Annotated in this window: 36 protein-coding genes; 20 read left to right on the forward strand and 16 right to left on the reverse strand. The window is 46.1% G+C overall.

Translation table 11 applies throughout. The annotated features are described in order from the left end of the window. Window positions 1-296 precede the first annotated feature (296 nt). The 4 genes from QUB10_RS13875 to QUB10_RS13890 all read left to right on the forward strand — a co-directional run bounded on the left by QUB10_RS13875 (window position 297) and on the right by QUB10_RS13890 (window position 4,527). Window positions 297-3,113: a valine--tRNA ligase gene (locus QUB10_RS13875; RefSeq protein ID WP_333202920.1), complete on the forward strand. Its 2,817-nt coding sequence runs from the start codon at window positions 297-299 to the stop codon at window positions 3,111-3,113. 182 nt (window positions 3,114-3,295) lie between these two features. Further along, window positions 3,296-3,607 carry a DUF433 domain-containing protein gene (locus QUB10_RS13880; RefSeq protein WP_333060152.1) on the forward strand — a complete coding sequence of 104 codons (312 nt, stop codon included), beginning with the start codon at window positions 3,296-3,298 and terminating at the stop codon, window positions 3,605-3,607. Further along, entirely contained in the window at window positions 3,608-3,955 is a 348-nt protein-coding gene (locus QUB10_RS13885) for a DUF5615 family PIN-like protein (protein WP_333060153.1), read from the forward strand. Between the two features lie 74 nt (window positions 3,956-4,029). Further along, window positions 4,030-4,527: a hypothetical protein gene (locus QUB10_RS13890; RefSeq protein ID WP_333202922.1), complete on the forward strand. Its 498-nt coding sequence runs from the start codon at window positions 4,030-4,032 to the stop codon at window positions 4,525-4,527. A gap of 154 nt (window positions 4,528-4,681) precedes the next feature. Here the strand turns inward: QUB10_RS13890 and crtB are convergent, their stop codons facing one another. Continuing rightward, window positions 4,682-5,611: a 15-cis-phytoene synthase CrtB gene (gene crtB, locus QUB10_RS13895; RefSeq protein ID WP_333202924.1), complete on the reverse strand. Its 930-nt coding sequence runs from the start codon at window positions 5,609-5,611 to the stop codon at window positions 4,682-4,684. Between the two features lie 92 nt (window positions 5,612-5,703). Beyond that, window positions 5,704-7,077, reverse strand: a complete 1,374-nt coding sequence (gene pds, locus QUB10_RS13900) for a 15-cis-phytoene desaturase (RefSeq protein ID WP_333202926.1) — start codon at window positions 7,075-7,077, stop codon at window positions 5,704-5,706. Window positions 7,078-7,352: 275 nt separating this feature from the next. On the opposite strand from pds, the gene QUB10_RS13905 reads away from it, so the two are divergent. Then, entirely contained in the window at window positions 7,353-7,991 is a 639-nt protein-coding gene (locus QUB10_RS13905; protein WP_333202928.1) for a restriction endonuclease subunit R, read from the forward strand. Window positions 7,992-8,091: 100 nt separating this feature from the next. Here QUB10_RS13905 and QUB10_RS13910 read toward each other — a convergent pair whose 3' ends face one another. The 7 genes from QUB10_RS13910 to QUB10_RS13940 all read right to left on the reverse strand — a co-directional run bounded on the left by QUB10_RS13910 (window position 8,092) and on the right by QUB10_RS13940 (window position 14,742). Further along, window positions 8,092-8,721: a TraX family protein gene (locus QUB10_RS13910; RefSeq protein WP_333202930.1), complete on the reverse strand. Its 630-nt coding sequence runs from the start codon at window positions 8,719-8,721 to the stop codon at window positions 8,092-8,094. A 600-nt stretch (window positions 8,722-9,321) separates the two neighbouring features. Then, complete coding sequence (locus tag QUB10_RS13915) at window positions 9,322-10,632, reverse strand: hypothetical protein (RefSeq protein ID WP_333202932.1); 1,311 nt, start codon at window positions 10,630-10,632, stop codon at window positions 9,322-9,324. Between the two features lie 72 nt (window positions 10,633-10,704). After that, a complete protein-coding gene (locus QUB10_RS13920) occupies window positions 10,705-11,793 on the reverse strand; it encodes an SPFH domain-containing protein (protein ID WP_333202934.1) in 1,089 nt (362 codons plus the stop codon). 122 nt (window positions 11,794-11,915) lie between these two features. Further along, entirely contained in the window at window positions 11,916-12,686 is a 771-nt protein-coding gene (locus QUB10_RS13925) for a Uma2 family endonuclease (RefSeq protein ID WP_333202938.1), read from the reverse strand. 213 nt (window positions 12,687-12,899) lie between these two features. After that, the gene (locus tag QUB10_RS13930) at window positions 12,900-13,154 is read right to left on the reverse strand and encodes a hypothetical protein (protein WP_333202940.1); all 255 of its coding nucleotides are present in this window, start codon (window positions 13,152-13,154) and stop codon (window positions 12,900-12,902) included. 13 nt (window positions 13,155-13,167) lie between these two features. Continuing rightward, a complete protein-coding gene (locus tag QUB10_RS13935) occupies window positions 13,168-14,208 on the reverse strand; it encodes a DUF6745 domain-containing protein (protein WP_333202942.1) in 1,041 nt (346 codons plus the stop codon). Between the two features lie 393 nt (window positions 14,209-14,601). Then, window positions 14,602-14,742, reverse strand: coding sequence for a hypothetical protein (locus QUB10_RS13940; protein ID WP_333202944.1), 141 nt, complete (start codon window positions 14,740-14,742; stop codon window positions 14,602-14,604). 55 nt (window positions 14,743-14,797) lie between these two features. On the opposite strand from QUB10_RS13940, the gene dnaK reads away from it, so the two are divergent. From dnaK to QUB10_RS13975, 7 genes are all read left to right on the forward strand, one after another. Next, window positions 14,798-16,918, forward strand: a complete 2,121-nt coding sequence (gene dnaK / locus QUB10_RS13945; protein ID WP_333202946.1) for a molecular chaperone DnaK — start codon at window positions 14,798-14,800, stop codon at window positions 16,916-16,918. Between the two features lie 131 nt (window positions 16,919-17,049). Continuing rightward, window positions 17,050-18,246, forward strand: a complete 1,197-nt coding sequence (locus tag QUB10_RS13950) for a DnaJ C-terminal domain-containing protein (protein WP_333202948.1) — start codon at window positions 17,050-17,052, stop codon at window positions 18,244-18,246. A gap of 103 nt (window positions 18,247-18,349) precedes the next feature. Then, window positions 18,350-19,288 carry an Rpn family recombination-promoting nuclease/putative transposase gene (locus QUB10_RS13955; protein WP_333202950.1) on the forward strand — a complete coding sequence of 313 codons (939 nt, stop codon included), beginning with the start codon at window positions 18,350-18,352 and terminating at the stop codon, window positions 19,286-19,288. A gap of 140 nt (window positions 19,289-19,428) precedes the next feature. After that, window positions 19,429-21,879 (forward strand): dynamin-like GTPase family protein, encoded by a 2,451-nt coding sequence (locus tag QUB10_RS13960; RefSeq protein ID WP_333202953.1) that lies wholly within the window; start codon window positions 19,429-19,431, stop codon window positions 21,877-21,879. A 200-nt stretch (window positions 21,880-22,079) separates the two neighbouring features. After that, entirely contained in the window at window positions 22,080-22,514 is a 435-nt protein-coding gene (locus QUB10_RS13965; protein WP_333202955.1) for a KGK domain-containing protein, read from the forward strand. 47 nt (window positions 22,515-22,561) lie between these two features. After that, complete coding sequence (locus tag QUB10_RS13970; RefSeq protein WP_333202957.1) at window positions 22,562-23,029, forward strand: KGK domain-containing protein; 468 nt, start codon at window positions 22,562-22,564, stop codon at window positions 23,027-23,029. 50 nt (window positions 23,030-23,079) lie between these two features. Continuing rightward, a complete protein-coding gene (locus QUB10_RS13975; RefSeq protein ID WP_015179287.1) occupies window positions 23,080-23,325 on the forward strand; it encodes an HNH endonuclease in 246 nt (81 codons plus the stop codon). Between the two features lie 259 nt (window positions 23,326-23,584). On the opposite strand, the gene QUB10_RS13980 is transcribed toward QUB10_RS13975, so the two are convergent. Next, window positions 23,585-27,397: a sugar-binding domain-containing protein gene (locus tag QUB10_RS13980; RefSeq protein ID WP_333202959.1), complete on the reverse strand. Its 3,813-nt coding sequence runs from the start codon at window positions 27,395-27,397 to the stop codon at window positions 23,585-23,587. 433 nt (window positions 27,398-27,830) lie between these two features. On the opposite strand from QUB10_RS13980, the gene iscB reads away from it, so the two are divergent. The 6 genes from iscB (at window position 27,831) to QUB10_RS14010 (ending at window position 41,002) form a co-directional block, all read left to right on the forward strand. Then, complete coding sequence (gene iscB, locus QUB10_RS13985) at window positions 27,831-29,105, forward strand: RNA-guided endonuclease IscB (RefSeq protein WP_333202961.1); 1,275 nt, start codon at window positions 27,831-27,833, stop codon at window positions 29,103-29,105. A 68-nt stretch (window positions 29,106-29,173) separates the two neighbouring features. Further along, a complete protein-coding gene (locus QUB10_RS13990) occupies window positions 29,174-34,315 on the forward strand; it encodes a PAS domain S-box protein (RefSeq protein WP_333202963.1) in 5,142 nt (1,713 codons plus the stop codon). Between the two features lie 7 nt (window positions 34,316-34,322). Then, complete coding sequence (locus QUB10_RS13995; RefSeq protein ID WP_333202965.1) at window positions 34,323-34,466, forward strand: hypothetical protein; 144 nt, start codon at window positions 34,323-34,325, stop codon at window positions 34,464-34,466. 75 nt (window positions 34,467-34,541) lie between these two features. After that, a complete protein-coding gene (locus QUB10_RS14000) occupies window positions 34,542-34,805 on the forward strand; it encodes a hypothetical protein (RefSeq protein ID WP_333202967.1) in 264 nt (87 codons plus the stop codon). Window positions 34,806-35,443: 638 nt separating this feature from the next. Beyond that, complete coding sequence (locus QUB10_RS14005) at window positions 35,444-39,580, forward strand: ATP-binding protein (protein WP_333202969.1); 4,137 nt, start codon at window positions 35,444-35,446, stop codon at window positions 39,578-39,580. Window positions 39,581-39,679: 99 nt separating this feature from the next. Beyond that, complete coding sequence (locus QUB10_RS14010; protein ID WP_333202985.1) at window positions 39,680-41,002, forward strand: response regulator; 1,323 nt, start codon at window positions 39,680-39,682, stop codon at window positions 41,000-41,002. Window positions 41,003-41,182: 180 nt separating this feature from the next. Here the strand turns inward: QUB10_RS14010 and QUB10_RS14015 are convergent, their stop codons facing one another. Next, a complete protein-coding gene (locus tag QUB10_RS14015; protein WP_333202972.1) occupies window positions 41,183-41,722 on the reverse strand; it encodes a GIY-YIG nuclease family protein in 540 nt (179 codons plus the stop codon). Window positions 41,723-41,773: 51 nt separating this feature from the next. Beyond that, window positions 41,774-42,115, reverse strand: a complete 342-nt coding sequence (locus tag QUB10_RS14020) for a hypothetical protein (RefSeq protein WP_333202974.1) — start codon at window positions 42,113-42,115, stop codon at window positions 41,774-41,776. A 380-nt stretch (window positions 42,116-42,495) separates the two neighbouring features. Here QUB10_RS14020 and QUB10_RS14025 point away from each other — a divergent pair, with 380 nt between their 5' ends. Continuing rightward, window positions 42,496-43,293, forward strand: a complete 798-nt coding sequence (locus tag QUB10_RS14025; RefSeq protein WP_333202976.1) for a hypothetical protein — start codon at window positions 42,496-42,498, stop codon at window positions 43,291-43,293. 156 nt (window positions 43,294-43,449) lie between these two features. Here the strand turns inward: QUB10_RS14025 and QUB10_RS14030 are convergent, their stop codons facing one another. Then, window positions 43,450-44,313: a sulfite exporter TauE/SafE family protein gene (locus QUB10_RS14030; protein ID WP_333202978.1), complete on the reverse strand. Its 864-nt coding sequence runs from the start codon at window positions 44,311-44,313 to the stop codon at window positions 43,450-43,452. A gap of 136 nt (window positions 44,314-44,449) precedes the next feature. Next, on the reverse strand, window positions 44,450-45,292 hold the full coding sequence (locus QUB10_RS14035) for a pentapeptide repeat-containing protein (RefSeq protein ID WP_333202987.1): 843 nt from the start codon (window positions 45,290-45,292) through the stop codon (window positions 44,450-44,452). A gap of 653 nt (window positions 45,293-45,945) precedes the next feature. Here QUB10_RS14035 and ilvD point away from each other — a divergent pair. Further along, window positions 45,946-47,631 (forward strand): dihydroxy-acid dehydratase, encoded by a 1,686-nt coding sequence (gene ilvD / locus QUB10_RS14040; protein WP_333202979.1) that lies wholly within the window; start codon window positions 45,946-45,948, stop codon window positions 47,629-47,631. Window positions 47,632-47,737: 106 nt separating this feature from the next. Here the strand turns inward: ilvD and QUB10_RS14045 are convergent, their stop codons facing one another. After that, a complete protein-coding gene (locus QUB10_RS14045) occupies window positions 47,738-48,268 on the reverse strand; it encodes a hypothetical protein (protein ID WP_333202981.1) in 531 nt (176 codons plus the stop codon). A 449-nt stretch (window positions 48,269-48,717) separates the two neighbouring features. Further along, window positions 48,718-50,628 carry an ATP-binding protein gene (locus QUB10_RS14050; RefSeq protein ID WP_333202983.1) on the reverse strand — a complete coding sequence of 637 codons (1,911 nt, stop codon included), beginning with the start codon at window positions 50,626-50,628 and terminating at the stop codon, window positions 48,718-48,720. Window positions 50,629-50,875: the final 247 nt, after the last annotated feature.

Genomic DNA, 50,875 nt, shown 5'->3' on the forward strand with positions numbered 1-50,875 from the left:
TTTACGACATCCAAAACCCTCGCAACACTCTTCCCTCAGCGCCCTCAGCGCCCTCTGCGGTTCAAAACTCTTCTCTTAATGGAGTGGATTGTAAAGAGGTGAATAGATATTAAGAGGATTTTACCGCAGAGAACACAGAGAGCCCAGAGAGGGGAGGGATGAAAGGTTTTTTTACGACATCCAAAACCCTCGCAACACTCTTCCCTCAGCGCCCTCAGCGCCCTCTGCGGTTCAAAACTCTTCTCTTCCCTCTCCTGTGGCACAATCTTATATATAAAACCTGCACCCTCTCGCCAATGACCGCAAACCTACCACCCCAATACGACCCCCAAGCCACCGAAGCCAAATGGCAAAAATACTGGGAAGACAACCAAACCTTCAAAGCTGACCCCGAAAAAGGCGGCGAACCTTACTGCGTAGTTATCCCGCCGCCTAACGTGACCGGCAGCCTCCACATGGGACACGCTTTTGAAGAGACGCTGATTGATGTCCTCGTCCGCTATCACCGCATGACTGGACGCAATACCCTGTGGTTGCCGGGAACGGATCATGCTAGCATCGCCGTTCAAACTATTCTCGAAAAGCAACTCAAAGCAGAAGGCAAAACTCGCCACGATTTAGGCAGAGAAAAATTCTTGGAACGGGCCTGGGAGTGGAAAGCTGAATCGGGCAATACTATTACTAATCAATTGCGGCGTTTGGGCGTGTCTGTTGATTGGTCGCGTGAACGCTTTACTATGGATGAAGGCTTATCCGCTGCTGTTTTAGAAGCATTTGTCCGCCTGTACGATGAGGGGCTGATTTATCGCGGTAATTACCTGGTGAATTGGTGTCCGGCTAGTCAGTCTGCTGTGTCGGATTTGGAGGTAGACCAGCAGGAAGTTGAGGGCCATTTGTGGCATTTCCGCTATCCTTTGACGGATGGTTCTGGTTATTTGGAAGTGGCGACGACTCGGCCGGAAACAATGTTGGGCGATACTGGGGTGGCGGTGAATCCACAGGACGATCGCTACAAACATCTTATCGGTAAAACTGTGACTTTGCCGATCGCAAATCGCGAAATCCCAATCATTGCTGATGAGTTTGTCGATCCGACTTTCGGAACTGGTTGTGTCAAGGTGACACCCGCCCACGATCCGAATGACTTCGAGATGGGTAAGCGTCACAATTTGCCGTTTATTAACATTATGAATAAGGACGGCACTTTAAATGAAAATGCCGGAGAGTTCCAGGGACAAGACCGATTTGTTGCCCGGAAAAATGTGGTGCAGCGGTTAGAAAGTGACGGGGTTTTGGTTAAAATAGAAGATTATAAGCATACTGTTCCTTTCAGCGAACGTGGCAAAGTTGCGGTCGAACCTTTGATATCTACGCAATGGTTTGTAAAGATAGATCCTCTTTCTCAACGTGCTTTAGAAGCATTAGATCAAAGTAACTCACCAGTCTTTGTTCCTGACAGATGGACAAAGGTTTATCGCGATTGGTTGGTGAAGCTGAAGGATTGGTGTATCTCCCGACAATTGTGGTGGGGACACCAAATCCCTGCTTGGTATGCTGTTAGCGAAACCCAGGGCGAAATTACTGATACAACGCCGTTTGTGGTGGCGAAAACTGAAGCTGAAGCTAAGGAAAAAGCTACGGCTAAATTTGGTAAGGATGTGCAGCTAGCAAGAGATCCAGATGTACTGGATACTTGGTTTTCGTCTGGGTTGTGGCCTTTCTCAACTCTGGGATGGCCTGACGAAACTAAAGATTTGGAGTTTTACTATCCGACAACTACTTTGGTAACAGGTTTTGATATCATCTTTTTCTGGGTTGCTAGAATGACGATGATGGCCGGACATTTTACTGAAAAGATGCCTTTTGATACTGTTTACATTCACGGTTTGGTGTTGGATGAAAACGGTCAGAAAATGTCGAAGAGTAAAAATAACGGTATCGACCCGCTGCTGTTGATTGGTAAGTACGGTACTGATGCTTTGCGCTACACCTTGGTTAAGGAAGTGGTAGGGGCCGGTCAAAATATTCGTATGGAGTACGATCGCAAAACTGATGAATCGAAATCAGTGGAAGCTTCGCGGAATTTCACGAATAAGTTGTGGAATGCGGCTAGGTTTGTGATGATGAATTTGGAGGGACAGACGCCGCAGCAGTTGGGAATTCCTCACCCCCCCCAACCCCCCCTTACTAAGGGGGGGAGAGAAGAAGATTCCCTTGTTGAGGGGGGGAGAGAGGAAGGGTTGGAATTGTGCGATCGCTGGATTCTTTCTCGCTACAATCAAGTTGTACAGCAAAGCCGCAATTGTTTGGAAAATTACGGTTTGGGGGAAGCGGCGAAGGGACTTTATGAGTTTATTTGGGGCGATTTCTGTGACTGGTATATTGAGTTAGTCAAGTCTCGCTTGCAACAGGATGCTGAACCAAATTCTAAGAAAGTGGCCCAGCAAACTTTTGCTTTTGTGTTGGAAGGGATTCTGAAACTACTACATCCTTTTATGCCACACATTACTGAGGAGATTTGGCACACTCTGACTCAAACAGGTGACGATCGATGTTTGGCTTTGCAAGCTTATCCTGAAGCTGATATCTCGCTAATTGATGCTGAATTAGAACAGCAGTTTGAGTTGTTGTTCGGTACAATTCGCACTATTCGCAATTTGCGGGCAGATGCTGATATCAAACCCAGTGTGAAGGTGACGGCGATTTTGCAAAGCGAAAGCGAGAAAGAACGCCAAATCATCTCAGATGGAGGTGTTTATATTCAGGATTTGGCAAAAGTCGAAAATCTGACTGTTACGGCTAGTTTGGATGCAGAACCCCCCCTTAATCCCCCCCTTGGTAAGGGGGGGCAAGGGGGGTCAATTGCTGGGGTAGTCGGTACTGTGCAAGTATTGATTCCTCTGGCTGGGGTGGTTGATTTGGCGGCTTTGCGTGCTAAATTGGAGAAGAAGTTGAGCAAGGTGGAAGCTGAAATTAAGCATACTGCGGCGCGCTTGACTAATCAGAAGTTTGTGGATAAGGCTACTCCTGATGTGGTTCAGGGGGCGAGGGATGCTTTGGCGGAAGCCGAAAAACAAGCCGAGATTTTGCGCGATCGGCTAAAGTTGTTTTAAGAGTTGACAGTTGACGGTTTTTAGTCAATTTGTAGGGTGCGTGAGGGCGAAAAACCTGGGAATCCCAAGGAAAATATTGACTCTCACGCACCGCAGGCGCGATCGGCTATAATCAAATAAGATTTTACAAGGTCTTTGGTTTTTAACTTAACTATTTAGAGATTTTAGTTTGGGATCTCACTATGCTATCAATAATTTATCCTCATATCGAGAAAGTAGCGGGTCAACCCGCACGGTTGCAGCGGATACCCCGCGTGCGGGTTGTTCAGATTGTGATGGATTATTTAGCTTACGGTTGGTCAGTCGAAGAAATGTGCCGCCAGCATCCTTATTTGATGCCGTCGGAGGCTCATGCAGCGATGGCTTATTACTTCGACTTTCAATCTGAAATTGAGCAGGAGATTCGCGCGGAATGGGAGCAGGTACAACAGGAAAAATCTTTGCTTTTACCTTCACCATTTTTCGTGAGAATGCGAGCTAAGGGATTATTGTAAGTGGCAATTTTTCTGTACATGGACGTTCACATTCCCCAAGCAATTACCGAGCAGTTGCGCCGTCGTGGTGTAGATGTTTTGACGGCGATCGAAGATGGTGCGACAGAATTGCCGGATGATGAACTTTTGGAACGTGCCACTCAGCTAGGGAGAGTATTGTTTACTCAAGATATCCGTTTTAGGGCAATGGCTCAAGATTGGCAGCGTCAGGAAAGACAGTTTGCTGGTTTGATATTTGGACATCAGCTAGGCGGTACGATCGGACAATTTGTTAAGGATTTGGAACTCATTACTTTAGCCTCGGAATCTGATGAATGGATGAATGCTGTTGAGTATATTCCTTTTTAGGACGATCGCACTTCCGTGTGAGAAAAATAGTAAAAATTAGGCCAAACAAAAATTACCAATCACTAATAACCCTCATGTTATATTTAGCCCAAGTACAAAATCAGGAAAATTTAGGCGAGATAAGTCTGCAATTGCTGGCTTGCCAAAATTCTGATGATACTTGGGCTATTCTTAGTGAAGAATGTTTCTTGACATTACCGCAAGATTTTGCTCAAAATCCAATTTACTCTGCAACTAATGTTTTAAATGAAGGGATTTTAGTATTAGCAGATATTGGCGAAAATAACCAGGTTGTCAATATTCAATCCGCTACAAACTGGGTACTACAATTAGTTGAGAAATATTTAACAACAGGCTTTACTCCCGATTTTTTGCAGCAAGAAGCCCAGAAAGCAGAAGGGTGGAGGCAATCTCTCACTTTGCAGAGTCAAGAATTGTCTCGCCGCTTGATTGAAGTTGAAGCCCGCCGAGAACAAATTCAAAATTTAGAAGCAAAACTCCAGCAGGAAAAGCAATTGTTGGAAACTTCGATCGCCCAATTGAAAATTCCGCCCGCTACTCCACTAATTTGACTTATAGTTTGACTTAAATTAACTAACCAAACATAGGGACACGGCACTACCGCGTCCCCACAAACCTAATATGCAATTTGCTGGACATCATATAATTTGTAACTTGACAAATACCCCTTACCCGTTGCCGAATCGCTAGCAAAATTGCCTGCGGCTAAAGCACTTTTGACTTCATCCAAGCGGCGGGGAGACACAGCAGTTTCTGAGAATTGGTAACGTAAGCCCGCTTCTGAAACACATCATACTGATTGCGTTCGATCGCATTTAAGATTCTGCTGTAGAGCATTGTAGCAGCCCAAACAGTCCAGCGAATATCGGGACTGAGCACTTTAATTCCCGGTTCGGCGCTGGCGTATAATTTGCGAGCTCGCTGAATTTGAAACCGCATCAATTCCCGCCAGCGGTTGTCAATCACACCGTTGAATAAATCTTCTTCCGTGTAGTTAAACAAGGCTAAGTCTTCTAAGGGAATGTAAATGCGGCCGCGGCGGGCGTCTTCTCCGACATCGCGCAAAATATTAGTCAACTGCTTGGCAATACCGAGGGAGATGGCTTCTTCTTTGGGAATTCTATTCCCCCAGTGCCAATTCCAGTTAGCAGCGGAGTTCGATTCGCCTACACCCATAACAGACATCGACATCAGCCCGACAGTACCCGCTACTCGATAACAGTAAAGATTGAGTTCTTCAAAAGTTTCGTAGCGGCTGCGGTACAAGTCCATTTGCTGGCCCGCAATCATCTCTCGAAACGGCCCAATGTCGATCGGGAAACGAGACAGCGTATCCACCAAAGCTACGTCGTAGTCATCGTGAGGATGGCCGGCAAACACCGATTCTAGCCGTTTTTCCCACAAATTGAGGGTTTCAGGGGTCGTTGCATCAGAACCCGGCCCGTCTACGAGTTCGTCGGTGCGGCGGCACCAGACGTAAATCGCCCAAATCGCCCGACGCTTGGCTTCGGGCATGAGTTGAGTGCCTAAATAAAAATTTTTGGCATAACTCGCCGTGACTTGGCGGCACAGTTCGTAGGATTCATCCAAAGAGGCCAGAGTTCTCATGCACTGGAGTTTTGACAGTTGCAGCATCCGAGAATAAGAAATTTAAAGATTAGAATTGACACTCCCCCGTTTAGAAAACGGGAGATTCTTTTACGTCTTTATGAAAAATTCTTAATTTTTCATTTGTTATTGGCCGTCGAAATAGCCTGCGCTGTCAGCTTACCAGAAAGCACGGCACCTTCCATACTCGCAAGATAACGCTGCATCGTATAATCCCCCGTTAGATAGAAATTGCTAATGGGAGTTATTTGCGTGGGACGGCACTGCTGGCGTCCGGGAGTGGCTTTGTAGACGGAACGAGGGGTTTTGACTACGTGATATTTGAGCAGTTTGGCTGGTTCTGGGATTTGATCGGGAAAGAGTTTTTCTAACTCGACCATTGTGGCTGCGACGATATCTTCGTCAGATTTGCCTATCCAGTCTTTGGCCGGTGCTAAAACCAGTTCCAGCATTGATTTGTCTGGGTTGGCATATTCGCGGCAGGTGTTGCTCATGTCGGCGTAGACGCTCAGCAGGGGCGATCGCGAGAACAGCAAATGGTCGATTTCAGTTAGCTTGCGATCGAACCACAAGTGTACATTAATGACGGGTACTCCCTCCAAACCTTCGAGCTGTTTGAAATAATCCATTTCGCCCCAAGGTTTCGGCATCATCAGCTTCAGCGGGTCAACCGGCATCGCGGAAACGTAAATATCGGCCGTCAGAATTTCTGACTCTGCCCCTTTGACGCCCCGAATGTGGAAGCCGCGCACCGTGTTGTCATCGTTGAGCAAAAACTCCCCAATGGGTGCGTTCAGCCGGACTTCACCGCCGCGCTCAGTTATGTAGTCTACCATCGGCTGACACAACCTTTCTGTGGGGGAACCGTCTAAAAAAGCCATTTTCGAGCCATTTTTCTCTTGCAGGAAGCGGTTGAGGGCTGTCAGCAGTATGGTTGCAGATATTTCGTGGGGGTCGATGAAGTTGAGCGCCTTGGACATGGCGATGAATACTTCTTTTTCGACTCTGGGGGGGACGTTTTGCTTTTTGAGCCAGTCGGAAAACGAGTATTTGTCCATTTCTTCGACGTATCTTTGACCCTGAAGCATCGCCGGAATCAAACCTATACCGAAGCGGATTTTTTCGGGCCAGGTGAGCATATCGTTGTTGCTCAAGATGGCTGCGACGCCGTTGAAGGGGGCCGGAAGGTCGGGAAAGTCAAAGCGGGAATAGGTTCCGGGGGTTTCCGGCTGATTGAAAATCATCGAGTGTTCTTTCCATTGCAGCCGGTCTTCAATGTCAAGTTCTTTGAAGAGTTGGAGCATATTCGGGTATGCACCGAAGAAGATGTGGAGGCCGGTTTCGTACCAGTCGCCATCTGCATCTTTCCAGGCGGCTACTTTGCCGCCGAGTACGTCCCGACTTTCTAGGATGATGGGGGTGTGGCCCGCGTCGGTAAGATATTTAGCGCAGGAAAGTCCTGCTAAGCCTGCTCCGGCGATCGCAACTCGCATTTGATACTACTTGGCCTCTGTGTTCGCTTCGGTTTAATTATACTTTACAACTCGTTACATTTTTTTGGGAATTGGGGAAGGTGGAGGTGAGGGGTGCGGGGCGATCGGGTGGTCAGAAACCGGGTTTTTTACGACCCTACTTCGTTGTGACCCATAGATTCGGTAAAAAACCCGGTTTCTTTGGTGTGTATGCCTAATTCCTGATTAACGGAAATTTAGCAATTATTGCTATCATAAATTAAGAGCAAATTTTGATGAATTGCTTACTTAAATTTATGGTACAAACAATTCAAGCTAGAAATGTCGCGTTGAACGATTTGGAAACCCAATTCAAAATTGAGTGGGTTGAAGATGACCAATTCTTTCGCGAGTGGCAAGATGATTTGCCAGAAATCAATGATGCTGAAAAACAGCGGCTGGACAGAGTGAAGGCAAGTTACAGGAATTTGCTCAAACATCCGCCACTTCTAGAAAATACAGTCAAAATGGTTGTGCTGTCTCCGTTTTTGGATTTAGCTGATTTCTATCTTGCTCCTTTTCATGTTACTTCCGAAAAATCGGTAGAAATTGTTGACGAGGATGAAGGAACTATTGTCAGGGGACAGTTGGATGTTTTGGCTTTGTTTCAGGAGTTTTGGGTAGTAGTTATTGAATCTAAGAAAGCTGCGTTTTCTTTGGAGGTAGGGATTCCGCAGTTACTGGCTTATATGTTAGCTAATCTGAGTGCCGATCGACCTACTTACGGATTGTTAATGAATGGGGCAGATTTTCTATTTGTCAAGTTAGTTAAGCGGGAAAAAGCACAGTACGCTTTTTCTAGGAAGTTTTACCTTTTCAATCCGGGGAATGATTTGTACAGCGTGCTGAGTATTTTGAAGCGCCTCGGTCAGTTGAATGTTGGCAATAGAGTTTAGAAAGCGATCGCACTCTTCTGGGGGCGATCGCTCAGAGACGCGGTTGTACTTCGTTTAAATAAAAAATCAAGAATTAAGTAATTAGAATTCCCAGTCTTATTTAGACAATTGTTCGCAGTGCCGCTAGCCCCCCAAGGTGTAGTGGGTAAAAATAATAGAAAAATCTTTTTTCTATAGCCGTGGGTTTTTTGTCTTTAGAGGTATCGTAGTATGCCAGAACTAGCGGCGCGAATATGGCGAAAATTTGAATCCAGCTTTGGCAACTAATTGCATATCCGATATTTGCTATAGTCCAGCCGAACCACCAAAGGCGAGATCCTCCTCCTTTCCACCTAATCATCAATAGCGGGCAAGCCACTGCATACCACCCGTAACTCACTCCTAAAATTTGAGCAGTTACTAGACCTGTGCTTAAAACTGCAATTTTGCGATCGAAGCGTCGGATGTAGCTCAAAGTTAGTGCTGCTACGGCAAAGCTAAACATGATGTTTAACTGTAAATTGCCAAAAAGTAACATATGAGGTATTTGAGAAAGTACCCCAAATAATATCAGTCGAGTAATTAGAGGATTTTTGTCCCCCGGTCGTTTCCAGTTTTGAGCAAACACCCAACTAAACAACGGAAAACTGAGGCGGCCCATGATACGCATGGGTTCTGCTTCAATCATCAATCCGATGTGATCTATTAGCATTAGAGCTGCCGCCAACCATTTAATTTGATTTTGATTCATACAAGTGATTCTCCTATTCTGTTATTTTTTTTGTAATAATTAAATATTTGTTTGATTTTTGACACAAGATATTTACAAATTTCGCTTTCTCAGTATGTTTAATATGCTATAAAGTGCAGTTCTTCAATGTGTTCTTAAATGTTGATAGTTCGTATTTTATATATCTTTTCTGAAAATAGTATTTTTATTAAAATTCTCAGTACAATTAAATAGACTGTACTCATAATCTATCCTTAAAGCAACACCTAAATTAAAGAGAATAAGCTCTCTTTAATTTAGGTGTTTTAAAAAAATTACGTAAAAACCCTCTTGTGTACTCCTTAAGGTAGATTTACCTTAAATTTATTGATTCGGAGCAAATAATAATTGAGTTAATTTTACTGACCAAGAATTTCAAAGGTGGTACCCGCCACGCGATTTATCCGGGGAATCAATCGAAAATCGAAAATCGAAAATCACTTATTGCCCCCGCATTTATCCGTGGGGTCGCCTCTAAAATCTAAAATCTAAAATCTAAAATCTAAAATCGATTGACCTCGATCGCGACTACTACACCTACGATGCCTCCGCCGCCTCCGATGATTGCTCCATCCAGAATTGCTACAGTGAAGAGGGAAGAGGGGCTGGCGGTAATTTTTTGTTCGGTACAGGTGCGGTAGAGGGAACAGGCGCTGGCGGTAATTTTTGGCTCGGTACAGGTGCGGTAGAGGGAATAGGAACTGGGGGTAATTTTTGGCTCGGTACAGGTAGGGAAGTTGGTTGGGGTTGCGGTTGAGGCAGGCCGGGCACACGGATATATTTCCAATTACCAGTAAACAATAGGTACATAACACCCGCAAGCACGACACCGCTAACAACAGCAGCAGTAATTTTCCAAACACTGTAGGGACGTTCGCCTTGAACTTCAGCGGTGCGTGCATTAACCATTACTTGATATCGCTGGTTTTGATAGCGATAGGCGCACAGCCACACAGGGAGCAAAATATGCTTAAAAGTGATAGCATTGTAATCAGTAGAAATGCTGTGAACCCGCTGCTCGTCGCCTCCAATATGCCTACAAACATCGAAGTGAATAGTACCGGCCATGACATTTTTAGCAGATTCAAATCCTTGAGTGAGAGAAACTTGCGATCGCTGCGCTTCAAACCCAGCTAAATAAGATGAATTGTAAGCGCGCAGCGACTCCTTGAGATGCCAAGGTTCTAACGCATCCAGACGCGGGCGATCGATCGAAGTTGTAGCGGGAATCAGAATATCATCAAAAGGGCGATCGACTCTGCCAGAAGCAGGCCACCACCTGGTATGTTGCACTTGGCGAGTCTTCGTTTCAGTTTCGCCCTCCGAGTTGGTTTCCGTATAAGTCTCAGTTACGTAGTAGTGTTCTCCGCGAGAACCCTGATAGTAACTAACCGTATAAGTGTCGTAAGTCCAAAACGGCAAATAAACCCCTTGAATTTTCTCCTGCTGCGCTAGGGATTTCAAAGCAGAGGGAGCAAACCAGCGATTGCTGAGCCACTTCTGAATGCTTTCTCTGGCCTGTTTATCACTAACTTCAAAGGGTACAATTCCCTCTGGGTGGACGCTAGGACTAGCCTTTGCAGGTTGCGTCACAATTGGCGAAGCACAAAATGGGCATTTACCCGCTACTTTCGGCGGTTCAAAAGTAACACTTGCTCCGCAATCATTGCATTTTACTTCAAGGGCTGTTGTTGATAAAGTTGTCAGCGTCGTGCGATCGAGTTGGAGATATTGTTCGTAAGAATTTTCCTTTACCTCTTCAGCAGTTTGGGGAATTGCATCTTCCCAGCCGCAGTAAGCACACTTGAGCTTTCCTGCTTGGGGGTTGAACTCTAAATAAGCGCCGCAGCTAGGACATGGAAAACGTTTAACAGCAGGTTCCGAAGTATTCATAATAGTTTATTGGTGATGTAATTGGTAATCGGGAAAGCCTACCAATTACCAATTAATTAAATATGCAAAATTTTAGGCGGCGGCGGGCGGGGGAGGCGGCGGTACTGTCGCCAACAAAGATGCTAATTCTGGCACTTGCGATGCTAACTTCCAGCCGTCAAAACCCGCACGCCACACCATTACCTGATGTGTCAAACCATTTTGCAGAAGTTGATGCAACTCAAAAGGCCCTAATTGTTGACCGTTCTGGGCAATATACCACTGAGTTTGTGTTGGCGGGGGAGGTGGCGGCGGAGTTTGCGATGCTGGCGGCTGCATCATATTTGTCATTTGCTGACCTAGTGCCATTCCCATGCCCAATTCTAATGCTTGATTGCCGCCGCTGGGGTTATTTGCTGATGCTTCTATGGCGTTAGCAGCTTGATATTGGGTATATTGCTGCATATTTCCCAGAAGTCCGATTGAGGCTCGTTTGTCGAGTGCTTCTTCAACTTCAGGCGGCATCGAAATGTTTTCAATTAATAGCTGAGTTAACTCTAACCCAAACTGCTGGATACTTGGCTCTATGGCAACTCGCACCTGTTCGCCCATGTGGGTGTAGTTGGCTGCAAAGTCTAGCAGGGGAACGCGGGAATTGCCAACCCAATTGGCAAAGGCACTGACTATTGTATTGCGGAGTTGATCGCTGATTTCATCTACTTGAAATAGTCCGTCAGTGCTGATTAGTTGTTTTAAGAGTTGTTCTGGATGGGAAACTTTAATGTTGTATGTGCCAAAAGCCCGCATTCTCACGGGGCCGAGTTCTGGATCGCGGATAATTACAGGGTTAGAGGTTCCCCATCTCAGGTTGGTAAATATTTTGGTGTTAAAAAAGTAGACTTCTGCTTTAAAGGGAGAGTTGAAACCGTAGGGCCAACCTTTTAAGGTGCCCAGAACGGGTAAGTTGCGGGTGTACAGTTCGTACATTCCCGGATCGAAGACATCGGCAACTCGGCCTTCGCTGACAAAGACTGCTATTTGTCCGGGTCGTATAGTTAGTTTAGCACCTTGTTTAATTTCGTTTTGGTGACGCTCGAATCGATAGGCAATGGTGTCGCTGGTATTGTCCAACCATTCGATGATATCGACAAATTCGCCGCGAATCTTGTCAAAGAGTCCCATAGATTTATTTTGGGTTGTTGTTCGATTTTAGCTTCAATAGGAGCGATCGATGTTCCCGATCGCCATTGTAAAGTTTTTAGGTGCGATCGCTGGGGCTGGGGGCGATCGCACTTTCAGACAATTCACAATTCTGGTTCAATTCCAGCCGATCGCAACTGAGCGCGCAATTGCTCTAATTGGTCTTCGGCGCGATCGGCTCTTTGCCGTTCTTGTTCTGCTCTTTCAGATCCAGATAACAACAGATTCCCTTCACTATCCCACCAGCGCAACCAAGGTAATTCAACATTTTGATACACTCCTTGCCAAATTCCCAATTCCACTCCTAACGGTGCAATCGGATAATGACCGCGTTCATTTGCAGCAACTAATTGATACCTATCTTCGATCAGATGATAGACTTCAACACTAGCCTTGGCTACTTCATAAATTCCGTAAAATGCCGGATGGATGACATTTTCATAAATCCAGAATTTACCCGGCTTAGTTTCCTGTTTTCCCGATCGCAATAAAGGAGTTCTGTCCCGTTCTTCGGCACCATTCCCGGATACAAACTCTAACACAATCAACGGCGATACAAACTCTTGCCACATCACGTATGAACGGCGCGATTGACCATCAAGTGTTGGCGGGACATTAGGCACATAAAACCAGTCCGGCGCTTCTGCACCCCGTTCTAGCGGCTCAGTTAATCGCCAATAAATACCGCTATCTTGACCGATGCAATAGTTACCGTCAGCGTGAATTCTCTGCAAAACGGGAGTAATTGAATCTGTTAGCAGGATGCTTTGGGGATGTTCTTGAAAATTTTTCACAAAAGTACCGTCTGATTCGGGTAGTTGAGTATGATCTGGCCAACCTGTGGGATTGTTTTCTACATCTAGGGTAAATTTCATGGTTTTATTGCGGTGGCAAATATTGTATTGTATTGAAAGAACTACGGATGCAAATATTAGTGTCTCAAAGATAAATCATATCTATTCCGGTGTAACCGGAATGATATAGAGGAAACGGCAGTGCCGTTTCCCTACCGTAATTAATTGTAGGGACACGGCACTGCCGTTTCCTGACTGTGGGTAACATTAATTCCGATGCTACCGGATTTGAGATCACAGCAATTCCTCCCGTTCCTCAAATTCCCCTTGTTCTCCCCGCACTAAAGGTTCATCCTGAAAGCACCCGCAAGTTCTCTCAAAAAAACCGGGCGACCAGCCTAAGTCTTCCGGTGTTTTAGCCTCAGTTGCGGGTGTTATGCGCTGGAAAACTACAATAACTTCCAAATCTGTATCTTTAATCCCAACCGGGACTTGCAAATGCAGCATCCCGTCCGAACCGACGCGCGATCGCACTTTAATGCTTTGCATAACTCTTGCCTCCTTAAGTTTGTACTGAAAAATCCTCTGGATCGACTCCCCAATTCACCCATTTAATCGCTTCTCTGGCTGAGTTGATATCGGGCGGCACTCGCAAAGCGTGAATAAATCCGGTGCTGGGACAAGTCATCTTTAACAGATAAATCGGCTCCACGTCAAGGTTTGTATCAATTTTTAATAATGTGTATTCCTGCCAAGTATCTAATTCAACGGCTGCTAATTCAGAGCAAATGCGATCGTAACCAATTCCTTGAATTAGCACTCGCTTGAGTTCGGCGTTTTCTTCCTCTAAAAGCCATTGAGGTTGCCATTCATGCGGATGGATTTTGCCGTATTTTTCGGGTAAGGTGACGCCGTGATAGGAATAGAGGCTGTACCCATCGGCAAATTGAATGGCGGGTCCTCCTTCGGCGTGGAGGCGGTGTTGGCTGTCGAAGGAAAGGATGCGGGGGCGATCGCACACAATGCAAACTTTTTCATAGGTAAAAATCCAGCCGCATTGAGTTGTCAAAGACTTAAGCGCTTGCCACCTTCTGCGATGGTATTTGCACTTTAATACGGAGAAGCAGAAGTCACAACGTGCAGCAAGTTCTGCCCATATTATATAATCTAGAAACTCATAATCCTCATTATAGTGAAATGGTTCATGACAAAAAATAGATTCTAATAGTTTCTTAAAAAGATCGGAAAAACGCATCCATGCTTTCCGGTAAAGCTGGGAAGATAACTTATTTGAAGCCTGTGCCATTATAGAATCCAAAGTCTTGCAGTACAGTTTTTCTGTAAATCGATCGACCAGATTAACTCCAAATTCTTCGTATAGCTGAGTAATTGATTTGCCGCGAAGAACAAGATTTACAGCTTGATAGGGGCTGTGGCAAAAAATAATTTCCGGTTCTTTTTCGCCAATTACAAGGTAAGCTTCTTTAATTGCATCTGCTGCTTTTTCGCAGTCGATCGGCTCAGTGGAGTACATGATTTCCCGCCACTTATCATCATAAGCTAGCATTAAATCTTCTTGTTCTGGAGTAAGTTTTTCAATCATCGCTATCCTCTAAAATCGATTATGCCAAAGAAACCGGGTTTTTTACCGAATCTGTGGGTGAGTGCGAAAGATTTTCGTAAAAAAACCCGGTTTCTGACACCCGTGCGTAATTCCTACTTGTAATAACCTCAATCTTCATCCCACTTATCTTTAACTGCTTTGCCTTTTAGATTGAGAAACTCAACTGAATACAATACTTCTAATCCGGGCATTCAGGATACCTCTATGTTAATGATAGGATAACTTTTGCTCTCCATTCTAACTGGTATCTTGCACCATTCTCAAGTAGCCATTTATGAACAGGCTTTCCGGCCTGTTCCACAAAAATTCAATGTTCTTGTGGAACAGGCCGGAAAGCCTGTTCTTGAGAATGGTGCAAGATATGAGTTCTAATCAATTTGCTCCTCGGTTGCTGCGCCAAACCGTATCGAAAAAAGGTCGATCGCACCCAGCCAACCCCAGCAACCTGAACCGCAGGTGAGGCAATCCCCCTGCAGCCCCCGCTTCTCGACGCGGTACAATAAGTGCAATCATACTTAACGCTTATATTGAAAAAGTTACACACAACGCCACAGGAGACAACTGACGCATGGGTAAAGTAGTTGGCATTGACCTCGGAACAACAAACTCAGTAGTAGCCGTCATGGAAGGCGGCAAACCGGTTGTGATTGCCAATGCAGAAGGGATGCGGACAACTCCCTCGGTAGTCGCTTTCACAAAGGAAGGAGAACGCCTTGTGGGACAGATGGCCAGACGCCAGACTGTTCTCAACCCGCAAAACACCTTTTACGCAGTCAAGCGGTACATCGGACGCAAATATACCGAACTGACTCCAGAATCAAAGCGCGTCCCTTACACAACTCGCCGCGACGACAACGGGAACATCAAAGTCAAGTGTCCCCGCCTGAAAAAAGATTTTGCCCCAGAGGAAATTTCGGCGATGGTGTTGCGGAAACTGGCCGATGAAGCTAGCCGCTATCTGGGACAAGAGGTGACGGGGGCTGTAATTACTGTTCCCGCTTATTTCAACGACTCGCAGCGACAGGCGACGCGGGATGCGGGACGAATTGCCGGACTTGAGGTCAAACGGATTTTAAATGAGCCGACAGCGGCTTCTTTGGCTTACGGTTTGGAGAGGCGAGAAAGTCAAACTATTTTAGTGTTTGATTTGGGCGGCGGTACTTTTGATGTGTCGATTTTAGACGTGGGAGATGGAGTATTTGAAGTTAAAGCAACTAGCGGCGACACTCAATTAGGCGGCAATGATTTTGACTCCAAAATTGTTGACTGGTTGGCAGAACAATTCTTAGAAAAAGAAGGAATTGATTTGCGACGCAACCGCCAAGCTTTGCAGCGATTGATCGAAGCGGCTGAAAAAGCCAAGATTGAACTGTCGGGAGTCGGTGTCACCGAGATTAATTTGCCGTTTATCGATGCGAATGAAGACGGGCCTTTGCATCTGGAAACGCGGCTGACTCGCGGTCAATTTGAGGGACTCTGCACAGATTTGGTGCAGCGGCTGCGGCGGCCGGTCAAACAAGCTTTGGCTGATGCAAGTTTGAGTCCTTCTCGCATTGATGAAGTTGTGTTGGTCGGCGGTTCGACTCGCATTCCTTTGGTGCAGGAAGTTGTTCGCAGTTTGATCGATCGAGAACCGAATCAAAATGTCAATCCCGATGAAGTTGTGGCGGTGGGTGCGGCAATTCAAGCGGGTATTTTGGGTGGGGATGTCCGCGATGTGCTGCTGTTGGATGTGACGCCGCTGTCGCTGGGTTTGGAAACTATCGGCGGGGTGATGAAAAAACTGATTCCTCGCAATACTACTATTCCCGTCAGGCGATCGGACATTTTTTCGACGGCTGAAAACAACCAAACTGTGGTAGAAATTCACGTGATCCAAGGGGAACGGGAATTAGGCAGAGATAATAAGTCTTTGGGACGGTTTAAACTAACTGGAATTCCGCCGGCGCCACGAGGGATTCCGCAGGTACAAGTAGCTTTTGATATTGACGCTAACGGGATGCTGTTGGTGACTGCTTTGGACAAAACTACCGGCAGGGAACAAAGCATTACTGTGCAAGGTGCTTCGACGCTGAGTCAGCAGGAAGTGAATCAAATGATTCGCGATGCGGAACAGTTTGCTCAAGCTGATAAGTTGCAGCGGGAAAGGGTAGAAAAACGCAATCGCGCTGAAGCTTTAGCTTATCAAGCGGAGCGACAGTTGCGAGAAGTTGCGCTCGATCGCGGAATGCAGTTTGCTCAAAGAAGTCGCCAGCGAATTGAAACTTTAATTCGGGAATTGCGAGACAGTTTGGAACGCAATGATGAGCGGGGAGTTGACCAAGTTGGTTCGGATTTGCAGGATGCTCTTTACGATTTGAGCCGGGAAGTTTCAGCTTTTGCTGATGATGACGATGATGACGATTTCTTTGAGTCTGTGAAGCGGACTTTTACGGGCGACGGTACCAAGCGACGCAGCGATGACAGCAGCTATTATACCAATGCTAAACCGTACAGGCGATCGACTGTCGATCCAATTCCCGATCGCCCCTATGATCGCCCCTATGATCGCACCGGTGATCGTATGAACGATCGCATGGGCGATCGCATGGGCGATCGTATGGGCGATCGTAGAAGCAGTGCTAATCGCCCCACTCGCCCTTATCAAAATCAAAGCGACGATTGGGATGATGACGACGATTGGCTCTAATTAGTGGTTAGTCATTAGTCCCTAGTCATTAGTCCCTAGTTTGAAGCAGGGAAGCAGCATGACTAATGACTAATGACTAATAATTAATGACTAATGACTAATGACTAATAACTAATGACTAATGACTAAATATGCAGAATTTTCGCAATTACTATCTAATTTTGGGAGTACCCAAAGATGCCACGGCTGATGAGATAAAAAAAGCCTATCGACGGCTAGCCAGACAGTTGCACCCTGACGTAAATCCAGGTGATAAATCTGCTGAAGATAGGTTTAAGGATATTAATGAAGCTTATGATATTCTTTCCGATCTAGACAAGCGCGCTCAATACGATCAGTTTAGTAAATTCTGGAAACAAAAGGGATTTCAAGGAAAGCAAGGGGTGCGACTTCCCAATTTCAAAACTTGGGGAAATACTAAAAATACCCGGAAAAAACCGGCCGAAGATGTCGATTTTAGTGATTACTCGGATTTTAATAAATTTCTCGACCAAGTGCTCGGAAGGCGGCGGGAAGTGAGGATGGCGACAGCGAATGATGCAGCGGGAGTAGCCTCCTCTGAACCGTGGAGTACGGCTTCTAAGAAAACGAGTTATGTTGCTAATTCTCGCCCACCTAGAAGGGATTTTGACGATCGCGAAATGCGACGGGAAACAGACGATCGCGAAATGCGACGGGAAACAGACGATCGGGAAATGCGACGGGAAACAGTCGATCGGGAAATGCGACGGGAGATAGTCGATCGCGAAATCAGAAGGGATATAGCCGATCGCGAAATGCGACGGGAAATTAGGGAAACAGTCGAGCGTGAAACGAGAAGAGACATTGAGGCCAGGCTAACTCTGCCTTTGGAAAGAGCTTATTCGGGTGGTACCGAGCGAATTCGTTTGGAAGACGGGCGAGCGATCGAGGTAAATCTGCCTCCTGCTATGGTATCAGGCCAGCGGATTCGCTTGCGAAATCAAGGTATGGGCGGCGGAGATTTATATTTAAAAATCACAGTTTCTCCCCATCCATTTTTTCGATTGGAAATGTCGGATATTTGCTGCGAATTGCCACTGACTCCCAGCGAAGCGGTGTTGGGGGGAGATATTGAAGTACCGACGCTAGACGGCTTGGTAAAGATGAAATTGCCACCGGGAGTAACGTCTGGAAAGCGGTTGCGGCTGGCTAACAAAGGCTATCCGACAGGAAATGGCGATCGGGGCGATCAGCTAGTAGAAATTCAGGTGTTAATCCCCAAGGAAATTAGCGAGGAGGAACGGGAATTATACGAAAAGTTGCGGCAGATAGAAATTTTTAAACCGCGTCAAAATTTGTCGGTTTAATTCTGTAGCGTGCAATGCACACCAGAAGTTTGGTTGCTATAATCTAGTAGGGTGCGCCTCCCGCACCTGAAGACTTAACTATTACAAATTTACCGTTACCAATATGTTCACATTCATCAATCCTAAAACTGATTTTGCATTCAAAAAAATTTTTGGTTCTGAAAATAGCAAAGACATTCTCAAGAGTTTTTTGAATGCCTTGCTGTATGACAGTCAGCCCACCATCGAAAGTTTGCAAATCCTCGATCCTCATTCACTACCGCTAATTCGAGGTCTTAAGGATACTTACGTCGATATTAGAGCTCAGTTAAATGACGGCACAAATGTAATTATCGAGATGCAGGTTTTGAACGTAGAGGCTTTTGAAAAGCGGATTTTGTACAATGCAGCCAAAGCTTATTCAACGCAATTAGAAACAGCAGAACAATATGTAATGTTGAATCCAGTGATTGCCTTGACCATCACTGATTTTGAGATGTTTGAGGATTTTAGGAAAGTAATTTCGCGGTTTGTCCTGAAAGAAAGAGAGTTCTTGAGCGATTATCCTATTTTCGATTTTGAATTGGTTTTTGTTGAGTTACCAAAGTTCCAAAAAAGTTTGAATGAGTTAGAAACATTAACCGATAAGTGGATTTATTTTCTCAAAACTGCTAGGGACTTAAACGCAGTACCTGCAACAATGGAAGAGGTGCCAGAGATTAGTCAAGCATTTGCAATAGCGACTAAAGCTAATTTGAGCTATGACGAATTAAGCGAGTTGCAAAAACAGGAAATTTACATCCAAGACCGTCGGGGAGCAATCACTAAAGCCGTCAGCATAGCAACAGAAAAAGGCAGACAAGAAGGAATCAAAACAGGACAAATAGCACTGATTATTCGTCTATTGGAACGTCGTGTAGGTGCTGTCACTCCCGAAGTTCAAACTCAAATCGGGGAATTGTCGATCGACCAATTGGAAAACTTAGGAGAAGCCTTGTTAAATTTTAACGACATATCAGATTTAACAGCTTGGCTGCAAACACAAGATTTACCCGCCGAATAGCCGTTAGCGGAGCCCTCGAAGAGGATCGCACTTTCAGCAATCCTGGATCGCATAAGTAAAATTACTGTTGTGATTCTTCCTGAACTAGCAGAGAATTAATACTAAGGTAATTTTCCCACAATCAGGAGCAGTCTGCCGCGATGACTCAAATGCCCCCTCAATGCAACAATCTGCAAGAGCAAGTTGACTCCTTACTGCAACTGCTGCGTCAGGAATCCTCTTTGCGACAACAAGATATCACGGCGGTACAAGCTTCTCTGAAAAAGGCAATTTCTCCTGAGTTTGAAATTGTGTTTGCTGGCGCTTTCAGTGCGGGAAAATCAATGCTGATTAATGCTTTGCTGGAGCGAGAATTGCTCTACAGTGCAGAAGGACACGCGACAGGTACTGAATGTTATATCGCCTTTGCTGAGCCGGAAAAAGAGCGAGTTGTTCTCACTTTTTTGAGCGAGTTTGAGATTAGCCAGCAAGCTTCTGTGCTTTGCCATCAGTTAGGTTTAGCTACGGAACTTAATATTAATCAAACAGATGTAGTGTCGCTGTTGTCTCAGGGATGTAACATAATTATTGAAACGGAAGGCGGCGAAAATAAATCCGAGTTAGCCAAAAAAGCTAAGGCTTTGATGCTGCTGTTAGAAGGTTTTGAGGCAAATCGCGATCGCATCCAAACTCTCGAAAACGCTACCTACTCGATGGAACAGTTTAACTTTTCCAATCTCAAGGAAGCTGCTAGTTATGCCCGTCGCGGTAGTAACAGTGCTGTACTTAAGCGAGTAGAATATTACTGTTATCATCCGCTGCTGCAAGATGGCAATATTATTATCGATACGCCGGGAATTGATGCGCCGGTGCAGCGGGATGCAGAATTGACTTATGATAAGATTGAAAGCCCCGATACTTCGGCGGTTGTCTGCGTTTTGAAAGCAGCTTCGTCGGGGGAAATGACGACGGAAGAAACCGAGTTGATGGAAAAAACACGGGGAAATCCGGGAATTCGCGATCGACTGTTTTACATTTTTAACCGCATTGACGAAACTTGGTACAACACGCAACTGCGACAGCGCTTAGAAAATCTGATTAATTCCGACTTTCGCGATACTGCGAGAGTTTACAAAACTAGCGGATTGTTGGGGTTTTACGGGAGTTTGATTCGAGGAACAACAGGGCGCGATCGCTTTGGTTTAAATACAATCTTTGCCACCAGTAAAGGGCGAGTTTTTGGAGACGATAAATTAGATTCAGAGTTTCTCGGTAATAGTGAAGAAACTCCGCAATTTGTTAGTGAATTTAATCGCTACTGTGCGAATTCCGGCAAACTGTCTCCGAGCAAATTTCGCATTTCAGTTAACAGCTACGAAACACCCAATGAAAACTACGTGCGGATTCTTGCAGAACAAGGGCAACCATTAATTGCTCAATTAATTCAAGATAGCGGCATCGAAGATTTTCGCACAGCTATCACCCGTTACCTCACAGAAGAAAAACGCCCGCAACTGTTCAAAAATTTAGCTGACGACTTAGAAGACTTGTGCATTCAACTGCGGAAACATTACCAAACAATTCAGCGGAATTTGGACAGCCAGCCCCGCGAAATTGAAGCAATGAAAGCACAGGAACTTTTGCGACTAAATCAAGAGTTGCAGCAAGTCGGACAGGATTTTCGGGAACATATCGCCGAAGAAGTCAATGAAATGATTATGAACAGATGCGATATTTTCGATATAGACTTTCGGCAACTGCAATCTCGGATGATCCGGCGCTTGGATGAATTGTTAGATGGATTTTCTGTTGAGGCGGCTTACGGACGCACTTTGCGGAATCATCCCCGCAATGCTACAGCACCTTTAATTGCTGTTTTAGTTGAAGCGCTTTATTATTTAGCGAATCAGTTGGAAGATATTTTAGTAGAGGCTACTAAGTCACTGGTTGATAATTATTTCCAGTATTTGAAAGATAGCGTTCGCAAGTCGGAATACTATCGATTACTCTATCGGTTGTTGGGGAATGATGGGGGCATTGAACAGCAGTTAGAGGAGTTATCAAAGCGGGTTTCTGATGCTTTGGTAAATGCGGCGGGCGTTGAGTGCGATCGCTACGTTCGAGAAAGTCCCCGTTTTTACGACGAAGACACGTTTTCGATTTATCAATTCCGGCAAACATTGCAGCAAACTTCTCAAGGTTACGACTGCGAAAATATGGTAGATGCCCAACCTGCAATTCGGCAATTATTGCGACTGGATTTCGATTTGAAAGTGTCGCAAACAATTGAAAAAACCTTCCGCCAAACTGTTAATAAGACGCTCAAAGATCATTTGTTGCCGATGGCCCAAAAGCAAGCGGATGATATTTTGCAGAAATACAGTCAAGCCCGCGATTATGTGGAGCAAACTCTGGCACAGGAGGCGGAGGAGAAAATCGCTAGGAATCAGCGGCTGCAAGCTGAGAATGATGAAAAGATCGAAAAGTACGATCGGGCGGTTTCTGGGATTAATAGCTGTTTGCAGGCGATGAAATTGCACGAGCATTTATTGCCTGTAATTGGGCAAAATGATGGTGTTTCGGTGGATTTTGAGGCGAAAGATATTGATTGAAATTACCTAAATTGAAAACCCGGCGATTGGAAATCGCGGCTACACAGACAAAACCCGCCTTCGCGGGTTGAAAGCATTCTTAGTCCGCGGAGGCGGACTTCGTTTGTGTAGACGCGAATTCTGTTCGCCCGGTTATTGCGAAAAGAAAGATGCTACTCTAAAATAGCTAGGATGACAGTAAAAAAAACTTAGAGATTAATATGGAAGATAAATTTGATTTTCACAACTGTGGTAATGATGATGCTTTATCTTTTGGTAAGGCAATGCTTAAAATAGAAAAACTTAAGGAAACAGTAAAGAACATTTTGCCTGAAAATGAGTTAGGATACAAACTCAATCTGTTCTTAATCCAGCAAGCCCTAAATATTGATGTAGCTTTAACTACCGATCAAACACGTCGTTTATATGAGAACTGGTTTGGTGAAGGTATAGATTGTGAAATTCTCAGAGTGGGTGCTAATGGCTGGAAGAAAGGAAAGATTAAGCTCAAACTCAATGTTACTATAGAATTTTGCCCAGACGAACCCGAAGTCGGAGAAACACCAGAAAACAACGAATCAGAAACTAGCAAACCAGAATCTCCCCTTGACGATTTGCGGCGCCAACTTCTCAATCAAGAAAATTCACCCAGCTAGTCCATTAAACATCCGCGTTAATTCGCGTTCATCTGCGGTTAAAACTCATGGCTAAAAAGCCTATTAGGTTAGATATCAATATGGAAGATAAATTTGATTTTCACAACTGTGGTAATGAGGATGCTTTATCTTTTGGTAACGCAATGCTTAAAGTAGGAAAACTCAAGGAAACAGTAAATAGAGTTTTGCCTGAGTATCGGTTAGGAGAGACACTCAATAAATCGTTAAAAGAACAGAATTTAAATATCCATGTACCTGTTGACACTCGCCAACAACGTTTTTCATATAATAACTGGTTTGGTCAAGGTATAGATTGTGAAATTCTGAGAGTTGGTGCTCAGGGCTGGAAGAAAGGAAAGATTAAGGTCAAACTCAATGTCACTATAGAATTTTGCCCAGACGAACCAGAAGTCGAACAAACACCAGAAAACAACGAATCAGAAACTAGCAAACCAGAATCTCCCCTTGACGATTTGCGTCGCCAACTTCTCAATCAAGAAAACTCACCCAGCTAATCCATCAAACATCCGCGTTAATTCGCGTTCATCTGCGGTTAAAAATCATCATGTCTAAAACCCCCAGAATCCCGATTCCCCCAGAAGTCAGAAAATACGTATTTACTCGCAATAAGTACCAGTGCCAAAGCTGCGGCCAAACCAAACTAGAAACCCAACTGACGATCGATCATATCATCCCCCTAGCGCGCGGCGGCAGCAACGACATCAGCAACTTGCAAACCCTCTGCGGCACCTGCAACCAAAAGAAAACCGACAAACTAGACCCCCGCTTCCGCCGTCACTTTGACCTTTGATATTTAACAGTATAATAAAATCAGCAATTTAAGCTTGAAATTGCTAACCTCTGTTCGATCGCACTTTTAATCCCTAGCTTGGATAACTGCAATGGTGACAAATTGCACCATTGTCAAGAACAGGCAAGATGCCTGTTCCACAAGAAAATTTATCTCTTGTGGAACAGGCATCTTGCCTGTTCCTAAGCAAGTAATTGAGAATGGTGCAACATCTCAGTTACATCCGTTACATCCGCTACAAAATCCGCTGCCGAACTTCCTACCATCGATAATACCGATAAGGATCATCCCCCTTCTCAAAATCCGTTCTGTAATCCCAGTGATAAAACTCCCGACTCGAACCATTAAACACAGATCCATCCGCCTTAAAACTCGCCCCTAAATTAGCCAAAATCTGAGCATTTGCCCTGGTTTGCCGCCAGCGAGTAAAACGCAAATAAGTCTTAGTATCAGCATTCAAACTGTCCGGTTCAATCTGAGAAAAAATCGCCACACCCTTGCCAACTTTTACCCGACTTAACAAACCGTCAGCGCCGATTTCTCCCCCAGACTTAATTAACCAAGTATCATAAAAAGAGCGCGATCGCAAATCTGAGGCACTAACCCCCTTCACCTCATCCCAACTCGGAACCGCCAGCGAACCCCCAAAATCCTGCGCTTGCTGCAAACCCACGCCCAAACCCGCAGCAGGCACTTGACGCGGCAAGAAAAACGCCTTCCCGCCAGCATTCAAATAACCGCGCAAATCTGCATCTTTCAGATTCGCTTCTCTCCCCACAATCACCAAACCAACATCATTAGAAAGCGAACTAGCGCGCTGATAAATTACCCCCAAACTGTCCAACTTTTGGGCATCTCCATCTCCCCCAATTAAAACCACTTTATCCGGCTTTCCAAGTACCGGAGAATTCATCCCGTAACTCACAATTTGTTGCACTAACTGCGCCGCCCCAGCATCTACAGAATAATGGTCTTCCAAATCCAACTCGTTTAAAATCAGCCGCCCTTTTCCGTAATCCAATTCCATCAGCGGCGAATAAGCTAAATCAAACTCAGATTCCAAAATAGGGCGCCAACCGCTGCGGTGCGGCTTCTCAATTGAAGCGCTACTGACACCGCCACGATTTCCCCAACGCCAGCCGTACCAAGGCGTATTTGCCGGACTCAATCTCGGCGCAGTTTTAATTGTATCTGGATAAGCTTCAACCAGCGTGCTTTCCCCCACCCAATCGCGCAAATCTTCACTGTCTAAACCGCTAATTGCCGGATGGTTGCTGTCAACTGGATAAGCGCGGCGGCTGACATGGCCGGCAACCCGGAAACCAGTATTTTCCAGCCAATCCCTGCGCTGAGGAAACACAATTGCTTTGCCGCCGTTTCGCACAAAATTTTCTAAACTTCCCGGCAAATTGTCCCCACTCGAAAACGCTTCCCTACCGATAATTAATAAGGATGAAACTTGCGAACCATTCCAAGGTACAAGCGGATGACCTAACTGTTTTAACATTGCCGATGTTTTGCCCGCTGGATCGAAAATTGTCAGCGTATCTTTGATGTTGGATTGTTTGGGAAAAACGCGGAAAGCAAATGTATCAGAATGCGATCGCACGCCCACCCGTGCAGTCAAGCGAATTTCGCCGTCAGCCTTGCTAGAAATGGTATTTGGCAAATTTACGTCAATTGGGAAAAAGAGCGTCTTTGCCGACTCAATAGTCCCTTTTTCCTCGCCTTTTTTTACTTCTTTCCCCCCCATCAAAACCCGCCAATTAAACGAAAATTCTTGCGCCGCCCGCGTATCGTTAATTAACACTACTTGCTTTGCCAGTTTTCCGCCCACAAACAAATTGTGATCTTTGGCAGTAAAAACCGGGCTAGCACCAGCAATCCAAGCCAAAGTCGAGCTATTATTATTCATAATTGCCTCGCCCCCAGGATGAACAATATAACCTTCTGGCTGGTAATAATTCAAAAGATTATTCGATACTTGCTTCAAATAAACTCCCCGGCGACCCGGTTGAAATGCCCCAATATCCACCTTTTTTCTGCCAGCTTCGGAAACTTCCCAACCATGTCCGTCATTCCAAGGAATCATCCCCCCAGACATTCCAAAAGTCCGCCAACTCCGCCAAGTATTTGTACTGAATAACTGCTGCAACTTTTGAAAAGCGGGTGCAAAATCTAACTCGTTTTTCAAATGCCAGCTTTGATACTCCTGACCCTTGACAAATTGCTGGCGAATTGTAGTTTTATAAGCGGCAGTTTCCAACTCGTAAGCCTGCTTGCCAAAATAAATTGCCGCAAACTCAGTCATCCAAGGTTCGCTGATAATTGCCTGACCAAAACCTTTGCGGGCCCGCATCATCGTTGCGTGCAGAGGAGTCCCAAACTCGACTGCCATGTAGGGTCTTTCCCCGGTTTTGCTCCACTCAGAAATCCACTCTTCCCGTTCTTGCAAGGGAATCATATTTAAATAAGAATTCAGCGCATAAACATCGCCGAAGTGTGCGCCTTGGTGTACCATCACAGGTCTGGTTTGGTCAGCCGATTTAATCGTCCCTAAAGCGTCATTTCCTAGGGGAGTGTTGACCCGCAAACGCTGGTTTTCCGACGGACTGAGAGTTCCTTCTACTTTACTTTTGCCGATGCGACGGGGATTTAGGTCGTCACCGTTGCCGAAAAAATTAGGACTTGTCGCCCACATTAATACTGATGGATGATTGCGGTAGCGGCGCATTTCAGTCACCATTCGGTCTTTCCAGCGGTTTTTCCACAGGGGATTCTTCCACTTGCCGTTCCAAGCGATAGGACTAATGTCTAAAGCGGGAGCCATAATGGGAAAACCTTTGAGGTCTGCTCTTTCGGAAAATAGCTCTCGGAAGTGCCATCTACCCCGTTCGTCGTGATTCCAAGGCCACATTTCTGTTATGTTAAAACCTGCTTTGACGTAGCCATCAATTAGGCTATCAGCAACTTCTACTCTCCCGCCTTGCCAAGTATCGGAGTGCAAGTTTGGTCGCAGCCGAAATTCAGTTCCGTTTAAGAAAAATTTGCGCCCTTCTATCCAAAATTCGCGGAAGCCAAAAGGTTGGTAGTATTGCGTGTCTATGCCGCTGCCTTTTACTTCTAATTGCAGGGTGTAAAGGTTTGGTTGCCCGACATCCCAAAGACGGGGATTTGGCCAATTCCACTGAACTTGTAGGGTTTGAATGGGTTTAGCTTGAACCTTGGCATTTGCGGTGAATTTTTGTTGTACTTTGCCTTTTTCGTCGAGCATTTGCGCGATTAATTCAACTTGACCGCTTTGGGCCACGTCTTTGAGCTCTACATCTAATTTAACTTGCTTTTTTCTGGTGGAAGTTTGGACGAATACGTCGCTAATCAGCGGGCCGGGGGGAAGGCTCAGAAGCCGTACCTCGCCGATGATTCCCCGCGATTGCAATTTGGATTTTTCTGTGTAGATTTCTGTGGGGCCCATGATGACGGCTTTTTCCTTTTCATCGGATGCTGCCACCACTAAAATAGATAGGGTGTTTTGACCTGGTTTTGCTACTTTGGTAATTTCAATAGTGCCGTAGGGCCAGGGGATTTCACCGCAGTTAATGCCGTTGACAAAGATGACTGCATCGGTGCTGACTCTGGCTAAGTCGAGAAAAATTCGGCGGTTTGTCCAGTCGCCGGGAATGTCTATATTTTTCTGATACCAAGCTTTTGATAATTGTTTACTGTTGAAGTTTTCCCACTCTTTGCCGCTGCCGCGAGTGATGATTCCGGGTACGGATTCGTTGTTTTCTTTTTGCCAGTCTCCGGGTACTTGGATGGAACCCCAACTTGGGGAGACGGGGGGGTTTTGGGGGTTGCCCACGGCGGGGACAAATTGCCAAGTTCCGTTGAGATAGATTTGGGATCGTTTGTTGTCGATCGCCCCGACGGCCGCGATGGTAAGATTGGGGAAGCCGATCGATATCGCTGAGTTGCTGGCGAAGTTAGGATTTTGCAGCGCGTAACCGACGAATCCAAAGACGGCTGCTGCTGCGAAAAATAATCCGATAATTTTGGCCAGCTTGTGATTCACTCGCTTATTACTCCCAGAAATTAGATAATCTAATTTGTCTCTTGATCTATGATAGCAGTTGCTTCAGCAGCAATCCCGCAGCCAATCTGTCTCTGGGAAGATGGCACAGAGCCGACAAATGTGGTTTTGTATAGAAAAAATAAATACTTAGTTTTAACTAAGTTTTAACAAGGTTGTTTCATCGACATAAGCAATAGTGCTATCGGCTAAACACTAAACAACACTGGACAAGCCGTGCATTTGGTGAGAGATAGCCAGTCTCAGCAAATAGCTACGTTACTCCGGTCAAGACACCAAAAAGTGCTTTCCAGCTTTTTGCTCTGTCGTTCAACTTTAAACATCTGTATTTAGCTAAGGAAGTGAGTTGAGCCAAACAAGCCGGAGTAACTTTGACGAGGAAAAAATTACCTGAGCAATCAGAGTTTTAAATAAGATGTCCAACTTTGTCTTTGTTATTGACACCAACAAACGCCCCCTTAATCCTGTTCATCCAGGGTTAGCTCGTTTACTTCTTACCCAAAGAAAAGCTGCCGTTTTTCGTCACTTTCCTTTTACGATCATCTTAAAAACTGTATCAGCAGAAATAACTCAGCCTATCCAGTTAAAAATAGACCCGGGATCTAAAACTACTGGCCTAGCATTACTCTCGAATGATGCGGTTATCTGGGGTGCTGAATTAACCCATCGTGGGCAAGCGATCAAAGATTCATTGGAATCCCGCAGAGCCATTCGTCGTAATCGGCGGCATCGTAAAACTCGTTATCGTCAACCACGATTTCTCAATAGAACCCGTAAAAAAGGCTGGTTAGCTCCGACGCTAGATCATCGAGTGAAAACTACTCTAACTTGGGTGAATAGGCTCATAAAGTGGGCGCCTATTACGGGTATTTCTCAGGAGTTAGTACGGTTTGATACGCAAGCTTTGATGAACCCGGAAATCAGTGGTACAGAGTATCAAAGAGGCGAGTTAGCAGGGTTTGAAGTCAAGGAATATTTGTTAGCAAAATGGGGAAGGAAATGCGCTTACTGTGGAGTAGAAAATACTCGGTTAGAAATTGAGCATATTTTGGCGTCGAGCAAAGGGGGGACAAATCGGGTTAGCAACCTTACCTTGGCTTGCCATGATTGCAACCAGAAAAAAGGAAATGACCCAATTGAGAAATTCCTAAGTAAGAAACCTGATGTTCTCAGGCGGATTTTAGCCGCTTCAAAATTACCATTAAAAGATGCTGCTGCGGTTAACTCTACCCGATGGTCATTGTATCAAAGGCTTAAAGAAACTGGATTGCCAGTCTCCCTTGGGACTGGTGGCCGAACCAAATTCAATCGCGTCAAATTAGGTGTTCAAAAGCGTCACTACTTAGACGCTGCTTGTGTTGGCGTGGTGGAAAAGTTGTCGATAAAAATTACCAAGCCCTTACTGATAACTGCAAAAGGATGGGAAACTCGCCGAATGTGCACGACTAACAAATATGGGTTTCCAATCAGACATCGTACTAGACAAAAAGCTTTTTTTGGCTTTCAAACTGGCGATATAATTCGTGCTATTTTGCCTACTGGGAAATTTGCCGGAACTCATGTTGGGCGCTTAAGTGTTCGCGCAACGGGGGTGTTTGAAATGGTTACACAGGTGGGCAAGGTTAGCCCAGTTAGGGCTAAATATTGCCTTGCGGTTCATAGAGTCGATGGATACAGTTATGCCGCATAATCCACTTTTGTCCACTGAATAAGCGATTAGATTTGATCCGATCGCGCCATCGCTACAGGTCAACAAAAATGAGCCAGTTTGAGGTCTTGCCCTTACCCCTTAAATCTTACAGTATTGCTACATTTAGTGCCGGCACGGCTTTACTGCTGACAACTCTGTTACTGTTTTCCTTCCAGGCAACTCCTGCAATCTTACTGTTGGCCGCTGCCGTTATCGCTTGGTATGCTGGCTTAAAGTCTGCACAACAAGAACTAGAAATAGAACGTAATATTATTTCAAAAGTAATTGACACGACAGCTTGCTTGATTGTAGTTCTCGACAGCCAAGGACGGATTCTCCGGTTTAACCAAGCTTGCGAAAAAACTACAGGCTACTCGGCAGCAGAAGTTGTTAATAAATATGTTTGGGATTTGTTCTTAATTCCCGAAGAAATAGAGCCAGTTAAAACAATTTTCACCCAGCTAAAAGTCGAACATTTTAACAGCGAATATCAAAACTATTGGCGCACTAAAAACGGCTCTAAGCGCTTAATTTCTTGGTCGAATACTGTGACGACCAATAGCGATGGTTTGGTAGAATATGTGATAGGAACTGGTATAGATATTACTGACCGCCACAAAGCAGAAATAGCCCTGGCTTTATCCTACACCAAACTAGAAAGCCGCGTCAAACAGCGGACAGCAGAACTGACAGTAGCTAAAGAAGCGCTGCAAGCTCAAGAAGAACGATTTCGCTGTTTAAGTTCCTGTTCGCCGGTTGGCATTTTTATGGCAGATTTTGAGGGGCGCTACACCTATGCAAACCCACGCTGTCAGGCTATTTGCGGCTTGAGTTTGACAGAACTTTTAGGAGACGGTTGGGAGAAGTGCATTCACCCGGAAGACTGCGATCGCGTATTGAGCCGATGGCTGGATTATACTCGGCAAGGTGGGGAATATGCGATCGAGTATCGCCTGCAAACACCAGAAGGGATTGTGCGCTGGATTAACGTTTGTGCCTCGCGGATGTTCTCGGACTCCGGCGAACTCATCGGATATGTGGGCACGGTGCGAGATGTCACCGAAAGACAACAAGCGCAAGCAGCATTGGCAAACAGCGAACAACAACTGAGAACGCTGCTAGAAAATACACCAGATATCATTATCCGCACTGACAAAGAGCTGCGTTATATTTATGTCAATCAAGCAGTTGAAAGAAGCCAAGGAAAACCAATTTCATTCTTCCTGGGTAAAACCAGTCAAGAAATAGGAATACCGCCGGAACAGTGCCAGATGTGGGATGAAACCCTGCACAAAGTGTTAGAAACAGGTCAAGAAGAAATTATCGAATTTCAGGCTTTCTCAATCAACGGCATCCGAAGTTATCAATCCCGCGTAGTTCCCGAATTGGACAAAAATGGCGTACCTGAATCCGCCTTAATTGTCGCCCGCGATATCACAGAAATAAAACTTGCAGAAACTCAAAGATTGCAGTTAACAATCGAGCAAACAGCAAGGGAAAAAGCGGAAATAGAACAGCAGCGCTCGGCATTTTTAGCAGAAGTCAGCAAAATGCTGGCTGATGCGTTTGACGGGGAAACGGTGCTGCAAAAGGTAGCTGAATTAGCAGTAAATTCGATCGCTGATGGGTGCTGCATTCATTTGACCGAAACGGGGTCAAAAGTGCGTCTAGTGGCTGTGGCTCACGCAGAACCCTCTATGGTTGAGACTATTAATAACTTCAGCATCCGAAGTTTGAGCGCCGACAATGCTGTTAACGGCTATCCGCTGGTAATCCGCAGCGGAAAATCCCAATTAATTGCCGAAGTGGATGAGGAGATTTTAGCAGCAGGAGCCGAAAATGCAGCAGAATTGGAAATATTGCGTGAAGCGAAGCTATCCCGTAGGGAATCGCTCAATATCGGATCTCACGCTTGCGTACCACTGAGGGCTCGCGGGCGTGTAATGGGTTCCATCACTTGCTTTACCTCAAAGTTTGGCCGCCGCTACAGTGCAGAAGACATGGCAATGCTAGAAGATTTAGCATACCGCGTGGCGATCGCCCTAGACAACGCCCGACTTTACACTGAAGCGCAACAAGCACTATCTCAAACATCGCAATCCTTCGCCTTAATTGACTCGCTGTTAGAAGCATCTCCCCTAGCGATTTGCTTTATGGATCGCGAAATGCGCTTCATTCGTATCAATCAAGTATTAGCAGAACTCAACGGTTTGCCGATAGAACAGCATCTCGGCCAAGACTTCCGCCAATTGTTGCCAGAACATGCAGCCAAATTTGCGCCGATAATTCAGCAAGTTTTAGAAACCGGCCAGCCTGTTTTAAACTTAGAAATGAGCGGCGAACCTGATGGGAAACCGGGATATTTCGGTTACTGGCTAGCCAACTACTACCCAGTGAAAAATGAAAGAGAAGAAATAATCGGAGCCGGCCTAATTATTACAGATATTACCGCAGAAAAACAAACAGAATTAGCTTTGCGGGAAAGCGAAATGCGCTTCCGCAGCGTGGTAGAATCTAACATGATCGGCATCGGTTTCTGGGATGCCAACGGCGAAGTTACTGACGCTAACGACGCCTTGCTGGAAATGATCGGATATACAAGGGAAGACTTAGTTTCAGGACAGATCCGCTGGCTCGAACTCACCGCGCCGGAATATCTAGAACTCGATCGCATCGCCCTCGCACAAGTCGAAGCAGAAGGAAGTTGCGCGCCTTTTGAAAAAGAATATATCCGCAAAGACGGCACGCGCTTCCCAGTTTTAGTGGGCGGCGGAAACTTCCAAGGATGCCAAGACAAAGGAGCATTCTTCGTACTCGATATCACCGATCGCAAACAAGCCCAAAATCAACTTCGAGAAAACGAAATACGCATTCGCCGCCAACTAGCAGAACTCGACTTAGTTTACAAGACTACACCAGTCGGGCTGTGCTTTGTCGATACCAATTTGCGCTACATCCGCCTGAACGAATACCTCGCTGCGATCAACGGTCGATCGATCGCAGAGCACATCGGGCGCACCGTTAGAGAAGTAATTCCCGAAATGGCCGATATGGTAGAGCAGATTTACCGCCAAGTGCTGGCGACGCAAACCCCCGTGCTCGACTTGGAAATTAAGGCCGAAACCAAGCAACAGCCGGGAGTTTTGCGGGATTGGCAAATCAGCTTTTACCCAGTGAGTGATGAATCAGGAACACTGCTGGGAGTCAGCACTGTGGTAGCCGAAATCACCGATCGCAAACAAGCAAAACGGGTAATGCAGCAAAGCGAAGCCATATTCCGGCGGCTGTTCGAGTCAAATATTTTTGGAGTTGCGATCGGCGATTTTAGCGGCCGCATCGCCTTCGCCAACCAATCCCTGCTCAACATGGTCGGCTACACCCGCTCAGAGATGCTCTCCGGTAAAATGCGGTGGGACAAGATGACCCCCCCCGAATACCTGCACCTCGACGCCTTAGCGGCCGGGGAACTGCGGGCTCAGGGAGTCGCAACTCCTTTCAAGAAAGAGTATATCCGCAAAGATGGCAGCCGCGTGCCAATTCTGATGGGCGGGACGACCCTGTGCCCGGACGATCGCGAACCAGAGACGATCGTCGCATTCTACATCGACTTGACCGAGATCGCGCGGGTGGAAGCAGAACTCAAACACAATCAAGAACGGCTGCAAATCGCTCAGCAAGCAGGCAAAATCGGAACTTTTGAATGGAACGTCCAAACCAATGAGATCGCGGGGACGCCGGAATTAGAGGCTTTGTACGGGCTGCCTGCAGGCGGGATCGACAGCTATCAAAGTTGGGTGGAAAGGGTGCATCCAGACGATCGCACTGTTACCGAACAGCAGGTGCAAACTGCAGGAGCGTCCGGGGAGGAATTAAACATTGAGTTCCGCATCTGCCGCCCGGACAAAAGCGTGGGCTGGATTGCTTGCAGGGCTAAGGTATTTCAGGACGAGATCGGTTTGCCTGTGCGGATGATCGGGGTGAACGTCGATATCACCGATCGCAAAGAAGCAGAAGCAGCGCGATCGCACCTCAATCAAACTTTAGAAGCCTTGATTCAGGCTTGTCCCCTAGCAATTACCGTTTTGGACTGCGACGACGGCACTGTGAAAATGTGGAACCCAGCCGCCGAGAGGATTTTTGGCTGGCCTGAATCAGAGGCGGTAGGTCAATTTGTGCCCAGCGTTCCCGCAGACAAGCGGGAAGAATTCACGGCTAATTTGAAAAAAATTCGCCAAGGAAAGGCGATCGCCGGCATGGAAACCTACCGCCAAAGGAAAGACGGCAGCTCGATCGACATCAGTTTGTGGGCAACTCCAGTCCGCGACAGCAACGGCAATATCAACTGTATGTCGATCGTCGCCGACATCAGCGATCGCAAGCAAGTCGAGGCCCAACGCGCTCAGTTGCTCGAGCGCGAACAGGCCGCGCGGGCGGAAGCAGAAGCTATCAGCCGCCGGAAAGACGAGTTTCTAGACTCTCTTTCCCACGAATTGCGAACGCCTTTAAATGTGATTCAGGGGTGGACACAGATCCTGCGCGCCCACCCTTACAACCAAGATAAATTAGCTTGCGGTTTGGAAGCCATCGAGCGTCAGTCGAAGGTGCAGATCCAGCTAGTAGAAGATTTGCTCGACGTTTCCCGGATTATTCAAGGCAAGCTGGCCCTGAAACCCGGCTGGTTCTACATGGTAAGGACGATCGAGGCGGCTCATAATTCAGTTCGTTTGGCAGCCGAGGCCAAGTCTGTCACCGTTTCGTTAGAACTTGACCCCTCAGTCAGCTTGATGTGGGGCGACGCCCAGAGGTTGCAGCAGGTAGTGTGGAATTTGCTGACTAACGCCGTGAAGTTTACGCCTTCGGGGGGAAATGTGCAAGTGCGCTTGTCTGCGGTGGCTGTTAGCGATTCCTCATCACCCAATTACGTGCAAATTACTGTCAGCGATACCGGAAAGGGCATTCCTGCTGATTTTCTGCCCTACGTGTTCGATCGCTTCCGACAAGCAGACGCCTCGAAAACTAAGGCTGAGGGCGGTTTGGGACTGGGATTGGCGATCGTCGAGCACTTGGTGCAACTCCACGGAGGCACTGTGACTGCGGAAAGTCCCGGTAAAGACCAGGGTGCGACATTTACGGTGACACTGCCTTTCAAACAGCCTCGGAGTAAGATGGGGCAGTTGAGAGGAGTCGCCACCGGATATTTTAGTCAGTGATATCGCTATGCCCGTTGAGGACGGCTACTGGCTGATCAGCAAAGTGCGATCGTCCGCATCCGACAAAATCAAGCGCTTGCCGGCTGTGGCGCTGACAGCTTATGCTAGCGAAGAAGAGCGCGATCGGGCGATCGCCACTGGTTACAACTGATATCTTGCACCATTGTCAAGAACGGGCTCTCCGGCCCGTTCCACAAGAAAATTCACTCTTTGTGGAACAGGCATCTTGCCTGTTCCTAAACAAGTAATTGAGAATGGTGCAACATCTCAGTTACAACGAACACTTAACAAAGCCGATCGAACCCGCTCTCTTCGCCACCGTTTTAGCCAAGTTAGCAAATTTGCAGTAGGGCGATCGGGTTCGATGAACGCACAAATAATATCATTTCCGTTTGATTCAGATTTGTATGATGTTAAATCTTGTAGGAGCGGGTTCACCAATAATATCATTTCCGGTTACACCTCATTATGTTGCACGATTCTCAATTAGCCTTTTAGGAACAGGCTTTCCGGCCTGTTCCACAAGCAAATCTACTGTTTGTGGAACGGGCCGGAGAGCCCGTTCTTGAGAATGGTGCAACATATGAGTTACACCGGAATGATGTTCACAGTCAACAGTCAACAGTCAACAGTCAACAGTCAACAGTCAACTCGAATTTACTATTCCGATGCTAACGGATTTGATATAATAATTGCCCATAATCTACAATCTCATAAACCCGCCCCTGCTGGCTTTTAATTAACAACATGATTGCCGATACACACAAAGAAATTAGAAAAGTTATCACAGTTTTTGTAAGTAAAAATCAATCAAATGCCAAACAGCTAGAAACAGAAGTGACAGAAGCAAATTGAGAGCATCTCACTTTTGCCGCCAAGCTAGAAATTCGAGTTAGGAGTCAGGAGTCAGGAGCCAGGAGAAAAGAGGAAGAAGGAAGAAGGAAGAAGGAAGGAGCCAGAAGAAGTGTTTTTACAAATATGAGATGCTCCCAGCAAATTTTGACATCAGCGTCCAATCTTCGCTAGTAGTTGGGTATATTGAACCGCGCGGAAATTTTCACAGTTTTTAGGGCGAACCAATCGCTACAGCAGTTAAAATACGATCGCCAGCACAATTGGTTCACACCCATGCCCATGTATCCCTTCAGCCGCCCAGCCGCCAAACTTTTCAGCAAGCTTCCGCTGCGAATGGTTCTGATTGTTCCCTTTGTTTTGCAAACAGTCAGCGCCGTCGGGCTAGTGAGCTTTCTTTCTTTCAAAAGCGGTCAGGAATCAGTCGAGGATGTAGCGCATCAGCTAATCGAACAAGTAGGAGAGCGAATTAGCGATCGCCTCACCGATAATAATGGACTCTCGGCAATCAATGCCTTTTTGGCTAGGCTGCACTTCTCGGCGTCGGGACAAACTTTTATTATGGATCGATCGGGCAATCAGATTGCCACATCTACACTAGAAACACCCTTGGTGGCATCAGCAAAAAAGCAACCGACGCCATTGCTAGCCACCAACAGCAAGGATGCCCGAACGCGAGATATTGCTCGACAACTCGCCAACCGCTTTGGCAACTTCCGCACCCTGCAAACAACTCAGCGATTTACGCTGGCGAGCAAGGGCGATAGGCAGTTTGTCCGCGTCACTCCCTATCGAGATGTCCGTGGTTTGGATTGGTTGATTGTGGTGGTGGTGCCAGAGTCGGATTTCATGGCTCCGATTCAAGCAAATACGCGCAATACATTGTGGTTATTGACGGGTACACTGCCGCTGGGAATCGCGATCGGATTTTTGACTTCCCGTTGGGTAACAAAGCCAATTATGCGCTTGAATACCGCCGCCAAAAAAGTTGCAAAAGGCGAATGGGATCAACCTTTAGAAATTAGACGCTTCGATGAAGTCGGAGAACTCGCCAATTCCTTCAATTTTATGGCAGCGCAACTGCAACAGGCTTTTGCAGACCAAAAATCTTTAAATGAAGCTTTAGCGCAGAGCGAGAGCCAACTCCAGCAATTTATCGAAGCCATACCTGCGGGAGTATCTATCCACGATGTGTCGGGTAAAGTCGTGTACTTCAACGAAACTGCCAAGCATTGGCTCGGCGTAGAAACTATCCCCGATGCGACTTTAGAAGAAGCAGTAGAAGTTTATCAACTGTACCGCCAAAACCAGCCGTATCCAATTGAAGAACTGCCTGCATTCCGAGCACTGCGCGGCGAAACGGTATTCCTTGAAGATATAGAACTTTATCGAGATGGGAAATTTATTCCTTTTGAGGTGCGCGCCACACCAATTTTTGACGAAGGCGGAAATATTATTTATGCCATCACTATTTTTTCTAACATCGCACAGCGCAAACAAGCTGAAAAAATATTAACTGACTACAATCACACTTTAGCCGCCGAAGTTGCCGAACGTACCGGCGCCTTAGCTCGTGCTAACGAACTATTACAAGATGAAATTGCCAATCGCCAATTGCTCGAACAAAAACTTTACACTTCTGCCGAGGAAATTGTAAAAATATTTGAGTCGATAACCGATGTTGTATTGATATTTAACCAGACCGAAAAAAGTATCCAGATTATACCGACAAAGGGGATTTATCAATACAACTATCAGACGAATCAGATCGACTCCATCATCGAACAATTATTTCACGAGGAAAACGAGGAGATTTATTTCGCTCAAGTTCAACAGGCATTGGAAACCCAACAAACTATTAGTTTTGATTACAGGATGCAGATTAATAACCAAGAAGTTTGGTTTGCTGCTAAAATTTCGCCACTGTCCGATAGCTCCGCTGTTTGGGTAGCCCGCGACATTAGCGATCGCCAGTTGGCTGAATCCCGACTGCTGGAAGCCCAAAAAATTGCCCGTATTGGCAGTTGGGAACACGATATCGCCACAGCAACAACCACTTGGAGTGAAGAACTCTATCGCATTTATGAGCTCGATCCTACTCAAAAACCGCTGCCAAACGAACAATTAATCGAGCGTTTTCATCCTGAAGATCGATCGCGCTATCTGACAATGGTGCGCGATCAAGCTATGTCCGGGCAAAGCTTTGAAATAGATCTGCGGCTGCTCCGAAGAGATGGCTCGATCAGTTACATTGAAGTTCGAGGGAAACCTGTTTATGATGAAAAAGGGCATTTGCTCCGTTTGTTCGGCACTGTCTTGGATATTAGCGATCGCAAACAAGCCGAGTCAGCTTTGCGAGAAAGCGCCCAGGGAGAACAAGCCATCGCCCGCAGCATCGATCGCATCCGTCAATCCTTAGATATTGACACAATATTCAAAACCACAACCTCTGAACTGCGACAAACCCTAAAATGCGATCGTGTCGGTATCTATCGCTTTAATCCTGATTGGAGCGGGGAATTTGTTGCCGAATCAATGGCTGCCGGCTGGAAGTCTCTGATCCCACAAGCCGACGATTTTAATGTGCCAAACACTCTAGTCGAAGACTCTCGCTGTACCGTGAAAACTATGCAAGCCTCCGGTGAACCAGTGCTGGATACCTATCTACAAAGAAATCAAGGTGGTATGTATGCTAGAGGCGTTCCTTACCGCATCATTGAAGACATATACACCGCTGGGTTGAGTCCTTGTTACCTAGAACTGTTAAAACAATTTCAAGCTAGAGCCTACGTTATTTTCCCCATATTTTGCGGCAGCCAACTTTGGGGTTTGCTCGCCAGCTATCAAAATTCTGTACCCCGCACTTGGCGCGAAGCAGAAATCAATATTGGGCTGCAAATTAGCACTCAACTAGGAGTCGCCTTACAACAAGCTCAATTGCTCGAAGCGACTCAACAGCAAGCAGTACAGCTCCAACAAGCCGCCTGGGCTGCAGAAGCCGCCAACCTTGCCAAAAGCACTTTCCTGGCAAATATGAGCCACGAACTCCGCACCCCGCTAAACGCAATTCTGGGATTCTCCCAATTGATGCAGCGCTCTACCAACCTCACTCGCGAACAACAGGAAAATATCCGCATTATCAACCGTAGCGGAGAACACTTGCTCGCTCTGATCAATCAAATATTAGATTTAGCCAAAATAGAGGCGGGACGCATTACAATCAACCCAACAGACTTTCAATTAAGCAGCCTGTTGAACGATCTGGAAGAGATGTTTCAACTCCAGGCAATGGAGCAACAATTGCAGTTAATATTTGACTGCTCTAGCGAAACTCCCGAATACATACGAACCGATCAAATGAAGTTGCGCCAAGTTTTAATCAATCTGCTTTCTAACGCCATTAAATTTACGAAACAAGGAGTAATTAGGTTAAGAGTAAGTGCGGTGACTGAGAGTGAAAATCAGCAATTACCCATCAGTAATTACCAATTACATTTTGAAATAGAAGACACGGGTGCCGGCATAGCTGCTGATGAGTTAGATAAGCTTTTTCAAGCCTTTGTGCAAACCAAAACAGGAACAAAATCTCAGCAAGGAACAGGCTTGGGGCTGGCTATCAGCCAACAGTTTATCAAGCTGATGGGCAGCATCATTACTGTACGCAGTGAAGTAGGACGCGGCACCACCTTCGCGTTTGATATCCCCGTCACCGCCGTTGATGCCCCCCCGACTCAACCCGTACAGCCACCGCGTCGGGTGATAGCGCTGGAACGCAATCAGCCGCGCTATCGTATTTTGATTGTGGACGATCGAGCGGACAACCGCCAACTGCTGATCAAACTCCTCGCTGGCTTTAACTTTGAACTCGAAGAAGCCAGCAATGGTATGGAAGCTATTGAAATGTGGTCGAGTTTTGAGCCACACTTAATTTTTATGGATATGTGGATGCCCGTGATGGATGGACATGAAGCGACCAAACGCATTAAAGCCACCGTTAAAGGTCAAGCTACGGCAATTATTGCCGTGAGTGCCGGTAACGCCAAGGAAGCGAAAACCGTTACTGTATCAGATGATTGCGATGACTTTATCCACAAACCCTTTCGAGATACAGAAATTTTTGCCACCCTGCACAAACATCTGGGAGTGCGTTACATTTACGGTGAACCGGAGAGTGTTCCCGAGTCAACTCAAATTGAGGCTCCGACTCCAGAGAGTCTGGCAGCTTTACCCGCAGATTGGCTGGCAGCTTTAGAGAAAGCGACAATTGAGTGCGATTTAGAGTTAATTCTGATCCACATTGAGCAAATTCGCGATCGCAATGACGCTTTAGCTAGCGCTCTAGCCGCATTAGCTAACGAGTTTCAGTTCAATCAAATACTAGCTCTTATCCATCCCGAAACGAAAGAGAATTGATATTATACCCGGTTCGTAGTGAGTACGATCGTCCTCATAAAACCCCATCGGGCGATCGTACTCACTACAACCTATAAAGGTTATTTTACAGCACTAGATATGAATTACGAATCAACTCCCGTCATAAAAGGGAATATTTTAATTGTTGATGATATTCCGGCTAATTTGCAACTTTTAGCTCAAATACTCTCGCAGCAAGGGTACAAAACACGCACCGCACCCGACGGCAAACTAGCGCTGCGGTCGATCGAATTAACTCCTCCTGACTTGATTTTGCTCGACATCATGATGCCCGGTATGGACGGCTACAAAGTCTGCCAAGCATTGAAAGCTTCTCCCACAACCAAGGACATTCCAATTATTTTTATCAGTGCTTTGAATGAAGTATTAGATAAAATCAAAGCCTTTGAAGTTGGTGGTATAGATTATATCACAAAACCATTTCACGAACAAGAAGTTATCGCCCGCGTCTCAAATCAACTCGTGCAGCGCCAGTTGTTCCAGCAAACACAATCCTATGCCAAGCAACTCGAACAAAGCGTAACTGAACTAAAGAAAACTCAAGCTCAGTTAATACAGAAGGAAAAAATGGCTTCTTTAGGTCAGCTAGCGGCAGGAATTGCTCACGAAATCAACAATCCCGTCAGCTTTATCTACGGTAATATTGCTCTAGCGGCGGACTATGCACGAGATTTGCTTCGCCTCCTCGAATTGTACCGACATTACTACCCGCACCCCGTTGCAGAAATTATCAGCGAATTAGATGAGGTTCAACCCGAATTCATCGCAGAGGATTATCCAAAACTGCTGAAGTCGATGACAGAGGGTGCTTCTCGGATTAGCGAAATTGTGATGTCTTTGCGGAACTTCACCCGCCTTGGCGAACAAAAGTACAAGCGAGTCGATATTCATGAAGGCATTGACAATACTTTAGTTATTTTGCAACATCGGCTAAAGGGAACAAACAAAGCTGGTGAGATAGAGGTTATTAAAAACTACAGCCCACTGCCCAGAGTCACCTGTTACGCCAGTGAGTTAAATCAGGTGTTCATGAACCTGTTAACTAATGCTATTGATGCCCTGGAAAATCAACCGTCTCCCCGAAAAATTACCATCAGCACTTCCGTAAGTTGTGAGTCAGAATCGGCCCTGCACAATCAAGATTCAAAATTAGCCACTCACAACTATAAATCCGTTGTTATTCACATTGCCGATAACGGTTGTGGGATGAGTGAGGAAGTGCGCCACCAGATATTTGACCCATTTTTTACTACGAAGCCTGTAGGCCGCGGTACTGGATTAGGGTTGGCAATCAGTCACGATATTGTAGTGGAAAAACATCGAGGTCAAATCAGTTGTATTTCTGCTCCGGGTCGAGGAACCAAGTTAATTGTGCAGATTCCGATATCTGTTAAATTTTAACTGTTAAAATGTTAACAGACGGAGATGATATATCAGAGACATTGTAGCCGAGCATCTGTAGGGAGACTGCATTGCCGTGTCCGGCGCGGAGATTATGGAAACGGCAATGCCTTGTCCCGCACGGAAATTATGGACAGAGCAAGGGCATTTCCCTACGGTTCATAGTAAGGACTATGGTATTTACTTTAAATCCAGCAATCCGCTAGTTTTCAGCTTGGGATTAAACCGGATTTCTTCAGTTACGCCGCGAGCTTTCAGCAGCGCGAAAATTTCATTTTCCACGCGCCGTGCGACATTTTTTAACAATTTATCTTTGGCAATTTCATCGGCGAAGATACCTTCATAATTTGCCGTTTCTTGGGCAGTCATCACAGTTTTGGTGTCGATGGGATCATTCCACTTGGCAGCATCAGCACCGTTACCCTGGGGTTGGGAACCGTTTTCGGCAATCCAACTTGATCGGATGCTTTCTAGAATAGTGCGGCTGGGCTTGTCAATAGTTTGGACTTTCAGCCAGTAGCAATACTGGGTTTGGCGTACCAAATGCTGTTTGAGGCTGAGGTAAATGTCGCGAGAATAGCCTACAAATTGCAGCACTTTCTCGCTGTCAAAAATCGCGTAAACGCCAATTTTTCCCTGGACAAAATCGGGCAATTTTCCCTCGGAGTCTATGTAGGGAATGAATTCTAAGCTGGCGAGAGATTGAATGTCTTCTGTCATCCGATTTTAGATTTTAGATTTTAGATTTTAGATTTTAGATTAAACCACAGATTAACCAGCCTTTACCTCAGTCTTAAAAACTCGATAAATGGCACAGAGGCGGCTGGGTTTAAATATTTTGGCTTGGAACATGAAATTAGGCGGGACGTTGACGATCGCAAAATCGCTCGATTGATGATACTTTTCAAATTCCGCAGGCATTCCCTTCGGCGTCTCGCTGCTGTAAGGGACTGGCTGGAAAAGTAACTCGGCAAACTCAATGCGCGAGCATTGCAATTGTAGCGCTATTTGTTTGACAAAGCTTTCACCGGTTAATAAACCGAACAGTGCAGTTTTAGTATCGGGTTCGAGGACAAAACTGCTATCGTAGCTTTCAATAATCTTAAGACCCATTTTCTGTATACTCCTGACAGACGGCGGTGAATGGTTATTGGTTAACTGTTGAGCGATCGACTTAATCCTGAATTTTACCTGAGACTGAGCGTTTTAAACGCAGAACGTATTCGGCACGAGGTCAATCGATTTTAGATTTTAGATTTTAGATTTTAGATTAAAGGATTGAAGCATTGACCCTACGGATAAATTCTGGGGGCAAGTTTCATCGGATACAGGTTTTTTATTTCTGGACGGATGAATCCGGCGGCTTGTATCCTGGATGCTTTCGGTCAATGAAAATACCACAATCCCGAAATTTTGACAAATAGGCCTGATTTATTTGCCGATCGCTTTTATCATGTCGGTATCGCCATCTATCCGACTACGACTAAAAGGCTATGCAGAAGATTGAAAAAGCATCATTCCCAGCTTCCAGAAGTGCCCCGAACCAGCCGGACTGGCTAGAATTGGCAGAATACGCCTCTGTTGCTGGTTCAGCGATGGGCACGATTGCTGCTGTATTGTCGGGCCAAATTCTCTACGCTGCCGCCCCCTTAACTGCAGCACTCTCGCTAAATCTCGCCAATCGCCAGCGTTTCGAGCAACAAATGCAACAAAAGGCAAATTCTGCGATTACGGACGTACAGGCCGCAGCAGAACGTCGCTCGCAGCAAGTTCAGATACTACCTGGAGAACCTGCGGAACTCTACACCGCCGTCTCCGACTTGCAGCAAAAACTCCTCGGCTTGGAATCCGGCGTCATTGCCGAGGTACAAGCTGCCGTAGCCTCCCTCGAACGCCAAGCCCAGGCGCTGCCTGCAGATTCTCAGGATTTCAACACGCAACTGTCGGATTTGCAGCAGAAAGTCCGCATTTTGGAAACTAGCGCCCTGAGAGAGCATGATTGGGAAAATGTCAACGTCCGATTTTTATTGATGGGCGAAAAGTTAACTGAAGTTAAAACTATTACGGCTCAGTTGCAGGAGCGATCGAACGAAGTAGACTTGGATACAATCCAAGGTTCTCTAAAGCAATTGCAGGACTTGCTCGATCGACCCACAATAGACACAGGGATGCTGCAAACCGAGATTCAGCATTTGCAGCAGCAAGTTTCCGAATTGCAGCGACAAAATCAAGAAATTGTCAAGCCTTATTTACAGCGTCTGACTCGCGCCGTGAAGAAACTTAGTCAGTAGTCAGTAGTCAGTAGTCAGTAGTCAGTAGTAATTAGTTAGTAGTCAACTGTCAACTGTCAACTGTCAACTTCAACTGTCAACTGTCATTGTAGCCTTAACCTTGTTCCCAGGCTCTGCCTGGGAATACATACCCGGAGGCTCTGCCTCAATTACCAATTACCCGTTAATAAATTTTTGCCAAGCTTGCCAGAAAACATAAATCGATAAGATTGCCAAGAGCGATCGAAAAGCTAAACTAACTATACGATCGGGCAATCTCGGCAAAAACCGCGTGCTCACCTGCGCGCCCAACAAACCGCCGCCGCCAAGAATTAACCCCACAACCCACAAAACATTCCCGCGCGCCGCGTGTCCCGCCGTCGCCGAAATTGCCGTGATGACGATGACGCCCAAGCTGGTTTGAATTGCGGTTTTAATGCTTTCTCCTAACAGCAAAATTTGCAGGGGAACCATAATTACGCCGCCGCCTACGCCGAACAAACCCGCTAATAAACCCGCCGCACTGCCGGTAGCAATTTTAGCAAAAGTTGGATGGAATAAAATATTTGAATTATTGGGTAATTCGTGATTGGTAATTGGTAATTGAGCATTTTCTCCTTGTCCCGCTTGTCCTCCCAGTTCCCCTTGTTCTAGTTCCGCTTTCTTCTTAGCTGTCAGGTGCTTGCGAACTTCAATCAAATAAATATTCAGCCACAGCAACAACCCAAAAGTAAGCAACAGCAAGTAAGGCGGAAATATCCCCGCCAAATAAGCACCGATTTGTGCTGTGATGACGGCTGGAAATCCGATGCCTGCGACTTGGCTCAAGTTGAGGTAGCCCATGCGCCAATTCTGGATGCTGCCAGAAATAGCTGTAATCACGATCGACAAACCGCTAGTAGCAACCGCTTGCACCGGAGCGTAATTGAGAGCCACCAACAAAGGCACCAGCACCGTACCGCCGCCGATACCCAAAAATCCAGCTAGAATGCCCGCAAAAATTCCCGCCGCACCCAACATCAATAATTCACTGATACTCATTAGTCATTAGTCATTAGTCAGTAGTCAGTAGTCATTAGTCAGTAGTCATTAGTCAGTAGTCATTAGTCAGTAGTCAGTAGTCAGTAGTCAACAATCAACAGTCAACAATCAACAGTCAACAGTCAACAATCAAATTTTAAGAATCATTAGTCGTGCCATCCGGCATAATTGCCCGCCTCAAATCTGCATCCCGGAAGTTAGTTCGATTGAGATTAGCATCAATCAAAACCGCTTCCACCAAAACCGCCCCGCTAAAATTAGACCAGCACAGCTTGGCACGGTACAAATTAGCACCGCTCAAATTAGCTCTTGCCAGCGTTGACCAACTCACATTAGCAACTCTCAAATTAGCATTGCTCAGATTAGCGTCCGTGAGATTAGCTCCAACCATCGTTACTTGGCGCAAGTCTGCACCAGTCAGGTTGGCCCCGCTCACCATCGCCCCGCTGAGAATTGCCTGAGTCAGATTAGCTCTTTCTAAAAGCGACTCGCTGAGGATGGCATTTGTCAGGTTTACCGCTTTGAGAGTTGACCAACTCAAATTTGCCTTCATCAAATTAATGCGAATCATGCTAGCGTCGGTTAAGTTGGCCGCAAACAAATTCGCTTCGGTAAAGTTGGCTTCGGTCAAATTAGCTTCGGTCAAATTAGCCTTGGTCATGTTGACTTCTCTGGCCATTGAGCCGCGCAGGTTGGCTCCCATCAGGTTAGCCCCGCTGAGATTGGCACGGCTCAAATCGGTACCGATGAGATTTGCTTCGCTGAGGTTGGCTTCTGTCATGTCCACCCCTGCCAATTTCACCTCGCGCAAGTTCGCTCCCGTCAGGTTAGCGCCTTTGAGGTTTGCGTCTTGGAAATTCGCTCTGGTAAAGTTAGCCTCGCTGAGGTTTACCCCTTTTAAGTCGGTCCCGGCGAGGTTAATTTCTCGAAAATTTCTTTCTCCGGCCGCATATTGCCTCAGAATTCGATCGGCCTCCATGTCATTCGCCTCGCAATTTTTTTTAAACGTTAGAGTGATGGGTGTTACCACATCATCCCAGATAACCACGGTATTCACTCTGCACGCTGTAGTATCTGTAGAATTTTTGCATTGCTTTCCGGGCACTGCTGTGCCACTGCTTGTTAAAAGGCCTGACCGAAGAACGAGCCCGCCGGGCCCCCGGCCCCGGCCGTGGGGATAAGTCGGTAGCGGTTTCAACCGCCTTCAGTATTTGATATAGTTTGAGTAGCAAGTAAGAACAACCATCTACGTGAGGAATCATTCTAGTACGGAGGAATCCCGGCAACGGAGATATCCGCCTTTGATGCGGAATACTTAAAGGGCAAATAATGGCAGAGTGAGGAGCGTACCTATCTGGCTTTTGTGGTGGACTCAGAAAGCGAAAAAAATTTGAAAGTAAGCGCAATTGCAACACCGCTGGTGCTGGTAGTTGTTTTGAGCGTCTAGGGGGACTTTTGCCTGTCCCTTTCAAGTTCGTCTTGAAGAATCCCCCGGCCCCGGCCGTGGGGAGTGTCAAAAATATCAACGCTTCTGAGAAAATTAAAAATAGCGTAAAACTCTCGGCACTGGGCAGTCAACAGCCAGCAGCAAAGAAAAACAGACAACAGACAACAGAGAAAGGAAATTTTAAAATGCCTGAAAATTTGAGAAGCCAAGCTGTGACTGGAGGCGTGCAGCGCGCGCCCAACCGAGCAATGCTGCGGGCAGTCGGTTTTGGTGACGACGATTTCACTAAGCCGATTGTGGGGATTGCCAACGGGTACAGCACGATTACGCCCTGCAATATGGGATTGAACGAGCTCGCTTTGCGGGCTATTGCGGGTGCAAGGGAAGCTGGGGCGATGCCACAGATGTTCGGTACGATTACTATCAGTGACGGGATCTCGATGGGAACTCAAGGGATGAAATATTCTCTGGTGTCGAGAGATGTGATTGCTGATTCCATCGAAACTGTTTGCAACGGCCAAAGTATGGACGGGGTGCTGGCTGTCGGCGGTTGCGATAAAAATATGCCGGGGGCGATGATTGCGATCGCCCGCATGAACATTCCTGCTATTTTTGTTTACGGCGGCACGATCAAACCAGGACACCACAACGGACAGGATTTAACCGTTGTCAGCGCTTTTGAAGCAGTCGGTCAATTCAGCGCGGGCAAAATTGACCAAACAGAACTCAATGCAGTCGAACAAAAAGCTTGTCCGGGTGCGGGATCCTGTGGCGGAATGTTCACAGCAAATACGATGTCTAGCGCTTTTGAAGTGATGGGCATGAGTTTGCCTTATTCTTCGACAATGGCTGCTGAGGATGCCGAAAAAGCTGACAGCGCTGCCGAATCAGCAAAAGTGCTGGTGGAAGCTGTCCGCAAACAGTTGTTACCGAGCCAAATTTTGACACGCAAGGCCTTTGAAAATGCGATCGCGGTCATCATGGCAGTCGGCGGTTCAACCAACGCTGTGCTGCATTTATTAGCCATTTCCAATGCGATCGGCGTTGAACTTTCCCTCGACGATTTTGAAACTATTCGAGCAAAAGTACCAGTGCTGTGCGACCTCAAACCCAGCGGCAAATACGTAGCAACCGATTTGCACAAAGCCGGCGGCATTCCTCAAGTAATGAAAATGCTGCTAGAAAAGGGTTTGCTGCACGGAGACGCGCTGACAATTACCGGTCAAACTGTTGCCGAAGTGTTAGCAGATATTCCAGCCGAACCCCGCACCGACCAAGATGTCATCCGCCCTTGGAACAACCCGCTTTACGCCCAAGGACATTTAGCAATTCTCAGGGGAAATCTGGCAACAGAAGGAGCCGTTGCTAAAATTACTGGCGTTAAAAAACCGCAAATTACCGGCCCAGCGCGCGTATTTGAATCTGAAGAAGATTGTTTGGATGCAATTTTAGCGGGCAAAATTCAAGCCGGAGATGTGATTATCATCCGCTACGAAGGGCCCAAAGGCGGGCCGGGAATGCGCGAAATGTTAGCACCAACTTCGGCAATTATTGGCGCTGGTTTAGGCGATTCTGTCGGGTTAATTACTGACGGCCGCTTCTCTGGCGGAACTTACGGCATGGTTGTCGGTCACGTTGCACCCGAAGCACAAGTTGGCGGGACAATTGCTTTGGTAAAAGAGGGCGATTCGATTACGATTGATGCTCAAAATCGCTTGTTGCAGCTCAATGTTTCTGATGCAGAATTGGAGCAGCGGCGCGCTCTTTGGCAGCCTCCTCAACCTCGCTATACTAGGGGTGTTTTGGCTAAATATGCTAAGTTGGTTTCTTCTAGCAGTATCGGTGCTGTGACTGATTTAGGTTTGGGTTAAAGTAGGAGTTTTTGTAACCGCAGATGAAGGCAGACAAACGCAGATGAACGCAGATAAAATCCTATCTGTGTCTATCCGCTGATATCTGCGGTTTCAAAATCCCAAATTAAGGGCGCTGATTCAAAAAGCGGCCTGCCATCGACATGGCGTCAGTAATATCTACGTCGCCGTCTCCATCTGCATCTAAAAACGTATTCAAAACGGGATTGCTGCCTTGGGCTGGATTTTGGGCGTTGCCGCCGGTTTGTAGCAAATTCAGTATGAGCGGCACCAAAACAGGTATCATCGCCTGCACTGTGGCGTTATTCAAACCGGTTCTGTGGGCGATATCGTTCACTATCTGCGTCAGTTGGCCGACTCCGAACAAACTCTGTACCGCTTGGGGATTGGGATTTGTACCGCTAAATTGGTTGACAAGTTGTTGAGCTTGTGCGTCTCCTGACTGCGATCGCACGTTTTGCAATGCCGATCGCACGTATCCGCCCAAAACTGACATTGCTAGCTGAGTCGTACCCGCATCGACGCCCTGGTTGCCGCTCAACTGCTCTACCGCACCGATAATGTTGCCCAACTGATTGGGATTTGCTTGTTGGTTGGGATTGTCGATCGCGCTCAAAATTTGGTCAAATAGTCCCATAATTTTCGCTCCGTACAGTTGTTTCTCAACTTTAAATTATAGCAACTCCTGTTTTTCAAGATTACGGAAAATAGTTGTGATTTGGGTATTGTCACTCATTTAGTGGGGTAGCGACAGCCAGTCAATCGATTTTAGATTTTAGATTTTAGATTTTAGATTTTAGATTTTAGAATTGAAGCATTGACTTGCGCGAGATAAATTCGGGGGCTCCTTTATCGGATACAGGTTTTTTATTTCTGGGCCCTGAGTCTGCGCGTTGGAATGAATCACGTGGCGGGTATCCTTGATGCTTTCGGTCAGTAAGCAATCTCATACAATTTTAGATTTTTGATGTGAGATTTTTGATTTGGCATGAATTATGACATCAGAGTTTAGATTGCGGGCTGAGAGTGATCTTCTTTTTTGAAACTGATATAAAAACTGAGAATTTTTAAGTTTTTACAGTTCCTCTATCCTCGGACTTGGTTGGCGTTCCCGTTGCAGAGCGAATTATAATCGCGAGAAATTGGAGGTTTTACCTGCGTATTTTGCATCAAATCCTCATGCTTAATCGGCAGGGCGATCGAAAATTCCGTCCCCGTTCCCACCTCAGACCAAAAGTTAATTGTCCCCCCGTGTTTATTAACGATAATTTCGCGACCAATTGCCAATCCCAAACCAGTACCTACACCTCTGGGTTTAGTAGTAAAGAATGTTTCAAACATTTTTTCTTGGCTCTCTGGTGCTATTCCCGTACCGTTATCAGAAATTCGCACTACCACTGAGTCGTCGTCCAAGTATTCTGTCGCAATCACAATTCTCGGCGAAAAACTCGGTGTTTTCTGTTGGCTTGAGTCCGAAGCCGATTGTTTTTTCGCATCCTCAGAGCTGGTTTTCTCAATTTTTGCTTTCTCTTCCACAGCATCTAGTGCATTGTTCAGAAGGTTCACAAACACCTGGTAAAGCAAACCCATATAGCCTTCCACAGTCGGAATATTCCCGTAATTTCGCACCACTTCAATGCCCTGTTTGATGCGGCTGTTGAGAATCAGCAAACTGCTGTCTATGCAGGCGTGCAAATCGACGGGATGAGGGGCTGCCTCATCGAGGCGAGAAAAATCTTTCAAACTTAAGATAATAGCTTTTGCTCTTTCAGATCCTACTTGCATCGAGTCAAATATTTTGATCAAATCTTCTTTGAGAAAATCGATGTCTATTTCTTCGCCTTTCTCGATCACTGCCGCAGGCGGGTTGGCAATTTCTGTTTCGTAAGTTTTGAGCAAATCTAAAATATCTTCAACATAATTTCTGGCTGGGTCTATATTGGCATAGATAAAATTGATTGGGTTGTTAACTTCGTGAGCAACACCGGCTAACATCCGCCCCAAAGTTGCCATTTTCTCATTTTGAAGTATCTGGCTTTCTTGTTCAGATTTCAATTCTTGAAGCAACTGATTTACTTTCTGAATCAGTTGATTCAGCGAAGCTGCTAATACTCCCACTTCATCGGTGCTGGTAACTGGTACTTGCAACTGAAAATTAGATTCTTCAGTGACTCGCTGAGCAATTTTAGTTACAGCGGCGAGGGGTTTGGCGATCGCCCGACTGGTGAAGCCCGCCAGCACTGCTGCAACGACGATCGACAGTACCATGCTACCCAAAATTATTTGCACCCGCAGCGCCTGGGCTCGCAGCAGATCCTCCCGCCCTGCATCTTCTTGTTGTTGGGCGCGATCGATAATTGCTGCTATATCATTGACAGCCCTATCTAGTTCCAACCCTATTTTATCTCGATCTAAATTCGACAGCAACTTACGTTTTACACGTTGTTGAGCGGGGTTATTTGGCAATTTACTGATTTTTTTATTAACTATTTCTAATCGAAAAAGATAATTAGACAATAGCGAATCGCAAGTTTTTTTAAATTTTTCTATGCCTTCTATGTCTTCCATGTATTTAGATTTTTTGACTTCAGATAGCAAAACCTTCAAACTGTAAATATTATTTTGTAGCTGTTGGTATTTGGTGTCAAAAATTTTGGGCTTGTCGAGCCAGTTAATCAGCCCCTCTTGGGTGTTTTGCGTTCGCAGTAAAGCCACCTGCAACTTATTTAAAAGCTGACTTTCTCGATCGATGTGTACTTGATTGTTAGTTCTGCGATAGTAATGAGTGCCCACCAACATCCCGACAGTCGTTCCCCCAATCGCAACACAAAGAGCCAATGCGTACCCACTGCTGATTTTGTCGCGAATACTGAGGTTGCCCAAGGAACGGGCTATGTGAGCGAAATAATTGGGCTTTAGTGGCTGGCTCTCTTTGATGTGATGCTCGCAAGAGGTAGAGAGTTCTTGTGAAGGCTGATTTAGAGGTTTGAGCTGCATAGATGCTAACCTGTGAATAATTCACGCACTGACAATTCAGTCTAACTTAACTCGCGGCTGATTTGAGAGTACCGCATGGATACTTAATTTGATAATTTTTGTAAATTAGGACGCTTTTACCCTGCCTAAGAAACCCGGTTTCTCGTTTCGCCTTTCAGAGCTTCCAAGACGCACTTAGGAATGAGAATTAAATAACTTCCACAAGTTTGTGGGATGGGCGTCCCGCCCGTCCTTTTTGGACGGGCGG

Source organism: Microcoleus sp. B5-D4 (assembly GCF_036705145.1).
In the GTDB taxonomy this organism is placed as follows: domain Bacteria; phylum Cyanobacteriota; class Cyanobacteriia; order Cyanobacteriales; family Microcoleaceae; genus Microcoleus.

Bases quoted from the DNA above. Each gene is read 5' to 3' on its own strand.
- QUB10_RS13875 (WP_333202920.1), top strand. From the start codon at position 297: ATGACCGCAAACCTACCACCCCAATACGACCCCCAAGCCACCGAAGCC.
- QUB10_RS13880 (WP_333060152.1), top strand. From the start codon at position 3,296: ATGCTATCAATAATTTATCCTCATATCGAGAAAGTAGCGGGTCAACCC.
- QUB10_RS13890 (WP_333202922.1), top strand. From the start codon at position 4,030: ATGTTATATTTAGCCCAAGTACAAAATCAGGAAAATTTAGGCGAGATA.
- crtB (WP_333202924.1), bottom strand. From the start codon at position 5,611: ATGCTGCAACTGTCAAAACTCCAGTGCATGAGAACTCTGGCCTCTTTG.
- pds (WP_333202926.1), bottom strand. From the start codon at position 7,077: ATGCGAGTTGCGATCGCCGGAGCAGGCTTAGCAGGACTTTCCTGCGCT.
- QUB10_RS13905 (WP_333202928.1), top strand. From the start codon at position 7,353: ATGGTACAAACAATTCAAGCTAGAAATGTCGCGTTGAACGATTTGGAA.
- QUB10_RS13910 (WP_333202930.1), bottom strand. From the start codon at position 8,721: ATGAATCAAAATCAAATTAAATGGTTGGCGGCAGCTCTAATGCTAATA.
- QUB10_RS13915 (WP_333202932.1), bottom strand. From the start codon at position 10,632: ATGAATACTTCGGAACCTGCTGTTAAACGTTTTCCATGTCCTAGCTGC.
- QUB10_RS13920 (WP_333202934.1), bottom strand. From the start codon at position 11,793: ATGGGACTCTTTGACAAGATTCGCGGCGAATTTGTCGATATCATCGAA.
- QUB10_RS13925 (WP_333202938.1), bottom strand. From the start codon at position 12,686: ATGAAATTTACCCTAGATGTAGAAAACAATCCCACAGGTTGGCCAGAT.
- QUB10_RS13930 (WP_333202940.1), bottom strand. From the start codon at position 13,154: ATGCAAAGCATTAAAGTGCGATCGCGCGTCGGTTCGGACGGGATGCTG.
- QUB10_RS13935 (WP_333202942.1), bottom strand. From the start codon at position 14,208: ATGATTGAAAAACTTACTCCAGAACAAGAAGATTTAATGCTAGCTTAT.
- QUB10_RS13940 (WP_333202944.1), bottom strand. From the start codon at position 14,742: ATGATTGCACTTATTGTACCGCGTCGAGAAGCGGGGGCTGCAGGGGGA.
- dnaK (WP_333202946.1), top strand. From the start codon at position 14,798: ATGGGTAAAGTAGTTGGCATTGACCTCGGAACAACAAACTCAGTAGTA.
- QUB10_RS13950 (WP_333202948.1), top strand. From the start codon at position 17,050: ATGCAGAATTTTCGCAATTACTATCTAATTTTGGGAGTACCCAAAGAT.
- QUB10_RS13955 (WP_333202950.1), top strand. From the start codon at position 18,350: ATGTTCACATTCATCAATCCTAAAACTGATTTTGCATTCAAAAAAATT.
- QUB10_RS13960 (WP_333202953.1), top strand. From the start codon at position 19,429: ATGACTCAAATGCCCCCTCAATGCAACAATCTGCAAGAGCAAGTTGAC.
- QUB10_RS13965 (WP_333202955.1), top strand. From the start codon at position 22,080: ATGGAAGATAAATTTGATTTTCACAACTGTGGTAATGATGATGCTTTA.
- QUB10_RS13970 (WP_333202957.1), top strand. From the start codon at position 22,562: ATGGCTAAAAAGCCTATTAGGTTAGATATCAATATGGAAGATAAATTT.
- QUB10_RS13975 (WP_015179287.1), top strand. From the start codon at position 23,080: ATGTCTAAAACCCCCAGAATCCCGATTCCCCCAGAAGTCAGAAAATAC.
- iscB (WP_333202961.1), top strand. From the start codon at position 27,831: ATGTCCAACTTTGTCTTTGTTATTGACACCAACAAACGCCCCCTTAAT.
- QUB10_RS13990 (WP_333202963.1), top strand. From the start codon at position 29,174: ATGAGCCAGTTTGAGGTCTTGCCCTTACCCCTTAAATCTTACAGTATT.
- QUB10_RS13995 (WP_333202965.1), top strand. From the start codon at position 34,323: ATGCCCGTTGAGGACGGCTACTGGCTGATCAGCAAAGTGCGATCGTCC.
- QUB10_RS14005 (WP_333202969.1), top strand. From the start codon at position 35,444: ATGCCCATGTATCCCTTCAGCCGCCCAGCCGCCAAACTTTTCAGCAAG.
- QUB10_RS14010 (WP_333202985.1), top strand. From the start codon at position 39,680: ATGAATTACGAATCAACTCCCGTCATAAAAGGGAATATTTTAATTGTT.
- QUB10_RS14015 (WP_333202972.1), bottom strand. From the start codon at position 41,722: ATGACAGAAGACATTCAATCTCTCGCCAGCTTAGAATTCATTCCCTAC.
- QUB10_RS14020 (WP_333202974.1), bottom strand. From the start codon at position 42,115: ATGGGTCTTAAGATTATTGAAAGCTACGATAGCAGTTTTGTCCTCGAA.
- QUB10_RS14025 (WP_333202976.1), top strand. From the start codon at position 42,496: ATGCAGAAGATTGAAAAAGCATCATTCCCAGCTTCCAGAAGTGCCCCG.
- QUB10_RS14030 (WP_333202978.1), bottom strand. From the start codon at position 44,313: ATGAGTATCAGTGAATTATTGATGTTGGGTGCGGCGGGAATTTTTGCG.
- QUB10_RS14035 (WP_333202987.1), bottom strand. From the start codon at position 45,292: ATGGAGGCCGATCGAATTCTGAGGCAATATGCGGCCGGAGAAAGAAAT.
- ilvD (WP_333202979.1), top strand. From the start codon at position 45,946: ATGCCTGAAAATTTGAGAAGCCAAGCTGTGACTGGAGGCGTGCAGCGC.
- QUB10_RS14045 (WP_333202981.1), bottom strand. From the start codon at position 48,268: ATGGGACTATTTGACCAAATTTTGAGCGCGATCGACAATCCCAACCAA.
- QUB10_RS14050 (WP_333202983.1), bottom strand. From the start codon at position 50,628: ATGCAGCTCAAACCTCTAAATCAGCCTTCACAAGAACTCTCTACCTCT.